The 50,717-nt window shown below is 45.8% G+C and carries 53 protein-coding genes and 1 riboswitch; of the genes, 18 read left to right on the top strand and 35 right to left on the bottom strand.

What is annotated here, in order from left to right:
* A partial coding sequence (locus ICN21_RS01025; protein ID WP_216123889.1) for an IS3 family transposase occupies nt 1-96 on the top strand: 96 nt, incomplete at its 5' end.
* 39 nt (nt 97-135) lie between these two features.
* A riboswitch (SAM-I-IV-variant riboswitch) is annotated at nt 136-248 on the bottom strand.
* 38 nt (nt 249-286) lie between these two features.
* Here ICN21_RS01025 and ICN21_RS01020 read toward each other — a convergent pair.
* The 9 genes from ICN21_RS01020 to araD all read right to left on the bottom strand — a co-directional run bounded on the left by ICN21_RS01020 (nt 287) and on the right by araD (nt 10,037).
* Nucleotides 287-793, bottom strand: a complete 507-nt coding sequence (locus ICN21_RS01020) for an HPP family protein (protein WP_216176095.1) — start codon at nt 791-793, stop codon at nt 287-289.
* A 47-nt stretch (nt 794-840) separates the two neighbouring features.
* Nucleotides 841-2,130, bottom strand: coding sequence for an amidase (locus ICN21_RS01015; RefSeq protein WP_216176093.1), 1,290 nt, complete (start codon nt 2,128-2,130; stop codon nt 841-843).
* A gap of 2 nt (nt 2,131-2,132) precedes the next feature.
* On the bottom strand, nt 2,133-3,278 hold the full coding sequence (locus tag ICN21_RS01010; RefSeq protein WP_216176091.1) for a M20 family metallopeptidase: 1,146 nt from the start codon (nt 3,276-3,278) through the stop codon (nt 2,133-2,135).
* A 36-nt stretch (nt 3,279-3,314) separates the two neighbouring features.
* The gene (locus tag ICN21_RS01005; RefSeq protein WP_215295008.1) at nt 3,315-4,022 is read right to left on the bottom strand and encodes an ABC transporter ATP-binding protein; all 708 of its coding nucleotides are present in this window, start codon (nt 4,020-4,022) and stop codon (nt 3,315-3,317) included.
* Nucleotides 4,023-4,024: 2 nt separating this feature from the next.
* The gene (locus ICN21_RS01000; RefSeq protein ID WP_255534153.1) at nt 4,025-4,816 is read right to left on the bottom strand and encodes an ABC transporter ATP-binding protein; all 792 of its coding nucleotides are present in this window, start codon (nt 4,814-4,816) and stop codon (nt 4,025-4,027) included.
* Nucleotides 4,813-5,955 carry a branched-chain amino acid ABC transporter permease gene (locus tag ICN21_RS00995; protein WP_216176089.1) on the bottom strand — a complete coding sequence of 381 codons (1,143 nt, stop codon included), beginning with the start codon at nt 5,953-5,955 and terminating at the stop codon, nt 4,813-4,815. Before ICN21_RS00995 ends, ICN21_RS01000 begins: the two co-directional genes overlap by 4 nt.
* 2 nt (nt 5,956-5,957) lie before the next feature.
* Nucleotides 5,958-6,890: a branched-chain amino acid ABC transporter permease gene (locus ICN21_RS00990; RefSeq protein WP_215318266.1), complete on the bottom strand. Its 933-nt coding sequence runs from the start codon at nt 6,888-6,890 to the stop codon at nt 5,958-5,960.
* A 42-nt stretch (nt 6,891-6,932) separates the two neighbouring features.
* Entirely contained in the window at nt 6,933-8,084 is a 1,152-nt protein-coding gene (locus ICN21_RS00985) for a branched-chain amino acid ABC transporter substrate-binding protein (RefSeq protein WP_216176088.1), read from the bottom strand.
* A gap of 213 nt (nt 8,085-8,297) precedes the next feature.
* Complete coding sequence (araD, locus tag ICN21_RS00980; RefSeq protein ID WP_216176086.1) at nt 8,298-10,037, bottom strand: L-arabinonate dehydratase; 1,740 nt, start codon at nt 10,035-10,037, stop codon at nt 8,298-8,300.
* 140 nt (nt 10,038-10,177) lie between these two features.
* Here araD and ICN21_RS00975 point away from each other — a divergent pair, with 140 nt between their 5' ends.
* A complete protein-coding gene (locus tag ICN21_RS00975; RefSeq protein WP_255534152.1) occupies nt 10,178-11,215 on the top strand; it encodes a tripartite tricarboxylate transporter substrate binding protein in 1,038 nt (345 codons plus the stop codon).
* Nucleotides 11,216-11,248: 33 nt separating this feature from the next.
* Here the strand turns inward: ICN21_RS00975 and ICN21_RS00970 are convergent, their stop codons facing one another.
* Genes ICN21_RS00970 through ICN21_RS00940 form a run of 7 tightly spaced genes read right to left on the bottom strand, consistent with a single transcriptional unit; the run spans nt 11,249 to nt 18,010 of the window.
* Nucleotides 11,249-12,208 carry a tripartite tricarboxylate transporter substrate binding protein gene (locus ICN21_RS00970; protein WP_216176083.1) on the bottom strand — a complete coding sequence of 320 codons (960 nt, stop codon included), beginning with the start codon at nt 12,206-12,208 and terminating at the stop codon, nt 11,249-11,251.
* A 33-nt stretch (nt 12,209-12,241) separates the two neighbouring features.
* Nucleotides 12,242-13,630 (bottom strand): MmgE/PrpD family protein, encoded by a 1,389-nt coding sequence (locus ICN21_RS00965; RefSeq protein WP_216176081.1) that lies wholly within the window; start codon nt 13,628-13,630, stop codon nt 12,242-12,244.
* A 12-nt stretch (nt 13,631-13,642) separates the two neighbouring features.
* Complete coding sequence (locus ICN21_RS00960) at nt 13,643-14,395, bottom strand: SDR family oxidoreductase (RefSeq protein WP_216176079.1); 753 nt, start codon at nt 14,393-14,395, stop codon at nt 13,643-13,645.
* 44 nt (nt 14,396-14,439) lie between these two features.
* On the bottom strand, nt 14,440-15,411 hold the full coding sequence (locus tag ICN21_RS00955; RefSeq protein ID WP_216176077.1) for a tripartite tricarboxylate transporter substrate binding protein: 972 nt from the start codon (nt 15,409-15,411) through the stop codon (nt 14,440-14,442).
* 1 nt (nt 15,412) lies between these two features.
* Nucleotides 15,413-16,141, bottom strand: coding sequence for a hypothetical protein (locus ICN21_RS00950; protein ID WP_216176075.1), 729 nt, complete (start codon nt 16,139-16,141; stop codon nt 15,413-15,415).
* A 6-nt stretch (nt 16,142-16,147) separates the two neighbouring features.
* Nucleotides 16,148-17,122, bottom strand: a complete 975-nt coding sequence (locus ICN21_RS00945; protein ID WP_216176073.1) for a tripartite tricarboxylate transporter substrate binding protein — start codon at nt 17,120-17,122, stop codon at nt 16,148-16,150.
* A gap of 27 nt (nt 17,123-17,149) precedes the next feature.
* Nucleotides 17,150-18,010: an oxaloacetate decarboxylase gene (locus tag ICN21_RS00940; RefSeq protein WP_216176101.1), complete on the bottom strand. Its 861-nt coding sequence runs from the start codon at nt 18,008-18,010 to the stop codon at nt 17,150-17,152.
* Between the two features lie 66 nt (nt 18,011-18,076).
* On the opposite strand from ICN21_RS00940, the gene ICN21_RS00935 reads away from it, so the two are divergent.
* Together ICN21_RS00935 and ICN21_RS00930 are read left to right on the top strand one after the other, a co-directional pair.
* A complete protein-coding gene (locus tag ICN21_RS00935) occupies nt 18,077-18,904 on the top strand; it encodes an amidohydrolase (protein ID WP_216176071.1) in 828 nt (275 codons plus the stop codon).
* Between the two features lie 14 nt (nt 18,905-18,918).
* Nucleotides 18,919-19,881, top strand: a complete 963-nt coding sequence (locus ICN21_RS00930) for a tripartite tricarboxylate transporter substrate binding protein (protein WP_216176069.1) — start codon at nt 18,919-18,921, stop codon at nt 19,879-19,881.
* Here the strand turns inward: ICN21_RS00930 and ICN21_RS00925 are convergent.
* A complete protein-coding gene (locus ICN21_RS00925) occupies nt 19,878-20,240 on the bottom strand; it encodes a YkgJ family cysteine cluster protein (protein ID WP_216176067.1) in 363 nt (120 codons plus the stop codon). The two genes, ICN21_RS00930 and ICN21_RS00925, sit on opposite strands and share 4 nt — an antisense overlap.
* A gap of 219 nt (nt 20,241-20,459) precedes the next feature.
* On the opposite strand from ICN21_RS00925, the gene ICN21_RS00920 reads away from it, so the two are divergent.
* The 3 genes from ICN21_RS00920 to ICN21_RS00910 all read left to right on the top strand — a co-directional run bounded on the left by ICN21_RS00920 (nt 20,460) and on the right by ICN21_RS00910 (nt 21,400).
* Complete coding sequence (locus ICN21_RS00920; RefSeq protein ID WP_216176065.1) at nt 20,460-20,630, top strand: hypothetical protein; 171 nt, start codon at nt 20,460-20,462, stop codon at nt 20,628-20,630.
* Between the two features lie 138 nt (nt 20,631-20,768).
* Nucleotides 20,769-21,116: a type II toxin-antitoxin system RelE/ParE family toxin gene (locus ICN21_RS00915; RefSeq protein ID WP_215295032.1), complete on the top strand. Its 348-nt coding sequence runs from the start codon at nt 20,769-20,771 to the stop codon at nt 21,114-21,116.
* Nucleotides 21,113-21,400, top strand: coding sequence for an XRE family transcriptional regulator (locus tag ICN21_RS00910; protein ID WP_215295034.1), 288 nt, complete (start codon nt 21,113-21,115; stop codon nt 21,398-21,400). The genes ICN21_RS00915 and ICN21_RS00910 overlap by 4 nt, the downstream gene beginning before the upstream one ends.
* A 66-nt stretch (nt 21,401-21,466) precedes the next feature.
* Here the strand turns inward: ICN21_RS00910 and ICN21_RS00905 are convergent, their stop codons facing one another.
* The 3 genes from ICN21_RS00905 to ICN21_RS00895 all read right to left on the bottom strand — a co-directional run bounded on the left by ICN21_RS00905 (nt 21,467) and on the right by ICN21_RS00895 (nt 23,541).
* Nucleotides 21,467-21,610 carry a hypothetical protein gene (locus ICN21_RS00905; RefSeq protein WP_216125488.1) on the bottom strand — a complete coding sequence of 48 codons (144 nt, stop codon included), beginning with the start codon at nt 21,608-21,610 and terminating at the stop codon, nt 21,467-21,469.
* Nucleotides 21,611-21,730: 120 nt separating this feature from the next.
* Nucleotides 21,731-23,041, bottom strand: a complete 1,311-nt coding sequence (locus ICN21_RS00900) for a Y-family DNA polymerase (protein ID WP_216176062.1) — start codon at nt 23,039-23,041, stop codon at nt 21,731-21,733.
* Entirely contained in the window at nt 23,038-23,541 is a 504-nt protein-coding gene (locus tag ICN21_RS00895; RefSeq protein WP_251372011.1) for a LexA family transcriptional regulator, read from the bottom strand. The genes ICN21_RS00900 and ICN21_RS00895 overlap by 4 nt, the downstream gene beginning before the upstream one ends.
* 203 nt (nt 23,542-23,744) lie before the next feature.
* Between ICN21_RS00895 and ICN21_RS00890 the strand changes: the two genes are divergently transcribed.
* A complete protein-coding gene (locus tag ICN21_RS00890) occupies nt 23,745-24,812 on the top strand; it encodes a tartrate dehydrogenase (protein ID WP_216176060.1) in 1,068 nt (355 codons plus the stop codon).
* Nucleotides 24,809-25,759, top strand: coding sequence for a tripartite tricarboxylate transporter substrate binding protein (locus ICN21_RS00885; RefSeq protein WP_216176059.1), 951 nt, complete (start codon nt 24,809-24,811; stop codon nt 25,757-25,759). Before ICN21_RS00890 ends, ICN21_RS00885 begins: the two co-directional genes overlap by 4 nt.
* Before the next feature lie 97 nt (nt 25,760-25,856).
* Here the strand turns inward: ICN21_RS00885 and ICN21_RS00880 are convergent, their stop codons facing one another.
* Nucleotides 25,857-26,678: a M48 family metallopeptidase gene (locus ICN21_RS00880; protein ID WP_216176057.1), complete on the bottom strand. Its 822-nt coding sequence runs from the start codon at nt 26,676-26,678 to the stop codon at nt 25,857-25,859.
* A gap of 168 nt (nt 26,679-26,846) precedes the next feature.
* Here ICN21_RS00880 and ICN21_RS00875 point away from each other — a divergent pair, with 168 nt between their 5' ends.
* Nucleotides 26,847-27,170 (top strand): type II toxin-antitoxin system RelE/ParE family toxin, encoded by a 324-nt coding sequence (locus ICN21_RS00875; protein ID WP_215295045.1) that lies wholly within the window; start codon nt 26,847-26,849, stop codon nt 27,168-27,170.
* On the top strand, nt 27,167-27,475 hold the full coding sequence (locus tag ICN21_RS00870) for a helix-turn-helix transcriptional regulator (RefSeq protein ID WP_216176055.1): 309 nt from the start codon (nt 27,167-27,169) through the stop codon (nt 27,473-27,475). The genes ICN21_RS00875 and ICN21_RS00870 overlap by 4 nt, the downstream gene beginning before the upstream one ends.
* Nucleotides 27,476-27,669: 194 nt before the next feature.
* Here the strand turns inward: ICN21_RS00870 and ICN21_RS00865 are convergent, their stop codons facing one another.
* Together ICN21_RS00865 and ICN21_RS00860 are read right to left on the bottom strand one after the other, a co-directional pair.
* The gene (locus ICN21_RS00865) at nt 27,670-31,233 is read right to left on the bottom strand and encodes a UvrD-helicase domain-containing protein (RefSeq protein WP_370624035.1); all 3,564 of its coding nucleotides are present in this window, start codon (nt 31,231-31,233) and stop codon (nt 27,670-27,672) included.
* Nucleotides 31,230-34,214, bottom strand: coding sequence for a PD-(D/E)XK nuclease family protein (locus ICN21_RS00860; RefSeq protein WP_216176054.1), 2,985 nt, complete (start codon nt 34,212-34,214; stop codon nt 31,230-31,232). Before ICN21_RS00860 ends, ICN21_RS00865 begins: the two co-directional genes overlap by 4 nt.
* Nucleotides 34,215-34,336: 122 nt before the next feature.
* Here ICN21_RS00860 and trxA point away from each other — a divergent pair, with 122 nt between their 5' ends.
* The 5 genes from trxA to ICN21_RS00835 all read left to right on the top strand — a co-directional run bounded on the left by trxA (nt 34,337) and on the right by ICN21_RS00835 (nt 39,929).
* Nucleotides 34,337-34,663, top strand: coding sequence for a thioredoxin TrxA (trxA, locus tag ICN21_RS00855; protein WP_216176052.1), 327 nt, complete (start codon nt 34,337-34,339; stop codon nt 34,661-34,663).
* Nucleotides 34,664-34,925: 262 nt separating this feature from the next.
* Entirely contained in the window at nt 34,926-36,188 is a 1,263-nt protein-coding gene (gene rho, locus ICN21_RS00850) for a transcription termination factor Rho (RefSeq protein WP_011903147.1), read from the top strand.
* A gap of 177 nt (nt 36,189-36,365) precedes the next feature.
* Nucleotides 36,366-36,713: a type B 50S ribosomal protein L31 gene (locus ICN21_RS00845; protein ID WP_216176050.1), complete on the top strand. Its 348-nt coding sequence runs from the start codon at nt 36,366-36,368 to the stop codon at nt 36,711-36,713.
* Between the two features lie 102 nt (nt 36,714-36,815).
* Nucleotides 36,816-38,534, top strand: a complete 1,719-nt coding sequence (locus ICN21_RS00840; RefSeq protein WP_216176048.1) for a glycosyltransferase family 39 protein — start codon at nt 36,816-36,818, stop codon at nt 38,532-38,534.
* Nucleotides 38,535-38,537: 3 nt separating this feature from the next.
* Nucleotides 38,538-39,929, top strand: coding sequence for an MATE family efflux transporter (locus ICN21_RS00835; RefSeq protein WP_216176046.1), 1,392 nt, complete (start codon nt 38,538-38,540; stop codon nt 39,927-39,929).
* A gap of 14 nt (nt 39,930-39,943) precedes the next feature.
* Here the strand turns inward: ICN21_RS00835 and ICN21_RS00830 are convergent, their stop codons facing one another.
* From ICN21_RS00830 to ICN21_RS00795, 8 genes are all read right to left on the bottom strand, one after another.
* Nucleotides 39,944-40,405 (bottom strand): glycine zipper family protein, encoded by a 462-nt coding sequence (locus tag ICN21_RS00830; RefSeq protein WP_216176044.1) that lies wholly within the window; start codon nt 40,403-40,405, stop codon nt 39,944-39,946.
* A 44-nt stretch (nt 40,406-40,449) separates the two neighbouring features.
* Nucleotides 40,450-40,905, bottom strand: a complete 456-nt coding sequence (locus ICN21_RS00825; protein ID WP_251369950.1) for a hypothetical protein — start codon at nt 40,903-40,905, stop codon at nt 40,450-40,452.
* A gap of 161 nt (nt 40,906-41,066) precedes the next feature.
* Entirely contained in the window at nt 41,067-42,068 is a 1,002-nt protein-coding gene (locus ICN21_RS00820) for a tripartite tricarboxylate transporter substrate binding protein (RefSeq protein WP_216176097.1), read from the bottom strand.
* Nucleotides 42,069-42,101: 33 nt separating this feature from the next.
* Nucleotides 42,102-42,665, bottom strand: coding sequence for a disulfide bond formation protein B (locus ICN21_RS00815; protein WP_216176042.1), 564 nt, complete (start codon nt 42,663-42,665; stop codon nt 42,102-42,104).
* Between the two features lie 5 nt (nt 42,666-42,670).
* Nucleotides 42,671-42,829 (bottom strand): DUF5993 family protein, encoded by a 159-nt coding sequence (locus tag ICN21_RS00810; RefSeq protein WP_215295061.1) that lies wholly within the window; start codon nt 42,827-42,829, stop codon nt 42,671-42,673.
* Nucleotides 42,830-42,953: 124 nt separating this feature from the next.
* Nucleotides 42,954-44,012 (bottom strand): alpha/beta fold hydrolase, encoded by a 1,059-nt coding sequence (locus ICN21_RS00805; RefSeq protein WP_216176040.1) that lies wholly within the window; start codon nt 44,010-44,012, stop codon nt 42,954-42,956.
* 48 nt (nt 44,013-44,060) lie between these two features.
* The gene (locus ICN21_RS00800) at nt 44,061-44,753 is read right to left on the bottom strand and encodes a fumarylacetoacetate hydrolase family protein (protein WP_216176038.1); all 693 of its coding nucleotides are present in this window, start codon (nt 44,751-44,753) and stop codon (nt 44,061-44,063) included.
* Nucleotides 44,754-44,779: 26 nt separating this feature from the next.
* The gene (locus tag ICN21_RS00795; protein ID WP_216176036.1) at nt 44,780-45,064 is read right to left on the bottom strand and encodes a SemiSWEET transporter; all 285 of its coding nucleotides are present in this window, start codon (nt 45,062-45,064) and stop codon (nt 44,780-44,782) included.
* 106 nt (nt 45,065-45,170) lie between these two features.
* Between ICN21_RS00795 and ICN21_RS00790 the strand changes: the two genes are divergently transcribed.
* On the top strand, nt 45,171-46,169 hold the full coding sequence (locus ICN21_RS00790) for a tripartite tricarboxylate transporter substrate binding protein (protein ID WP_216125458.1): 999 nt from the start codon (nt 45,171-45,173) through the stop codon (nt 46,167-46,169).
* An 81-nt stretch (nt 46,170-46,250) separates the two neighbouring features.
* Here the strand turns inward: ICN21_RS00790 and ICN21_RS00785 are convergent, their stop codons facing one another.
* The 4 genes from ICN21_RS00785 to ICN21_RS00770 all read right to left on the bottom strand — a co-directional run bounded on the left by ICN21_RS00785 (nt 46,251) and on the right by ICN21_RS00770 (nt 49,552).
* The gene (locus ICN21_RS00785) at nt 46,251-47,240 is read right to left on the bottom strand and encodes a tripartite tricarboxylate transporter substrate binding protein (protein WP_216176034.1); all 990 of its coding nucleotides are present in this window, start codon (nt 47,238-47,240) and stop codon (nt 46,251-46,253) included.
* Between the two features lie 70 nt (nt 47,241-47,310).
* Nucleotides 47,311-47,712 (bottom strand): cytochrome c5 family protein, encoded by a 402-nt coding sequence (locus ICN21_RS00780; RefSeq protein WP_216176032.1) that lies wholly within the window; start codon nt 47,710-47,712, stop codon nt 47,311-47,313.
* Between the two features lie 56 nt (nt 47,713-47,768).
* Nucleotides 47,769-48,566 carry a class II aldolase/adducin family protein gene (locus ICN21_RS00775; protein WP_216176030.1) on the bottom strand — a complete coding sequence of 266 codons (798 nt, stop codon included), beginning with the start codon at nt 48,564-48,566 and terminating at the stop codon, nt 47,769-47,771.
* Nucleotides 48,566-49,552 (bottom strand): tripartite tricarboxylate transporter substrate binding protein, encoded by a 987-nt coding sequence (locus ICN21_RS00770; RefSeq protein WP_216176028.1) that lies wholly within the window; start codon nt 49,550-49,552, stop codon nt 48,566-48,568. The genes ICN21_RS00775 and ICN21_RS00770 overlap by 1 nt, the downstream gene beginning before the upstream one ends.
* A 111-nt stretch (nt 49,553-49,663) precedes the next feature.
* Between ICN21_RS00770 and ICN21_RS00765 the strand changes: the two genes are divergently transcribed.
* Nucleotides 49,664-50,551, top strand: a complete 888-nt coding sequence (locus ICN21_RS00765) for a fumarylacetoacetate hydrolase family protein (RefSeq protein WP_216176026.1) — start codon at nt 49,664-49,666, stop codon at nt 50,549-50,551.
* Nucleotides 50,552-50,717 lie beyond the last annotated feature (166 nt).

Below are 50,717 nucleotides of genomic sequence, written 5' to 3'. Positions count from 1 at the left end.
GAATATATCCACTACTACAACCATGATCGAATCAAGCAAAAACTAAAGGGATTGAGCCCGGTGCAATACCGAACTCAATCCCTTGTGCTAACCTAACTAAACTGTCCAACTACTGGGGGTCAGTTCAAATGGTGGGTTTGTCGCTTTGGATTACCCATCACCATTATTGGTATTGGGTCTCATCTTTTTAGCACCTTACTAGCGTTAGCAGGTTGCTGTGGCGACAAAGCCATCTCTTGATGTAGATTTAATTATGCAGACTTTGGAACATTTTTGTCAATCAATTTTATTGCTCCCAGATGCTCCAATTTAAGGAAGGTGGCGATGGCTGGGTCCAAGAGATTGGATACTTGCTGACTCCCACGCCTAGTCGGCTCCAGATATAAGCAACTACAAAAATAATAGTGACACCGAGTAATACTGTGACACCAAGATGAATAAAAGTCGCATGGGCCTGAATCATAATGAGCGGGTTTGCACCTGCGGGCGGATGAACACATCTCACCACCAATAAGATGCCGATCGTTACTACTAAAGCAATAATGTAGACCCAAAAGGCATCGCCAAATAATTGATAAGCCAAGATGCCTACTAGGCTACTAATAAGATGCGCGCCAAAGACTGCTCTGGGCTGCGCAGCCGGGGCAGTAGTCAGAGCAAATAAAAAAAGTGTGGTGCCGCCCAATGAGGCTAACAATAGTGGGGAGTTGGTTTTTGTCACCCACAAGGCAAGAGAAATCGCGACAGAAGATCCGAGCAATACCCAAAGCAAGCGCAGAAAACGTGTTTTCATTGCCTCATCATAAGCGCTTGATCAAAAATAGCCTAAAAAGCTTTTGCTCAACGAGAGCCAATAGCCTCTTCAGTAAACTTAGCCACCTTCAAGAAAGCCTCGTCTGCTTTGTAATTACCCATCAGCTGAATACCTAAGGGCAATCCATTGGCAGACTTACCTACAGGAATATTGATTGCTGGAATGCCTAAAAGACTACCTAGGGCGCAGAATGAAGGATCACCGGTCCAGCTCAAGCCTTTGGGCGCCTCACCAGTTGCTGGTGCCAACAAAAGAGCATCAACGTCTTTGAATAACTCACCAACAGAGTGACGTAATTTACTTTGCACTGCTAAGGCCGCTTCATATTGCGCCTGGGAATATTCTGCTCCCTTGGTGGCGGTCTCTTTAATGTTTTCACAAAGAAGTTCTTGATTGTTTTCCATGTGTTTTTGATGAATGTGCGCAACATCAAAGCCCATGATCGTCGGCATTTGATCAATGCCCTCCCAGTATTGCGCTGGGATCTCCATTGTTTTTACGCTCACGCCAGCCTGCTCTAGCTTTTCAACTGCAAACTGTAGCGTTTGCTGTTGCTCGGCGCTCATTAAGTGATCAAACGGTGTTTTAAGTAATGCTATTTTGGGCGCATGCGCTAACTTCAAATCGGGTGTGACAATTTGGGCTGTTTTGGCACTGCCATCTTTGAGCAATTGAAACGCAAAAGCGGCGTCCTCAACTGAGCGAGTAAAAAATCCAATGTGATCTAAAGAGTAAGCAAACGGGTGGACACCTTCTTTGATGATTGATCCAAAGCTAGGCTTAAAGCCCACCACGCCACAAAACGCTGCCGGACGCACAATCGAGCCTACTGTCTGAGAGCCGATGGCAAGCGGCAGAATACCGGCCGCTACTGAAGCGGCAGATCCACTAGAAGAGCCTCCTGGAGTATGTTCCGAATTCCAAGGGTTCACTGTTGGCCCTGGGGTTCGCCATGCAAATTGGGTCGTCACAGTCTTACCAAAAATCAGCCCACCCAATGCCCGAATTCTTTGCACAATCGGCGCATCTTCCTGGGGACGATGATTAGCGTAAATTGGTGAACCATTAGTGGTGATTAAATCTTGGGTATTAATAATGTCTTTAATTCCAATCGGAATACCTGACAAAGGTCCAGGCGCAATCGCCTTTTTTAAATCCTCTAAAGTGTTTCTGGAAACAAAGGCTTTTAAGTTAGGCTCTAGTTGATTGGCTAACTCAAATGATTGCGTTAATAAAGTTTGCGGGTCAAGTTTGCCTTCGCTGATCTGCTTGACCGCTGCAATTAAACCAAGGGGTTTGCCCTGTTGCTCACTCATATTCATTTCCTAATGTTTTGCCAATCCATAATCAGATCTTCAAAGAGCTGGGTGGCGTCAGTAATGTTGTCGACATAGCAAAATTCATCGGTCTGGTGCGCCATCTCGGGTTGACCAGGACCTAGAATCACTGTTGGGGGGTCGCCGATGACCGGCTTTAAGGCTGAAGCATCAGTAAAGTACGAAACCGTTTTTTCAACAGGTCGCACGCCATTGATCTTTTCGCAGCGATCAAACACGCTTGCCATCCAAGGATCACTCGCAGGGGTATAGACCCCTTCGATATCAATCATAGTATCGAGGCGCACAATCGGCCCCAATGCTTTGCAAAGACAACCGTAAATATGGGCATGACTTTGCCCTGCCACTGTCCGGATATCTAAAGTCATTTCAGCGGCATCAGGTACAGAGTTAATATTTAAACCCGCTTTCGCAGTACCTACGTTTAAGGTGCCTTGCCCCATCAAGGGATGCGCTGGTGTATCAAAGGTAAATTTCTCTAAAGTTAATGCCGCTTTAGCTAACTTATAAAAAGCATTCTCACCACGCTCTGGCATCGATCCGTGCGCGGTAACGCCTTCGGTTGAGGCCTTGAGCCAATAAGCCCCTTTATGACCTATGAGTGGCTCATTGGCAGTAGGCTCAGCTACTACAAAAGAGCCTGCTGGTCCTAAAAACTCGAGGATCTCTTGACTGGCCACTAAATGAAAGGCGCCTTCACAACCTGTCTCTTCACCTGCAGTAATAATCAAACTCACACCGCTACTTGCTTTAGCAGCCTGGGCAGTCTTCATCGCTGCCACCACAAATGCGGCAACACCGCTTTTCATATCACTAGAGCCGCGACCAAATAATTTGCCATCTTCAATCAAGCCGGCAAATGGCTCATGCTTCCATGAACGCGCTCCTAAGGGAACAACATCCACATGACCAGTAAAGCAGATGCTGGGATTGTCATTGCTGCAAGATCCAATTTTGGCAACCAGACTCATGCGCCGCGGAGCGAACTCAATCTTGCGGCACTCAAAACCGGCAGACTCTAAGATCGATGCGAGGTAATTACAGACTTGGTCTTCATTACCTGGGGGATTGACTGTATTAAAACGAATTAACTCTTGGGTTAACGCAATCGGATCAGGAATAGTCATTATCTGTTTTACTCAAACTGAAGTGGTTAAGGGTGTTTAGCCAAAATAAGCCGCTTGGACTTCTGCATTTTCAGCCAGCTCAGTAGCGCTTCCTTGAGCAACCACCTGCCCTTTAGCAATCACATAACCCCGATGGGCAATCGCTAGGGTTTGGCGCACGTTTTGCTCAACGAGTAACACGGTGGTACCCATTTGATTAATCTCTTTGATGATCTTGAAATTCTCTTTTACAAACAAAGGGGAGAGCCCTAAAGAGGGTTCATCAAAGATGAGTAGTTCGGGAGAACTCATTAAACTGCGTCCAATCGCTATCATCGCCTGCTCACCACCAGACATAGTTCCCGCTAATTGATTAGCGCGTTCTGCCAGGCGTGGAAATAAAGTCTTCACCCGCTCGCGGCGCTCTTGTATGACTTTTTGATCGCTCACGAGATACGCACCTGCCGAGAGGTTTTCATCAACCGTCATCCGCGGAAATACCCGGCGACCCTCAGGCACACATGCGATACCTTGTTCAATAATACGATGGGTGGGCAGATGGGTGATATCGGCATCGTTAAAAATAATCTTGCCACGATTGGCTGGTGTTAAACCCAAAATCGAACGAATCAGGGTGGATTTACCAGCGCCATTAGCGCCCAGGATACACGTGATCTGTCCGCGCTCAACCTTGATCGATACGTCCTCTAAGACGTCAATGCGATCGTAGGCTGTATAGATGTGATCGATGTCTAATAAGGCCATGATTATTCCTGTCCCAGATAGGCAACCTGAACTTCACGGTTACTCACAATTTCTTCATAAGTGCCTTCGGCAATTTTCTTGCCGTAGTTGAGCACAATGCAGCGCTCAGTCATACGCTGAATCAAGCTCATTTCGTGCTCAATCAAAATAATCGTAAATGGTTTAATTTTGCTGCGGACCTGCAAAATATCATTCATGACCTCTGCAGTCTCATCATGGGTCATACCCGCTGATGGCTCATCTAATAACAAGAGATCAGGCTCACTGATTAAGGCTCGGCAAATTTCAATACGGCGCCGATCAATCATCGGCAGACTAGCTACAGGCTCAAATATTTTGGCTGCTAGTTTGGGGTTAAACGTAAATAGCAAAGCGCTGACTTGCTCGACAACGTGGTCATACTCTTTTTCAAATCGATCGCGGGCAAACAAGTTAAAGATCAGTCCGGTATTTAGCCTGCGATTATCACCAATCGCGATGTTGTCAAATACCGTCAAAGGCAATGACAAACGGGAGCGCTGAAACGTTCTGGTAATCGCGTGCAGATAGACTTCTTGCGCAGTCGCATCGGTGATATTCTCGCCCCGAAAACTCACGTTCCCAGAGCTCGCGCGATATAGGCCCGTGATGACGTTAAAAAAAGTGGTCTTGCCTGAACCGTTTGGGCCTAATAGACCTAGGACTTCACCTTCATTGACATGCATGGTTAGATCATCTAGCGCAGTAACCCCACCAAATCGCATAGTCAGGTTGTTGGCTTCTAAAATTTTGGAAGCATTCATCGTAGCGCTCATTCTGACTCCCCCACCTTCTTGCCTGGGAAGTAGTTCCGAATTCTTCTAGGAAGCAGGCCATCTGGGCGAAAGAGCAAAATCAAAATCACCACAATGGCATATAACAAGAAACGGTATTCCTGAATAAATTGCAGCTTCTCTGGGAGGATGACCACAATGGCTGCCGCTGGAATAATGCCCCAAGGATTTCCAATGCCGCCCAAAATCACAATCGAGACCAAAATCAGCGAGTCTGCAAAAGTAAAGTTATTGGGCGCGACATAAGCTGTCATCATTCCGTATAGGGCACCTGCAAGGCCGGCCAGTAAATTGCCAAGAGTAAAGGCGACGATTTTCCAATGCGCAATATTGACCCCAAAAGTTGAGGCCGCAATCTCATCGGTACGCACCATATCCATACTCAAGCCTATCCAGGAGCGCTCTAAATTTCTGGTGATACGAAAAGCGACAATGAGCAAAATCAAAGCGATGAGCAAGTACGGAATATAGAAGGAGAGTTCAATTCCTCCAATCTGAATACCTTCAGAAAGATTCCAACCAAAGATTGTCAGTGGCGGAATTTTTAAGCCTTGCGGTCCGCCTAAGGTATCGTTCACCTCTAAAAAATTCCTGAACAAGATTCCAAAAGCAATTGTCACTAAAGCGGCGTAATGACCTCGTGTTCTGAGCACAGGGTAAATCAAGATTGAACCAATTAAGGCAGAGACTGCCGCCGCAATAAACAAGACTAGTAAATGAGGCACTGCTGTATGCGTGGCTAAGACTGCAGCGGTATAGCTGCCAATGCCAAAAAAGGCAGCACCCGCAAAATTAACAATCCCCACATAGCCAAACTGGATGTTTAAGCCCAAACACACAATGGAATAAATCAAGACCGTTGCCAACATCAACAGCGCAAAGTGGGAGTTATAAAACACCACCATCGCAATCAAGACACCAGCCACAGAGGCAACTGCCGGAAAATGAGGATGTTGACTCACTGCATTAGCAAGGCGATCCATCAAGCCCATCTTCTTACCCACTACGCTTGCGATAAAAGCGACGGCCACCAAAATACCTACTTCCAACTGGTTTTCAGCGCCCAACAATAAGAGGCTATAAATGAGGAAAACAATAAAACTAGAGATTAATAACTTCATACTTACACCCGCTCACTTGATTTTTCAGAAATCAAGCCGGTTGGCTTTAATCCCATGATGATGATGATCACCGTAAATGCAAATACATCTTTATAGGCGCTAGGTACGCTAGGCAAAATCGCGGGCAACATAACCGCCCCAACCGTTTGAAGGGCAGCAAATAAGAAGCCGCCCACAATAGCTCCATAAAAATTACCTAAACCGCCAACAACTGCAGCTGAAAAGCCAATCACCCCGAGCAATAAACCCATACCGAAATTTACTTCGTTGTAATACAGACCGTTCATCAGGCCCGCTAAAGCAGCTAGCGCTGAACCGAGCATAAAAGTAATCAGCACAATCTGGTGAAAATTAATTCCCATAATGCGTGCTGTCTCACTATCCTGTGCAACCGCCCGGATCGCTAAACCAATTTTGCTTTTGGTAATGAGTCTTTGAACCGCGATGATGGTAATGATCCCGGTTATTAAGAGAATCAAACTATCAGAGCGCAAAGTGAACTCCCCTAAAGCGATACCATCGGTTGGCAGCAATCGAGGGAAAGGTTTTGGATTAGAGCCATTGGGATAGAATAGGCGAACCATTTCACGCAATGCCAGACCTAACATTAAGGTCACGAGCAAAGTATTAATCGGGGGCGCCTTTTGCAAAGGCAAGATGAGATAGCGGGCAATAACAGCGCCCAAAAATGCTGCTACTGAGAGGCTGACTAAAACTAGTATCAGCAGTTGTAACCAGGGAGACTCAAAAGTTCCCGCGATACCGATATAGGTGGTGAGGCCAGCAAAGGCCCCCACCATCAAAATATCGCCATGCGAAAACTTAATGACATCGAGTACACCAAAGTAGAGGGTAAAACCCACCGCCACAATTGCATAAATCACACCTAACATCAAACCATTGAGTAGGTACTGCAAAAAAATATCAAATGACATGCAAGCTTACCCTCTTTGACTTCTGTAAAAAATCAAAAGAGCTTATTGACCTAATTTACGTTGCCCCTTAGCGTACTGACTGTCTTCCCACACGACCCACTTACCATCCTGGGCAACATATTTAGAAATCAGAGGAACGATGTTTTGACGGTGATCATCAAAGCTAACCTTACCGATCACAGTCTCAACGTTTTGAGTTTTATTTAATACTGCCATCACTTTTTTACGATCAGGACCTGCTTTTTCAATTGCAGCCATGATGAGGTTTGCAGCAGTGTAGGCAAATGGACCATAGGCCTCTGGTGCATCTGGGTATTTTTGTTGGTTGTACTTAGCAATGAACTCAAGACCGCCTGGTAATTTTTCCCAAGGAGCGCCTTCGATAAAAGAGAGGGAACCTTCAGAGAGCTTGCCCAAGCCTTCAATATAGGCGTCAGATTTAATACCAGAGGTACCTTCAAAGACCGCCTTAATTCCTAAGCGATCCATTTGTGTACGAATACGAATACCAATTGGTGTCAGGCCACCAAAGTAAACCACTTCTGGTTTTAACTCTTTGATCTTGGTGACCTCTGCAGTGAAGTCCTGCTGATCAGCTGTCACTCCGAATGTACCGAGGATTTGTCCACCATTTTTATTGAGGTACTGACTGAAGTACTTGTTATGTCCTTTGCCGTAATCAGTAGTGTCATGAATGATCACCCACTTTTTATAACCGAGGCCGGTTAAAAACTTGGCAGCAACTTCGTTTTGATTAATCATCGTGCCGTTCACGCGATGAATTTCTTTGTAGTCATTGCCATAGGTAATTTCTGGAAGCACCGCGCCCCACACCATGACTGGCAAACCAAACTTGTGATAAACGTCTACGGTACTCATCGCTACTGCTGAGCAATAGTGAGTCACGCCTGCGATAATGGAGTTATCCGAAGCAATCTTGGTAGCCACTTGTACGCCTACGTTCGGCTTACATTCATCATCAGCTGACACCAATTCATATTTGTATTTCGCATTGGGGTCTTGGTTTTTGAGTCGAACCGCTAAGTCAGCAGAGTTTCGTCCACCAATACCATTGGCTGAAACGCCCCCGGTTAAAGGCCCAATATAGGCAATCTTGACAGTATCTTTTGCAGACACATTGGCAGAAAGGCCAATGACTAATGCTGCCAGCAATGTAGAAATGCGTGATTTCATGCTTAATCTCCTTAGTTTTGGTAGTACTTTTTTCCAGTGTAGCAAAGCTTTGCAAATGGCATGCATTGCTGGGCATCTTCGATTCTATAAAGGTGATTGCTTGGATTTTCAGGAAATTGACTGTATTAGTGCATGAAATGCTTAGATAGGTGCATGCACCCTAATAAGCACTCTATTGAATAGGACGCCTCAATGAAGGCATCTTTTGCCTTACTAGAATATATCTGGCTCAGGAACCGGCTTCCCAAAGCCAGTTTCCAGGAAGTCAAAATCACACCCGTCTTCTGCTTGCAGGATATGTTGGCTAAACATCCAACCATAACCACGTTCATATTGAGGTACTGGTGGTGTCCATTTGGCTTTTCTGTGAGCCAGCTCCTCATCACTAATCTCTAAATGAATTTTGCGATTAGGCACATCGACAGTGATAAGGTCACCCGTTTTAATGAGAGCCAATGGACCGCCGATATAAGACTCTGGTGAGGCATGCAATATGCAGGCACCATAACTAGTGCCACTCATGCGCGCATCCGATAAACGCAACATGTCGCGCACGCCTTGCTTTACCAACTTCACCGGGATCGGTAACATGCCCCACTCTGGCATACCTGGTCCACCTTTTGGTCCGGCGTTTCTGAGAACGAGAATATGGTTTTCAGTGACGTCGAGATTTTCATCTTCAACGGCTTTTTTCATTTCGGGATAGCTATCAAATACTAAGGCTGGGCCAGTATGTTTTAAGAACTTCTCAGCACAGGCGCTGGGTTTAATCACTGCGCCACCCGGAGCGATATTGCCTTTGAGTACAGCGAGCGCGCCCTCTTGATAGATTGCATTACCCAGCGGTCTAATAACGTCTTCGTTATGCACCTCTGCGTTTTGAATATTCTCACCAATCGTCTTGCCGGTGACAGTCATCGCACTGAGGTTGAGATGAGAGCCCATTTGTTTGAATAATGCAGGCATGCCACCAGCGTAATAAAAGTCTTCCATCAGATATTGATCGCCACTAGGACGGATATTGGCTATCACTGGAACTTTTCTGCTGGCCAAATCAAAATCTTCTAAGCTCACGGTGCATTCTGTACCGGCACGCCGCGACATCGCAATTAAATGAATGATGGCGTTTGTACTGCAACCCATCGCCATCGCTGCATTAATAGCATTAAGAAAGCTTGTCTTGTTTAAGATTTTTGCAGGAGTGAGGTCTTCCCATACCATCTCGACAATTCTTCTGCCACAAGCTGCAGCCATACGTGGGTGACTGGCATCTGCTGCCGGAATACTGGATGCACCAGGTAATGTGAGACCTAATGCTTCAGCAATACCCATCATCGTTGCAGCAGTGCCCATCGTCATACAAGTTCCATGACTGCGAGCAATGCCGCCTTCAACTTCGAGCCACTGCGCTTCAGAGATATTGCCAGCACGGCGTTCATCCCAATACTTCCAGGCATCAGAACCCGAACCTAACACTTTGCCTTTCCAATTACCGCGCAGCATCGGACCAGCAGGCATGTAAACAAATGGTAGTCCAGCCGATAAAGCACCCATCACTAAACCGGGAGTAGTTTTGTCACAGCCACCCATCAGCACTGCACCATCTATGGGATGAGAGCGAATCAGCTCTTCGGTTTCCATCGCGAGCATATTGCGATAGAGCATGGTGGTCGGTTTGACGTATGTCTCTGAAAGCGAAATTGCTGGCAGTTCAATTGGAAGCCCACCGGCTTGCAAAATACCACGCTTGACATCTTCCACGCGTTGCTTGAAATGTGTGTGGCAAGGATTGATGTCTGACCAAGTATTCACAATGGCAATCACGGGCTTGCCAGACCAATCCTCAGGACCGTAGCCCATTTGCATGGCACGCGAGCGGTGTCCAAATGAACGCAAATCATCGGGCTCGAACCAACGGGCACTGCGCAGGGATTCTTTGGTCTTTTTGGACATTGTTTTAGGCACTCGTTTGAATAGCCCTATATTAATGCCTGATATGAAGGAAAGGGTATACCTGCACTTGTTTTCTGGCAGCCAATTAATTACCCTAGCTTTCAACACTAATATAGATATTTATTCACAAGGATCTATCAATGACTGGGCATTTCTTCTTTACTATGTTCACTAAGCTAAATAAGGCATTTCTGATTGGCGCCCTCTTATGCGCCAGTCATCTTCCAGTATTCGCTCAGTCCGAATATCCAAGCAAGCCCGTCAAAATTATTGTGCCCTTTCCGCCTGGTGGTACCACTGATCTGATGGCGCGGATTTCTGCAGAACAACTAACCAAAATATTCAAGCAAGCCTTTGTGATTGAGAACATCGGTGGTGGTGGTGGCGTCATTGGTGCTGAGAGAGCTGCTGGTGCTCCAGCTGATGGCTATACCCTAGTCATGACTGGCGTGGGTCAAAACGCGGTTGCCCATGGCTTGGATCCCAACCTCAAATATGACTCTATAAAAGACTTTGCCCATATTTCTTTAATTGATTTAGGTCCTAATGTGTTGGTCGTCAACCCAGATCGTCCATTTAAGACACTCAAAGATATTGTTGATTTTGCACGCAAGAATCCTGGCAAGCTGGACTATGGGTATACCTATGCATCTTCAGGTCACATGGCAATGGAGCTACTGCGTCAAGCAACCAACACCTGCGCTGATGTAAAGAACAAAACGAACTGCAATCCGCTACCGATTGTTGGCATTCCGTATCGTGGTGGTGGCCCACTCATGAACGCCATCCTCGCCAATGAAATCCCGATGATCTTTATTAATCAAGATGCGGCTTTGCCTTATGTTGCCTCAGGTAAATTGCGCCCGATTGCGGTGAGCAGTTTGCAACGCAATGCGCTCTACCCTACTGTGCCTACCGTGGCAGAAAGTGGTTACCCAGGATTTCAGGCGCTCTCATGGGCTGGGATTAGTGCTCCCAAAGGAACACCTAAACCTGTCTTAGATAAGTTAGAGGCCGCCATGATCCAGGCTTTGCAAACCCCTGAAGTCAAACAACGCATTGAGTCAGTGGGCTTTGTGATTCCACCCTTGGGTGTGAATGCTTATAACAATTTCTTAAAGTCTGAAATTGAGCTTTGGACTACATTGATTAAGAAGTCAGGGATCAAGCCAGAGTAGTTCCGCTTTTGACTATCAATTTACCCTATCTGCTTACTCAACGGTAACGCCATTTCGCCTTATTAAAGTAGACCATCTTTCGTAATCACTACGAATTCTAGTAGCAAACTCTGCAGGTGTAGTTGAGATTGGTTCAACCCCAACAGCCATCATTTTTTCTCTAAAGTTAGGGTCGTCAACTACATGCAAGATAGCATCATGCAGCTGCTTTGTAATCTTCGGTGGCAGCTTTGCCGGGGCTAGTACCCCATTCCAAGTAGTAACGACCACCCCATTAATCCCGAGCTCCTTAATTGTAGGAACGTCGGGTAATGCAAAGGATCTGATACCCCCTGTCACAGCTAGCGCCCTGAGTTTTCCAGCTTTAATTTGAGACATTGCTGATGGCAAGGTGGCAAACATGGCATCAACCTGACCGCCCAATAAGTCTGCGATTGCAGGTCCACCGCCACGATAAGGTACATTAATAATATCGAGCTTTACCTGACTAGCAAATAGCACTGTGGTTAGATGATTGGTACTGCCCGTGCCAGAAGATGCGAAAGTTACTCTGCCAGGTTTAGAGCGTATTAGCTCCAGGAACTCGTTAAAGTTCTTACTAGTTACACTTGGCCCGACCACCAAGACATTCGGAAAATCTGCTACGGGCGTGATAGGTGTGAATGCTGCATTTGGATCATATGGCAAAGATTTAAATAGGGTGGGGCTCATCGTAATCTCATTTGCGGTACCCAGCAACAAAGTATATCCATCAGCGGGAGCATTAGCTACCATGCTGGCGCCAATCGTTCCTGTTGCACCTCCCTTGTTATCAACAACTACTGGCTGCCCCAAATGGGTGGTAAGACTTTCGGCTAGAGGACGCGCAATAATATCTGCAACACCACCTGGCGGAAATGGTACAACCAACTTAATCGACTTAGATGGATATGTTTGCCCAAACACGTAGCCCGACAGCGCTACCAAGATCACTGTCATTATTGCTCTTAACATTAAAGCATCCTCCACTCTTAAAAAGAACCACTCTTATATGTTTCTCATATAAAAACTCAATTGATTTATGTTCTCATAAGAATCAATTGCTTTTAACTGTTCATAAAGATTGACTGCCCCGTCTTTACCAAGAACCGGCGAAACATAAACATCAAACTTCTCGAAAATCTGTTTTTCCGATAAAGGATTTTTAGGATGGCCTGGTGGATTAGAAAGAGTTTTTGTGAATTGAGCACCTGTTCGCATAAAGATGGTTAAGCCACCACCTGCAGCAGGCCATGATTTTGTTAAATCCGGATCCTCCAGTAATTCAATTCGCGAGAGAATGCGCTGAACTGCTGGTAAGCCTGACTTATTTTCAACAAATTGTGCCTTGCCACAAGCTCCATCTATCAAAGCAATTGCAACACAATAATACAAGCTATGTTGGGCAGATTCTAAGCTCTTTGGATAACGACGCTCTTCCCCTGCTGCTGGAGTTCCAAGTACGAATTTAGGTAACCTAACAATAATTTTTTCAATCTCTTGAGTATCTAAAGCTGTAATCTGATGCAATTCAATAGCACATGAAATAGCTGCCATCGTTGTTGCAACAGCTGGATAGGGCTTCAGATTGCTCTCAAACATTCGATAATGATCAATCGGGGCTAATATACCCATCATATCCATTTCAGCTGCGACTGTCTTACTCCAGCCTGATGAACCTTCAATTAAATCTAGGGGGCCTGTTATTCCAGCCTGAGCCAACAAGGCTGCCTCAACACCGGCCTTTGCAACCCAAGCTTCTGCAGTTGCTTTCATCGTTGCTACCCCACCATTTTGAAGTTGCGCAAGGGTATTTTGATGACTGCCTGCAATTGCCATTGCATGCGCCATTCGATCGACACTCATATTAGATAATTTTGCTGCCAATGCAGCGCTTGCAAAAGCAACATTAGAGGAATGGTGCCAGCCTCTCTTCCACAAGGAAGGCTGTCCAGCAAAATCGCAAAAACGTGATTGGACTTCGTATGCCATCACCATGGCTTCAATTAATGCCCTCCCACTCGCTCCCTCTCGCTGCCCAACAGCTAATCCTACAGCAAAGTTACCGCTGGGATGACCTGGATCTCGACCGAAATAGTAATCATTACAATCTAAGTATCTGATCAAGCTTCCGTTAAAGAAAACAGCTAGCGGTGCAGATGTGAGTTGCCGAAATCCGAATAAGCTCGCCTGTGGATTCCCACCCAAGGAATGAACCATTTTTAATAAATCTACTGCCGCTGTACTCGTGAGTGCCCCATAAGCACAGGCAACACTGTCAATCATCAAGTCTTTAGCTCTGACTATTAGCTCTTTTGGTAATTCATCATAGCAAATAGTGTCAGCTAATTGAGCCAACTTTTCCAAGACTGTACTTGAAGAATTTTGCTCGCTCACTCTATCTTGGCACTAGAAAGCAAATCGACTAGAGCCGCCATCTACAGGAATAACAGTTCCTGTCACATAACTAGATAAAGGCGAACTCAGGAATATAGCAACTGCTGCAATTTCTTCAGGCGAACCAAAGCGTCCCAGAGGAATTTCTTGACGTGAATATTCCAGCTCACTTTCTAACGTTGGGTATCTTTTTTTAATTTGTTCTGTTCGAATCCGGCCTGGCTGCAAGCAATTTACAGTGACCCCCTGAGCAGCTACCTCACGAGATAGTGCCTTAGCCCATACATGAATAGCAGCTTTTGCAGTGAAAGCTGCATTAAGCATACGTGGTTCAGATGTCCCTGTAAAAGTAACGATTCGGCCCCAGCCTTGCTTTTGCATGCCAGGAACAATCGCGTGGGTTAATTCGCGTATACGAAAGAAATTTAAGGTCATACCCTCCAACCACTGTTCTTTAGTAGCATCGAATGGTACTGGTCTACTCCCCCCAGCTGCATTAATCAGAATATCTACATGTCCTAATAAACGTTCAGCCTCTTTCGCAGCTCGCTCGGATTCACCATCTACTGAAAAATCAACCGCTAAAGGAATAATTTTGCCAACCCCAGGCGCTACTTCTCTAGCTAATTGTTCAATTAGCTCAATGCGTCTTGCAACCGCAACAACGGTAACACCTTCCATCGCCAATAACTTTGCTGTTGTTCTTCCGATCCCTTGGCTTGCTCCGGTTACTAAAGCCGTTTTGCCCTGCAATCCCCAATCCATATCTTGTCCTTTGTTTGTGTTATTGACCGAGATTAAGCAAAAGTTTACTCTGCTTTCTCAATCATAATTCCGGCATCTTTAGCAGTCTTACCCCAGCGCTCATACTCAGTCTGCATAAGCTTGGTGGCTTGTGCGATGGTACCTGGACTAGGTTCAATACCAATCTTGATTAATGCGTCTTTAGTGGTTTGAGTTTCGAGCGCTTTGTTAAGACTTTGATTTAGCTTTTGCAATACTGCTGGGCTCGTTTTCTTGGGCGCCACAATTAAGTGCCAGCCACTCATCACTACCGAATAACCCTGTTCTTGAAAGGTCTGAATATCAGGGGCACTAGCAAACCGTTGACTAGTAGTAATACCCAAGATTTTGACTTTGCCACCTGCTGCCTGCGGTAAGGCAACTGAAAGCGGGACCATCATCGCTTGCACTTCATCTGCCGCAATAGCAGTAATCGCTGGGGCTGCACCCTGAAATGGAATATGGACGAGATCAATACCAGCCACCTGATTGAACTTTTCAAAGGTAATTTGCGACGTACTACCTACACCCCATGATGAATAATTCATTTTTCCAGGTGCACTTTTTGCCAGAGCAACAAACTCTTTGATATTTTTGGCAGGTAATTTTGGATTGACTACTAATGCAAATGGAAAATTGCCTACCAAGCCCACAGGAGTAAAGTCTTTAAGTGGTTTATAGTTAATCTTTTTATAAACATGGGGATTAATTGCCAGACTCTCAGGTGTGCCTAATAACAAGGTATAGCCATCTGGATTAGCGCGTGCCACAAACTCAGCGCCAATAAGAGTATTGGCACCAGGCTTATTTTCTACGATTACACCCTGACCCAATTGTTCAGTCAATCCCTGTCCAATAGTACGAGCAGAGTTATCAACATTACCTCCTGCAGTAAAAGGAACAATCAAGCGAACTGGTTTATCTGGAAATGGCGCGCCATAAGATATAGAAGCGACCGTGATTACTAATACAGCTAATGAATATTTGAATATTTTCACTTTAGTACCTTCCAGCAAGTAAACCGCCAAAGTTTTTAATACTGCTTTTTGCCTTTGCAACTTGGAGTGCATTCCACATCGTAGCCGCAATACTCGAAATTATCGGCTTACCTGTCTCAGCCTCGCCTTGCGCCAGAATATCTATCGTCGGCATTCCGACACCGCTAACAAAAATAGCGTCCGCGTCAGGGCTATTGACTTGATGCACTAGTTGGAGCGCACGCTCAGTAGTTTCATCATAAATATTTTTAACACCAGGCAAGTTGCCGAAATTCACTACTTCAAAGCCATAAGCCTCTAATAGATTTTTGCAACGCAAGGTATTCTGCTCGCTATAAGGCGTTCCAAAGGCAATTCTTTTTGCTTTGATCTGATGCAGTGCTTTCACAACACTACCAAAGGCAGTAATGAAAGCTACTTGATATTGATCCTCTAGCTTTTGAATTAATTCAGCTTCGCCAGTTTTACCAAGGGTGTAACTACTAGCGGTATGCGCCATCGCTACCACCGCAGGTTTTACGAGTTTCAGAAGCTCAATGTTTTCAGGCAAATGATCGATTTGTGCTTGATTGCGTTCATCTTGCCCCTCAAGACTTCCAGTTTCACCATGAGCCACCATGCGCGTAAAGTGAATGGAATACTCCGGACCAGCCATCTTGATGACTTCACCTTCGGTATTGGGGTTTCCTGGTGGAATCAAAAAACCTAAACGAGGCAATGTTTTATTCATGATGACTTACTCGTCTTTCATATTGGCGTTCTTCACTATCGGCTGCAGACGCTTGCGCTCTTCCATTAAGAATTTAATGAAATCTGCTTGTGAGCCCGGGGCTGGCTCAATACCTTGTGGAATGAGTCTAGCTTTCAGCGCATTGGTATCTAATGCGGCCTGAATCGCTTGGTTCATTTTAGTGATGACTTCAGCTGGCGTGCCTTTCGGTGCAAAGATGCCGGACCAGTGACCAATAAAGATATTGGGATAACCCAGCTCTTTGGTAGTCGGTACATTGGGTAAACGGGTAATGCGCTTATTCCAAGTGGACGCCAGCGGTTTGAGTTTGCCACCCTCAATTTGTGGCAATACCACAACGCTAGCCTCTGATGTAGCATCAACTTGTTTAGACACTATCGAAAAGACTGCCTCTGATCCGCTCTTATAAGGCACGATTTCATAAGTACCGCCCCCAGCAAATAGCTTGAGCATCTCTGCAACAAAGTGCGGTGTACTGCCTGTACCTGCAGTCGCAAAAGTCAAACCAGGTTTATTACTTGCTTTAGCCAATAACTCTTTAAAGTTCTGAATCGGTGATTCGCTATTAACCACAATAATGGATGGGCTTACTGCCATCATGCCTACGGGCACTAAATCTTCTTGCTTATAGGGCATATTGCTACGGAGCATCGGAATGGTGACTACTCCACCGGCAGCGCCAGCATAAAAGGTATAACCATCTGGTGCACTCTTAGCCACATAGTCACCGCCCACAACAGATCCAGCACCTGGCTTGTTCTCCACAATCACAGGCTGACCTAATTGCTTGCTTACCCCTTCTGCTACTGCCCGTGCTACCAAATCATTTGCGCCACCTGGACCAAAGCCCACCACAAACTTAATTGGGCGATTTGGCCAAGGGTCAGCAGCCAATACTGATGTGCCTATTAGTGCGAGTGTTAGCGAAATGAGAAATGCTAGGATTTTGCTTAGTGTCATATTTAATTTAGATTAATGTTTTTTGCTTTACGAGAACTTCTTTTCTAATGCATCGAAGTCTTCTTTTTTCACAACGCTTTGGCGCTCTGCAAAAGTGGCTACTAATGCAGAGTCTTCTTTGAGCTCACCAGTTTTCTTGAGATGCTCTAAGGCATTGCACATACCGCGGACTGCGCCCTGTAAAGTAGCATTAGCGTAAAGCACGATTCCAAAACCCATTGCAGCGAGGTCTTTGGCTGGCAATGATGGTGTTTTACCGCCAATGACGATATTGATCAGCTGTGGGCAATATGTTTGTGCTGCGATGAGTTTCATTTCCTCTACGCTCTCTGGTGCCTCAATGAATGTCATATCTGCACCAGCTTGCGCATAGCTTTGCGCTCGTTCGAGTGCATCTTCAAACCCATAAACAGATCTAGCATCGGTTCTGGCGATGATTAAAAAATCATCATGGGTGCGCGCATCGACTGCAGCTTTAATCTTGCCGCACATCTCTTCTTTGCTAATGATCGTTTTACCTGCAAAGTGGCCGCAACGCTTAGGCATGGCTTGATCTTCGATTTGCACCGCATTGGCACCTGCACGCTCGAGTACTTTAATGGTGTGATGAACATTGACCGCATTACCAAAGCCAACATCAATATCTACAATCAGAGGAAGTCGAATCACATCTCGAATGGCAGCCGTGTGCGCCGCAACATCATTCAAACCAATAAAGCCCAGATCCGGAATGCCATAGAACTGATTAGTGAGACCTGCCCCACTGAGATAGACTGCCTCAAAGCCAGCATCTTCAATCACTCTAGCAGCTAGGGCATTGCCCGCTCCTGGCACTAGCAAGCCTCTTCTCTCATTAATTAGCTTACGCAACCTCGTACCTAAGTGCATTGGGCCATCTTGCTGCGGCATGGTAGTCTCCTTTTTACAGAATTATAAGGATGAACCGAGAGACAGATGCAAGAAAAACAGGTCGTCACTGGAATTGATTGCCACGCTCACATCATGGCGGTGGACCTTCCTTTGACCCCTGAAATCCATTCTCGCCCGATGCGCGATGTCAGCGCTGAAGAATATCTTTCTGTTTTGGGTGCGCATGGCATTTCTCATGGGGTACTAACAGCGCCCAGTTTTTATGGTCCTAACAACGCTCTCTTATTAGAAGCACTCCGTCGCTACCCCAATACACTCCGTGGCACGATCATCGCCGATCCAAGTTTGCCTAAATCTGATTTAGAGCGCCAATTGCTATCGATGCGAGAGCTTGGTGTTGTAGGTATTCGTCTTAACTGGATTAAAAAGAAATCTATTCCCGATATCGATAGCCCTGAATATCGAACCTTACTTGGTTTAGCAAAAGACCTTGGTCTGCATATCGAGTTATTTTTAGAGGATCACCTGCAGGAATATGTCGTTCCTCAAATTTTGACAAGCGGCGCTACTGTGGTTCTGGATCACTTTGGCAATCCTGATCCAAAACTCGGCATTCATAGCCCTTCCTTTCAGAATTCTTTGCGAGGTCTTGATGCTGGCAAGGTATGGGTCAAGCTTTCTGCGCCATATCGCTTAGGCCATTTAAATGGCGTTAGCATTAAGCCCTACATCGATGCTTTGATCGCAGCAAATCCAAAACAATTGGTCTGGGCTAGCGATTGGCCCTGGCTTAGCCATGAAAATTTATTTACTTATACTAATTGCATCGACTGGATTCAGTCAGCAGTTGACGATCCAGCAATTTGGGAAGATATTTTCATCAATAACCCTAAAACGCTTTTTCATTTTTAGACTAGGACACTCCTATGCGCCACTCTCTCCTTCAAAAAATTACTAAATGTCTATTTGGTCTGAGCGCTATCTGTTTATTGCAAAGCCCATTATCTGCACAAACAGTGACTAAATTGATTGTGCCTACTGCACCTGGCGGCGGTACTGATGCACTTTTTAGAGTAGTGTCAAAAGATGCGCAGCGTTTTATCGGTGGACCAATCAGTATTCAGAACGTTCCTGGTGCAGGCGGCACGATTGGTCTTGCCCAAGTAGTGAACTCTGCGCCTGATGGCTATACGCTTGCTGGCGTGTGGCCTTCACCGGTGACAGTGGTTCCACAGACCAGTAAAGTACCCTACACCCCAAGTGACTATATTCCGGTGATTCAGCTCTCTACTGCGCCTTATATCTTTTGTGTGCGCCCTGACTTTCCGGCAAATGATGGTAAATCCTTGATGGAAGAGCTGCGTAAGAATCCTAAAAAATATACCTACGGCACTGATGGTCTTGGCGGCCCAGCACAGCTAGCTGCTGAGCGCATCTTTAGACCACAGAATATTGAAGCGGTTGATGTTCCCTACAAAGGCGCTGGTGAAACTATTATTGGTTTCTTATCCAATCAGATTGATATTTATGTGGGTTCTATTCCACCGGTAATACAACATGCCAATATTGGTAAGGCGAAATGTCTCTTAGTTTCCTCTGTGAATAGAAATGCACAGTTTCCTAACGCAAGCTCATTAAAAGATATTGGTCTTGCAAAAGAAGAGACTTTGCTTTGGCGCATTATCTTAGCCCCTAAAGGCACTAAACCTGAACGCATCAATCAAATTGTTCAGGCTTATAGCAAGGCAATGAAAGAGCCCGACACATTGCGCTACTTAGATGAAGTTGGTGAGTCCTCTGCAATCTTAACTGGCAAAGAACTACAAGATAAACTCAATCAAGAGTACGCCGCATTTAGCCAGATCGCGAAGACCTTGAATATGCGTTAAGGTGATTCTTGGCGTCGCTGTTTCGCGACCTCTTGTAGTCTCAAGCAATCAGGGTTAGGTGTTCCATCCTCGTTGAGGATATTAAATTCTCGGCAAGGACTGGGACGCTGTTCATAAATAGAGCAACGCCAGCCTTCTGCTTGGGTATGCCGTAGCGCGACACAAGGCGCTCCACCTTTTTCAGTGCCCTTCATGCAGGCTAAGTGGTCTGTAAGCTTTGTTGTCAGCTCTCCTGGAACGACACCCGCACCATTACCGGCAATTTCTCCATGGTAAAAACTCACCCGAAAATGCTGACAGCATTGGCCACATTCAAAGCAGGGATTGGCATCCTTAGACAGCTGATTCTCAAGAGTCATAGTCGCTTACCAACTACTTTCACTTTGATCGCTGTCGTTTTTTGGCAATGATTTTGAGTTTTATACAAAATTTTCTACTTTTTGATAGACATGTCATCACAGTTTACTCAGACTTCGCACAAGCATTAGATCTGCGGAGCGAAATACTGATTGGTTTACCGCCTGTTTTTAGATTGCTCCTCAGTCTTTGGGTCAAAAACCTAACAACGCTAGGAGGTAATGATGCGGATTCACCACTATCACTCTGAAGATGATGACTATTTTAATGAGTACGCCGACACCATTAAATATGACGCTTTAAAAGACCGGCTGCATTGGCAACATAAGACGCGTAAAGACATCCTATTAGATTATCGTTTTTACGATGATGATTGTGACTTTGATTACTAATGCAGTCATTATGCAAAGTCTAAAAAGAATTAGGGAATAAGGAGTTCTTTTTTGCATTAACTCATCAATCATTTATTCCTACAAGCAAATCAGTAATTTCTGATGTAATATATGTATCATTATTGGTACGCTATTGGGATGAAAACTCCAATTCTAGATGTGTACTTTTTTGCTTCCGATACAAGTAATGAACCAGTTAGGGAGTGGTTAAAAGCACTATCTACTAAAGATAAGAAATTAATGGGCGAAGATCTTAAAACTGTTCAATTTGGTTGGCCTCTTGGCATGCCTCTAGTGCGATATGTTGATAACGACATTTGGGAGGTTCGAAGCAAGTTGAGTAGTGGTATTGCCAGAGTGTTATTTGTTTTGGATGGTAACGCCATGGTTTTGATCCATGCATTTATAAAAAAGCAACGGAAGACTCCAAAACCAGATTTAGATCTAGCAAAGTCCAGAGTTAAGCAGTTAAGGAAACGTTTATGAAGAAAAAAAATATTGGCAGTAAGTTTGACGATTTCCTAAGGGAGGAGTCTCTCCTTGAGGAGTCGACTGCTATTGCAGTGAAACGCGTTATAGCCTGGCAAATAGAGCGAGAAATGGAAAAACAAAATCTCACTAAAACATCCATGGCTAAGAAAATGCATACTAGCCGTGCAGCCCTAAATCGTCTACTTGATGAGAGCGATACCAGCCTGACACTCATTACGCTTGCTAGTGCGGCGGCTGCCCTGGGAAAGATTATTAAATTTGAACTGAAGGCTGCTTAAAAGAGCAAGGGAATAAGGAATCCGTGATTTCCTTATTCCCCTTCTACCTACTGCATTTACTATCTTTTACTGATATCTGCGATTAAATACTTGCTTTGTTTCACCCTCATGACGCTTGGTATTTTTCAACACAGCGCAGTAAGACAGAATCATGATCACGGCCAATGAGATACCATTAAAGTTGTTCATTAGATTGCTTAATGTTTCCATTTGTTTTCTCCTTGTTTGCTATTTAATTTGCTGCTATGTATTCAGATTAGTGGTTCAAAAGCTCATGAAATGAGCTAGTAATCAATACTTAGTTTTACTGTTGTTTTTCATCTCTTTTTCTTAACGAGCTACTGGTAATTCATCCCACTGGGTGGTGTAGTTTGGTGACTTGTTTCCTGAGCGCATTTGCCATACTTGCTTGCTGCCGTTTGTACCGGCAGCTGCAGATCTGACTACCGCATTACCAAAACGAGTATTGATCTGGTCCATAGCTTTCATGAGGTGTGCAGACTTACCTTTACTTTCTATATCTTCAAAGAGGGATTGCTGAATCGTTGGCTTATCGCTAATCAGATTAAGAATGACGCCCGCCTTCTTGTAACGAAAGTTCGGCTGATAAATTTGTTGAAGGCCTGCCAGTGCTGCATTGGTTAACGTCAGCGTGTTATCTGTTGTATCTGATAGTGGAATCGTGACACTTTGATGATGCTGTGGCTCATGTTGCTTAAACGGATTTGTCTGAATAAATACTGTGAGCGCGCCCGTCACACTATCTTGGTTTCTTAACTTCTCTGCTGCCCGCGCTGCATGGGTGGCGACGGATTGGGCCAGCTCTGCCTGACTCGTGACCAACTTACCAAAGCTACGGGAGGCAATGATTTGTTGTTTGGTTGGCGCCACTTCTTCTAGCTTGAGACAAGAGACACCTCGCAGTTCATAACAAAGGCGCTCCATCACCACACCAAACTGCTGACGCATTGCCTGTGGTGAAGCTTGCAAGAGATCGAACACGCTATGAATATGTTGTGCCTTGAGTTTCTTGGCAATTTGCCTGCCGATACCCCACACCTCACCTACCTCAGTCTCACTCATCCACTGATAGAGCTCTTCTTTATTCATGGCATTGACATCACACACACCGGAAAACTGTTTGTGTTTTTTAGCCAAGTGATTAGCCAGCTTAGCTAAGGTCTTACTCGCGCCAATCCCAACACATACTGGCAAGCCAGTGGTGTCTTTGACCTGCTGTTTAATCTTTTGACCTAACTCAATCGTGTCTTGATATGGTTTTAAGACGGTCTCAATTTGTAAGAAACTCTCATCGATACTGTAAACCTCAAGATGAGGTGTAAAGCTGCGCAATACTTGCACTACGCGGTTACTCATATCACCGTATAAAGTGTAATTTGATGAGTAAGCTTGAATGCCATGCTTTTTTGCCAGATCTTGCATCTGAAACCAAGGTGTTCCCATCTTTACACCTAAGGCCTTGACTTCGGCACTACGCGCTACCGCGCAACCATCATTGTTTGAGAGCACCACCATCGGCACTTCTTCTAACTTAGGCTGAAACACCCGTTCGCAAGAAACATAGAAGTTATTCACATCGACTAAGGCGAATAAGGAGTTTGATGGTGAATAGGTACTCATTGCTTACTCCCTTTGCTATATCTTGTGCTGGCATTGCTGTACTTACGCACGACGCCAACGACGACACCCCAGATTTGCAACTCACTACCTTCACTAAAGGTGATGGGTTGATAGTTGGGGTTTTCAGGTTGTAGCTCAATGCGGCCACGTAATTGATAGAGGCGCTTGATGGTGTATTCACCATCTACCACTGCTACCACGATGTCTTTGTGTTTTGGTTTGAGGGCTTTATCCACGACTACCTTATCGCCATCGCAAATCCCCGCGCCCAGCATCGAATCCCCCTTCACAGTGAACATGAAGGTGGCTGGTTTGTTTTGTACTAGGTAATGATTGAGATCTAAACCATCCTCAGCGTAATCTGCTGCTGGACTGGGGAACCCAGCAGAAATCCGATGACTCAGGAGCTTGAACTCATAGGCGGCAAAATGACCGGCTAAGGCTTGTGGGGCCTGGCTAAGGGTTACTTTTGGGGAGCTCATTTGTTGCGTCATAGTCATTAATATACTGTATGTTTATACAGTATATGTAAAAACCGTAAAAATGAGGTCGTTTTTGTTGTTTTGGGGCTATGGGCACCATTCCGCCCCTCTTTTTATGGGCATACCCGAGTTCACCCTAAGGAAACTTAGGGGCAAGCGATTGCATAATGGCTCTAGAAGTTACTGCTGAAGTAGCTTATATAAAAAACAGTAGGAGACACATGAAGACGTACAAAATTGCATCTATTCCAGGCGATGGAATTGGCAAAGAAGTTATTCCTGAATGCGAAAAGGTTTTAAACGCTTTAAGCAAAAAACATCCTGAAGTCGCTTTTGAGTTTGAGCACTTCGATTGGGGTGGTGACTACTACCGTAAGCACGGCATCATGATGCCCGAGGATGGTCTTGATCCTTTGCGCTCCAAAGATGCCATCTTGTTTGGCTCAGCTGGCGACCCAAAGATTCCGGATCACATTACGCTGTGGGGATTGCGTTTAAAGATTTGCCAAGGCTTTGATCAATATGCGAACGTGCGCCCTACTCGCATTCTGCCTGGTATTGAAACTCCGCTACGCAATTGCAAACCGGATCAACTCGATTGGGTGATCGTGCGTGAGAACTCCGAAGGCGAATACTCTGGCTTAGGTGGCAGAGCACACCAAGGCCATCCGATTGAAGTGGCTTCCGATATGAGCATCCTCACCCGTGTTGGAGTTGAGCGTGTGCAACGTTATGCTTTTAAGTTAGCCCAGTCACGCCCTCGCAAGCATCTCACGGTGATTACTAAATCGAATGCGCAGCGCCACGGTATGGTGATGTGGGATGAGATCGCTAATATCGTGGCTAAAGATTTTCCAGACGTCACTTGGGATAAAGAATTAGTCGACGCTGCTACCGCACGCATGGTCAATCGCCCTGAGTCTTTAGACACCATTGTGGCGACTAACCTGCATGCTGATGTACTCAGTGACTTAGCTGCTGCACTTGCAGGTAGCTTAGGCATTGCACCCACCGGCAATATTGATCCAGAGCGTCGCTACCCTTCAATGTTTGAACCGATTCATGGTTCTGCTTTTGACATCATGGGTAAAGGTCTCGCTAATCCGATTGGCACCTTCTGGTCTGCCGTGATGATGCTCGACTTCTTGGGTGAAAAAACTTTAGGCGCCAAATTAATGACCACCATTGAAAAGGTGACCGCCAATCCAAAGTTACATACTCGTGATTTAGGTGGTACCGCCATGATGAGTGATGTGACGAATGCTGTTATCGAGGAGATCTCTAAATGAAGTTAATTAAATTCATGAGTGCTTGTTTTATTTCGTTTGGATTGCTGTCGGGAGCAGGCGCCCAACCCTTCCCAGACAAAACGATTCAGTACATCATCCCCTTCCCACCCGCTGGGGAGTCTGACTTAGTAGCACGCTACCAAGCTGAAATCTCTGCCAAGAAATTTAAACAACCGATGGTGGTGATTAACCGTGCTGGTGCTGGTGGCGCTCTAGTATGGAGTGCTCTGAATACTTATCCTGCTGACGGCACTACGGTAGTGGGTGTCAATATTCCCCATACGATCTTGCAACCTCTACAAGAAGGTATTCAGTACAAGACCGAAGATATTAATGCTATCTACTACTATCACTTCACGCCCGATGCCTTAATGGTTTCTGCAGATAGTCCCTACAAAACTTATCAAGAATTTATTGCGGCAGCTAAAAAAGAGCCGGGCAAGATGTCTTTAGCAGGCTCAGCCCAGTTCTCAGCGAACCACATGGCAGTGGAGCGTTTGAACAAACTGGCGGGTGTCAAAATCAATTACGTTCCTTTTAAAGGTACCGGTGATTTGATTACCGCTTTAATTGGGATGCACGTCGATGGCGCGATGGGTTACCTGCCATTAGCGATTCAGCAAAAAGGCAAAGTACGTACTCTTGCGATCGCCACTGAAAAACGCAACCCTGCGCTACCAGATGTGCCTACCTTTAAAGAACTGGGTCTGAACTGGGTTGACGGTGCTTATCGCGGCGTTGCTTTGCCAAAAGCCACGCCACTCGTCTTACAGCAAAAGATGTCTGACTACTTTGCGCAACTCAATGCCGATCCTGAGACCAAAAAGAAACTGGAAGAGTCTGGATTTGTATTGGTAGATGTACCGTTAGCCAAGATGCCTGCTTTCATAAAAGAGAAAACAGCTCAAGCTATGGAAGATGCTAAGAACGCAGGCATGATTAAGTAAGGCTTGTTAGATATTAATGACTGTTGCTTCAAATAAAAAACCACCGAATCTCGGTGGTTTTTTATTAGGCGCTTACTATTGCCATGCTCCCATGCAATCAGACATCACTCATAAAGTCGCCACCACCGTCATCCCAAGAACTAGAACCTCCATCATCCCAAGAGCTGGCGTCATTCACACCAAAGTTAGGATCTAAAGATGCGGGGCCACCAACTTGAGTGAGGTTCGGATTTGGGTTTGCACTGGAATGGCCGCCATCGTGACCGCCCATGAGATTATTTGCTAAGGCTTGACCAGCAACCATGCCAGCACCTAAAGCAGCGCCAGTAGCCAAGCTACCCATCAAGCCACTTCCCATGCCACCTGCAGCTGGAGCTCCAGGGTAGCCAGGACCACCTGGATAACCAGCAGGAGGACCACCTGGAGTACCAGGGTAACCAGCGCTAGGTGCGTTGTAGACCTGCACAGCTTCAGCCTTACGACGTCTCATCACAATAATGATGCCTACTACCAAGATCGCAATCAAACCCCAAAAGATTGGATTGCTAAAAATTGAGCCTTGAGCAGCGGCAGGGCCTGCTGCACCACTAGCGAGTTGCACTTGGAGTTTTTGTACAGACTCCGGTTGAGCAAATGGCAATCCTGGCGCAAGATTTTCTGCTTTGACAAAGTGATTGCGTGCGGCATCGAGCTTACCTTCTTTGAGATAAAGCTCAGCAGCTACATAGTGCGCTTTGGCACTATTAGGATGGTTCTGCAAAACCTCTTTCATCATGGCATCGGCTTTAGCCAACTGCCCAGATTGCACGGCTTGATATATCTCTGGCAAAGATGCCTCAGCGAATACGGGATTGCTAGCAAGCAATACCGCAGCGGCAAATGAACCAGCAAGTACATTAATTAGATTACGCATTTTCATGATGACTCCTTATAGGATGTTTCTTGCGAATTTCATTATCCCTAGTTTCGGGATTTTTGCTATTCCCCTCCTATATGGGGGCTTTTGGGTGTAATTCAAGATGCATAACCCTTTCATTTTCAAGTGCTTTCCTGATACAATGTTAACAAATTTGTTATCATCAGTGCGATGACATATTCCATTATTTATATCAGTCAGGAGGTTCAAGAAGACATCATGGATCTACCCTGCACACTAAAAGCACGCTACATTTGCTTAACTGAACGAATGATCGAATATGGGCCTAATTTGGGTTTACCGCACACCAATGCATTTGGTGGCGGCTTATTTGAATTGCGACTAAAAGGAGCCGAAGGCATTGCAAGGGTTTTTTTCTGCACGCTCATTAAACGAGAGATTGTGATGCTGCATAGCTTCATTAAAAAGACTCAAAAGACGCCGGAGACTGAAATAAAAATTGCTAAACAGCGCATGAAGGAGTTGAATAAATGACAATCAAAAAAACTAAACTCTTAAGCCATAAACAAATGGTTAGCAAGCTGCTAAAGGATCCTGCTATCAAAGCAGAGGTTGCCAAACTGAATCGCGAAGAATTTGCGATTCTAGATGAGATACTCGCCGCCAGAAAAAAAGCGGGGCTCTCCCAAGCAGAAATTGCTAAACGCATGGGAACTCAAGCCCCTGCAATTGCAAGATTAGAAAGCTCATTGGCTAGTGGCAAACACTCCCCAAGTCTAAATACCCTCAGGAAGTATGCGGCTGCTCTAGGTAAAAGAATTGAACTTCATTTGGTGTAATCTTCAAGGCAATATGAAGAAGAAAATTATTAGGCACAGCGCAGAAGAGGATGAGGTAATTACAAAGGCGGCTATGTCTGATCCAGACCCTCTTCCCCTCGCAGAAGAAGAGTGGAATGAAATCAAACACAGAACAATTCATGGTTGAGGAATACCTCTGGGGCGTAGCTCTGAAAAAAAGAGTGCGAAAAGCTTTAAAGCTCCTTGATCTCACCCAAGGAAGATATTAAATAAGCCTTATTAGGCTTGTCCTTGCGGATACGACTTAACTCAGCCCGGTAGTTTTGGAGTTGCTCGCGATATTTTTCATACTTCTCAGTTCCTACTGCTGGAATGGTGAGCTTGTAATCGATGATGGCGATGTAGTCATCTAACTCAATCAAGCGATCCATGCGATAGCTCTTACCTTCTTTACTTGCAATATCTAACTCATTCCACGCGGCAATCCATTGACCTGAGGTTAGATACTTGCTGAGCTCTGGCGCTTCCAATACTGTCTGGGCGCGCTCGATCACTTTCTGGGCATGGGCTTCATCTACACCAAGCCAATTCATCACCTCTTGCTCGCTTGGCATCTGTGTTGGCCGTGCTTTAGTCGAGTCGGCAGTGACAAACTCCAACAGTTTATGAAAATGTGTACCTTCCTCTAAGATCTCTAGATCAGGTTCTGATGTTTGCTCACCTGCACCAGCAAATACTTCTACCGTGATGCCATCCTGAATATCACAAAGCAATTGAGCATGACTTTCTTGGGCCGGGTTCCACTCCAGGACAAAATCTTCGACGGCACTTTCTGGAGCGCTCTTTAGTTTGATCTTCGTCTCTTTGGACTTATCAGTCTGATCCTGGGTAACTTGATAGATCGCTAACCCAGCACTATTGGCCTTACCGTACCAAGACGTTTTATCTAGACCATCGGGATTATTCTTAGTGGGTTTCTGGGCATCGCCACTAATCCATAAACCTTGGCGAGCACGGGTCATCGCCACATAAAGTAAGTTCCAGTTTTCATTTTCGCCAATACGCTTTTCTTCTTCGTTGATCTCAGCGCGAGGGCTAGTTAATGTTTTGGAAGTAAAGAGGGATAGATGGAAAGGACTCTCTTCTTCTGGCGCCCAATCAATCAATACCCCGCTGTAGTCCACATTAGTATCCGTGTTATTGGTATCTAACATGATCACAAAAGGAGATTCCAATCCTTTTGCTCCATGGATCGTCATCAAGCGCACACGCTTATGGCGATCTTCTTCTGACATCTCACTTTCTTCATCAATGTCGACTAAATTGTCATCACTTGCCGCATCAACATCACCCTCATCAGGTGTTTCATCATCATCGCCACGACGCTTGGCATTAATTTCTTGAATAAAACGACTTAGGCTTGGGTATTGGCCACCATCTTGATTCAGCGCCACCTCCAAAAAGGCATCTAAGTTTGCCAATACCTGTGGACGATCAAGATCCTGACAGACGGCGGCGTATTTGAGGCGCACATCACCCTCTTGGTAAATACGATCTAATAAGTCATGCACTGGTAGACGCTCACCGAGTAAATGCCAGTGCTGGAGATAACGCGCTGCAAACTGTAATTTTACATCCTGACTATCTTGCAGAGCATCCCACCAAGAACGATATTGACCTGATGTCATGGCAACGGCCAACTGCTGCATTTGCTTTTCAGTAAAGCCAAAGATGGGGCAGCGCAATACTTGGGCTAATGGCAAATCATGACGCGGGGTCACTAGCACTGTTAATAAAGCAATCAGGTCATCGATCTCAAGTGTATTTAACAAACCACCTAAGCGCGAGCTCTCATACGCAAGGTCTGCTTCACGCAGCGCTCGCTCATATTGAGGTAAAAACTTACGGCGCTTGACCAATAAAAGGAAATCACTTGCTCTTGCCTCTCTCCAAAACTCTTTACCGCCCTCTTTATCTACCACTTTACGGGTGGCGATAATTTCTTTAATGAGACGAGCAACTAATGCACCTTCTTGTTGGCGCTGAACCACTGCAACCGTCTCGCTAGAGTCTGCAATCGCTTTATCAAAAGCGCTACCCTCTCGTACTGCTTCAACTTTTTCTGCATAGGGTATTAAAGGAAGTAAATAAATCTCACCCTCTTTGGCATAAGTCTCTGTGGGCTGATGGTCTATTGGGCTAGACCACAGAGTTTCTTGTTTGGTATATGGATATTCTGGCGGAATCTGCTCACTCTGGAAGATCGTATTGACCGCTGTATTAATTTGATCTGCATTGCGACGTGTTTTATCTTGCTCTATGTAAGCAGCACCTAAGTTCTGATGCAAAAACGCTCTTGCACTCACAAACAATCTAGGGTCAGCACGACGAAAACGATAAATCGATTGCTTAGGGTCGCCCACAATAAACACTTTAGGCTTCTCATCACCTTCACTATAGCCTGCTAACCATGCTCGCAAAATTTGCCATTGCAATGGATTGGTATCTTGGAACTCATCTACTAGGATTTGTTTATATTTAGCATCTAAGCGCGATTGCAGATATGCAGCGTTAGTAGCATCATCCATTAGCATACTCACGCCAATCTCTAAGTCATCGAAGTCACGCACGCGCATATTTTCTTTTGCGGCATTAGCGTGCGCCATCATCGATTGATTGAGCGCAAACCAGGCCTCGTTCATGGCAAAGACATCCTGCTCTGCCTGCCAGAGGAGGTATTCCTCAAAAGTGTGACCCCAAGACTGCTTAAAGCTGATGTGTTCACTAACTCGGTCGGACATCCCTTCATTATTTAAAAAGGTTTGTAATGCACTCAAAGCACTATCGTTGCCAGCTCGGTACTTCACTGGCTCTTTTGTTAAGAAGACACTTTGCAAGGTAGCAGCAATATCCATCACATTGCCACCACGCTGCTTACATACAATGGCCGGTAATAGATTGGGCAATAGTTTTTGATCATTTGCACTGCTATTCCTCAGGCAATGCGCTAAAAACTCCAGATCAGCTAATGCGCTTGGCGCATCCCACTGCGCAATTAATGGGTTAGGTAAATTGAGTTTGGGTAGCGTTTGTTTTAAACGCTCTATTGGACTATTACCGGTTTGTTTGCAATCCTTCGCAAAAAAACTCCATGCTCCCCTTTGTTTAAAGAGACTGCTTCTTCCCATTAAAAGCTTTTGTGTCTCGTGTGAGCCAAGCTGGTTCAGTAAGACGTCATAATGCGCCTTGAGTTCTGGTGTGAGATCGCCCCACCAATCATCAAGACACTCTTCTTGCAGGCGCTTGGCGTCTTCACGCAACTTAAATCCTGGCTGAATCCCCAAGGAGACCGGCGCTGCACCGAGTAATCTGCCAAACCAACCATGAAAGGTATCAATCACAATTGGCTGTGGGTTTGCTAGCACTTGCTCATAAAGTGCTTTAGCCTTCGCTAAAGATTGCTCCGCTTGCTCTAGCTCCATACCTCTAGCGATGAGCTCCTTTGTTAAAGAGGTGTCATCACTTTTTGAGAACTGCTCTAGCAATCCATATAAGCGATCACGCATCTCTTGTGCCGCTTTGCGTGTAAATGTTAATGCAAGAATCTCTTGAGGTTTCACACCATCAAGCAAGAGTCGCACCATTCTTGCTACGAGTAACCATGTCTTACCACTGCCGGCGCAAGCAGAAACAATGACTGAACGCTGGGGGTCACAGGCGAGCTTTTCTGAATAAGCTTGCTTCTCAGGAAGTATGTTCATCTGCGCATTGAGCTGCATATTTAGCGGATCACTCACCAGATCCCCTTTCTGCAAATGCCCCGCGCTTCACAGTATTGACACACCCCTTCAGGCGCAAATGCTTGCATGGGCTTTTTAGCCCACAGTTGCTCTATATCTTCTGTGATTTGCTCAGAAAACTGCTGCATCATGGCTGGCATATCGACTACCTCTTGACCGCGTAATGCTTTGTGGTCACCCTTGGAAAGATCAGCTTTTAGCGCCACCCACTCTGCCTGCTGAACTACATGACCTGTGAGCTTATGATTTTCTTGCTCTTCGTTAGCAGCACGGGCATAGATTAATAATTGCGGGTCATCTAAAAGATGCTCCGCGCGTACTTTGACTCTCTCAAAGCGTTGATTTTTGTAATCAATCACTGAGGCCAGTGCGTTATCACCGACCTGTACGTCATAGCGATCTGCAAAGCCCTCAATGCGAATCGTTTTAGGAGCGCCCTCGGCATCTTTAAACGGTAGATCAAAGCCAACTTTGACTTCGCCGTCAAAGTATTGCCAGCCCGCTTGCTCGCGTTGCAATTGCCAATCAATAAAACTTGGGATTTGTTTTTGCCAATCTCGCAATGTACCCATCACTCTGGCATCGCCTTCAACCAAAGTAGCAAACTCTTGTTCAGAATGAATGGTAAGACTCTTTTCCATCCAGGCGCGTCTTTGATCTTGATCTGTCTTGATGGCCGGATTGGTGTGTTCTTGAGTTTTCAGTGCTTGATAAAAACGCTTGAGTAATTTGTGCAAGGTCTGCCCTGTTAAGGAAGCATCAAAGCCCTCATCAAAACCTTTGTTCTTTCTTAAACCCAATAGGCTACGCACGTAATAGCGATATGGACAATCGCGAAGAGCCTTATAGGCACTCGGACTCATCGATAAGGGCATGGGTAATGCTTCTTCAAAATGTGCAACTGCCATATCCATTTGACTGGATTGAAAGGCTCGCTTTTTGAGCTGTGTGGGAATAGCCTGCCATCCAAGCTGATTTTGTAAGCGCTGTAGCCATGCCGCTGGTCTCAATGGCTCTCCGTTATTACTCTTACTTTGCCAAAGTAAATCAACCTTGGGGCATGACACTAACAGTTGAGAAAGATCTCGCGCCTGCTGCACAAACTGCATTGCAACGGTAGAAGTCTTTAAGAGTTGATTGAGCGCATCTGAGAAAAATAAGGGCGGCTCTGAGTATGCTGGCAGCTGCTGTTCATCACAACCTGCCACTACGACTGCTTCAAAGTCACGCAGACGCGTTGAGCTCAGTGGCAAGATGCTGAGGGTTGCCTGAGCTTCCTTGCCAACTTCTTGATAGCTTGCACCTTCAATCACAGTTTTGAGCAAACTCAGCCACTCGCTTAAACGAATAGGTGCTGCTTGATACTGCGTCTTACTTAAATCAAATGTCTTGAGCACCTCTAATAGTTGCTTACCAGCAGAGTCTTGATGAAGGCTTTGTGCCATACCTGTATCTTGAAGATTGGTTTGCAACAGCCTATAAGCCTGATTGCAATCAACCTTGAGCGTCAGCCATTCATGATGTCGCTCTCTAACAAACTGCAATAACTCCAATAAAGCAGCGCTTGGCAATTTGCTTGAAGTTTTGGCCGCATTATCTTGCGCGCCTTCAATAGCTAGGTGGAAAGTTTTCCAACCAGACTCGGCCTTACTTGCCACCAAGATATCTTCTAATTCTGCAATGAGTCCAGTGCAAGTATCTGGATCTCGGTTGAGAACTTTTCCAAGATCAAAAAAGGGATTTTGCAAAAACTCGAGTAATGCTTTTGCACTTGGTCCATCCTTAGGCGCTTTGATGAGATCCAACCAACTATTTAAGGCCGCCGCTGCACGCGTTGTCGATAACTTCCAACCAGTCTCATCACGAATATTCAGCGCGGGACCCAATCTTGCCAGCAGTGCTCGCGCCCTTCTCGCTACTAAACGATCTTGCGCAACGAGTGCTAACTTGGTCTTACCATCGATGAGATGTTGCTCAATGGTTTTAGCGGCGGCCCAAGCCAGTTCTTCAAAGCGTTTCGCTGAGATCAGCCGCCACGCTTTGCTTTGTGTCCGTTTGGCATTGCTTAATGCCTGAGTCCTTGCCTGCTGGTCATCTTCAACGTCAATCGCTTCTGACCACAAGCCCACATCGCGCCAATCCATCTTGACCTCTACAACGGGCGCATATTGGGCATACTCACTCAGTAAGTTGCCAATAATCTCTTGGTCAATTGGCGTGGGATCGGCAGTCTCTACCCAAATGAGAGGTCTTGCTTGATTTACTTCTTGAGCGGCTGCGATAGCTTCAAGGTGTGCCACCATTGCAAACTGATTCCGAAATACTGGATCGCTCATGCTCGCGGTATAGCGCCAGAAGGTGAGCAAGACTTTGGTTTCTTGATCAACCACCTTTCGCGCCATCCCGGAATAGACTTTGGCAACGGTCATATCCAATAATGCTTGCGCTTGATCACCCCAGACTTCACCAATATTGCTCTGCTTAGCTTGATCCTCTTGCATCAATGCATGGAATTGTTTTTGTAATTGTGGGAACACTGCTTTGGATAAGGTGTCGCATGCTTCCACAATCGCTTGCGCTAACCCCCATGCGCCAGTTTCACTCTCCGCTTTAAACCACGCTTGCAATTCTGGATGTTTACGCAAAGTGGTGTAGACACCCAGCCATCTCTCTAAATCCGTTTGTTTTTTTGGAAATTTCCATGCGCCTGGCGCTGCTTCCAACCAATCGGCAAAACTAATCACTTGCGGCAAGAATGCAATCTCGGGATCGAGATTTTGCGGTCGATATTTTTCAAGTGCTGCCCTCACTCCGATGAGGGGACCTGCAGTGCTGAGTACCACTAAGGGGCGCTGCTGGGTTTGCGCCGCACCATCCCAAATACCCCTTGCTAACTGTTCCAGCGCAGTAGCATCAGGCGTGATGGCCCATGGCTGCACTTGCTTTTGATCGGAAATTGTCGGGAATGGGTGAAGCATGAATGGAGTAATTTATCTATTTTGAGCAGAATGTTTCGCTTATTGCTAATATAAGCTCTGTAACGCCACAATTAACCAACTCGCTAAATGCGTAGCTAAATAAGCCTAAATAAGGAATTTTCATGAGTGCCGGCATTAAATATGTAACTGACGCCTCTTTCGAACAAGACGTCCTCAAGTCCGATAAACCTGTACTGCTCGACTTCTGGGCTGAATGGTGTGGTCCTTGCAAAATGATTGGTCCCATCCTGGAAGAACTCTCCAGTGAGTATGGCGACAAGTTGCAAATCGCAAAAATGAACGTGGATGAGAACCAAGGTGTCCCTGCCCAGTTCAATATTCGTGGCATTCCGACCTTGATCCTATTCAAAAATGGCACTGTAGCTGCTCAAAAAGTAGGCGCTTTGGCCAAATCTCAGTTAACTGCATTTATTGATAGTCATCTATAAATCATCTCAGACCACAGGTTCACCCGTTGAGCCTGTGGTATTTACCTATTTCTAGCTCTTGCCAGACCCGTTTTTTAGTGTAGTATTGCATTTAACAGTAGTTCAGCGCCTTCTTGAGAGCGCCCCTTTCCAGCAATTTACCTCCCCCTTCTTTTAGCAAACTCCAAAATTCTGTCTTCCCATATCTGCGTGATCTCCATCAGCGCGGCGATACCCCAAAACAAATTTCCCTTATTCATTTTTATCAACACCCGAGAACCACATGCAATTAACTGAACTCAAAGTCCTCCACGTATCTGCTCTGCTCGAAATGGCAGCTAGCTTGGAGATTGAAAACACGCAACGGATGCGCAAACAAGAATTGATGTTTGCGATTCTGAAGAAACGCGCTAAAGCTGGTGAAACCGTTTTCGGTGATGGCACTTTGGAAGTCTTGCCGGATGGCTTTGGCTTCTTGCGCTCTCCAGAAGCCTCTTACATGGCTTCTCCAGACGATATTTATATCTCTCCAGCGCAGATTCGCCGCTTTAACTTACACACTGGTGACAGCGTAGAAGGTGAAGTACGCACCCCTAAAGATGGTGAGCGTTACTTTGCTTTGGTAAAGGTCGACAAGATCAACGGTTTGGCTCCAGAAGCCCTCAAGAACCGCATCATGTTCGAGAACTTAACCCCTTTGCACCCAAACCGGGTAATCAGTCTTGAGCGCGATATCAAGGCAGAAGAAAACTTGACTGGTCGCATTATCGACATGATCTCCCCAATTGGTTACGGCCAACGTGGTCTGATCGTAGCATCACCAAAGTCTGGCAAGACCGTGATGATGCAACACATTGCACACGCTATTGCCGCAAATAATCCTGAAGCGATTCTCATCGTCTTGCTCGTTGACGAGCGCCCTGAAGAGGTGACTGAGATGCAACGCTCGGTGCGCGGTGAAGTGGTTGCCTCTACTTTCGATGAGCCAGCTGTCCGTCACGTTCAAGTTGCCGAGATGGTGATTGAAAAAGCAAAACGTTTAGTAGAGATGGGTAAAGATGTGATCATCTTGCTTGACTCGATTACTCGCTTAGCACGCGCCTACAACACCGTAGTGCCTTCATCAGGCAAAGTACTTTCTGGTGGTGTGGATGCCAACGCATTACAACGTCCAAAACGCTTCTTCGGTGCAGCTCGTAATATTGAAGAAGGCGGTTCATTAACCATCATCGCTACTGCCCTGATTGAAACCGGTAGCCGCATGGATGATCTCATCTATGAAGAGTTCAAAGGTACCGGTAATATGGAGGTTCACCTTGAGCGTCGTCTGGCTGAGCGTCGTGTTTACCCATCGATTAACCTTAATAAGTCTGGCACCCGTCGTGAGGAGCTCTTGGTGAAAGCTGAGAACCTCCAGAAGATCTGGGTATTGCGTAAATTGCTGGCTGATATGGATGACATTGAGGCGATGAACTTCATCGTCGATAAGCTCAAATCGACTAAAAACAACGGCGAATTCTTCGACCTGATGCGTCGCGGAGGCTAATTTAGGGGTCTTAGGGGGTGATTTAGCCCCTTTTGGACTCCAAAAGCGCGCTTTGTTATTGATTTCATGGCATAATTTCGCCTTTGTTACACCAATCACTGCTTTTAACTTGGGAAAGTATTTAAGTTGCTATCATCAAACGGCGACATAAACGGCTACCCGCTCATAGGACTCAAAATGAAACCTGGCATTCACCCCGAATATCGTGAAATCGTCTTTATAGACGTTTCCAATAACTTCAGCTTCAAGACTCGCTCCACTATGTCTACTAAAGAGACAATCAAGTGGGAAGATGGCAAGGAATATCCTTTGGCCAAGATCGAGACTTCATCTGAATCACACCCTTTCTACACTGGTACCCAAAAAATCATGGATACCGCTGGTCGTGTTGAGAAATTCCGTCAGAAATTCGGTACCAAAGCGGTTGCTAAGGCTGCCGGTGATGGCGCTGCTAAAACGGCTGAGAAAAAAGCGGCTGCTGCAGAAGCTAAAGCTGCCGAAAAGTCAGCTAAGAAGAAGGCTTAATACACTTCATATTCGCAGGGTATGGCAATGCCCTTCTCTGCGAGATAATCAAGGCAGCGTTTGCTGCCTTTTTTATTGCTTGTTTTTGTTTAAATAAAGTTCATGGTCAAACTCACTGCCGCTGCTACTAAATCGATTCCGCGCATCATTATTTTTGCGTTGACTTTGATTTATGGTTTTGCAGGTCTCTTCTTCCGTGATCCTTGGAAGAATGAAGATGCGATTGGTTTTGGCGGCATGTGGACTTTGTTTCGCGGCAACTCGATCGATTGGCTCGTGCCTCACTTAGCAGGTCGTGATGTTTCATTAGGTACACCATTGCCTTACTGGATGGGCGCCACTCTCATTAAATTATTTGGCGGCTTCATTGGTGCTGCTAATGCAGCGCGCTTATATTCTGCGATTTGCTTTTTTGCTGCTGCACTGGCAATTTGGTACGCCACGTATTTATTAGGTCGTCGCCGTGAAGTGCAACCGATGGCTTTTGCAGTGGGTGGCCAGCCTGACCTGAAAAGTTATGGCATGACACTTGCTGATGGCGCATTGTTGATCTTCTTGGCTTGTGTCGGCCTTGCTCAGCGTGCTCATGAAACAACGCCGATGATGGCGCAACTAATGGGTATTAGTATCGTGCTCTACGGCACTGTACGTGGATTAGACAAACCATGGCAAGGGGGTTTATGGACCGGCCTTGGTATTGCGATCGTAGCGCTATCTAGCAATCTCACTTTAAGTCTGATCGTTGTCACCTCGACCATCATTGCGGTAATCGCCAGTAACGCTAAGTTACGCTTTCGCTGGACTTTGACCAGTACTGTTTTAGGTCTCATTGGTTTTGCGATTTGGCCGGCGCTTTGGTATCTGGCTGACTTACCGGCTAGCTGGCGCCACATTGCTCAAGAAGGCTGGCGCAATGTGCCGGAGATGCGTTCTACTCCATCGCTTGAGTCCTTGAGTTTTTTGAGTGTGAACTTCTGGGCTTATGCCTGGCCGGTATGGCCATTAGTATTGATCTCTTTAGGACACTGGGGTCGCGTTAAAGAAGCAGGGTCTTGGCGCGCTCCCCACCTTTGTATTCCGCTGAGCTTATTTATTGGTACCTTGATTTACGTCCTATTCCGCCTCGAGGCAAATGAACATGATCTGATGATCATGATTCCTAGCCTGTCGATCATCGCTGCTTTTAGCTTACCGATTCTTAAACGTAGCATCATCAGCTTTATTGATTGGTTTGCGATGTTCAGCTTTACGCTAATTGCCTTAGCCATTTGGATTATCTGGCTCGCAAAAGTCACCGGCTATCCAGAATCTACCGCTGCCAATATTGCACGCTTACTTCCCGGTTTTGAAGGTCAATTGAATTGGCTTGCGTTTATCGTCGCACTTGCGATTACTGGTGTCTGGCTCTCAGTGGTCCGCTGGAGAACATCGCGCGCCCCTAAAGAAATCTGGCGCTGCTTGATTATCTCGGCATCAGGTACTACCTTGATGTGGGTATTACTCATGACTCTATGGCTACCTACTATTAACTTTGCTAAAACCTATCGTCCGGTATCTGCTCGTCTGGCACAAGTAGTTCCTACAGGCGGCGGATGCATTAACACCAGCAATATTGGTTCGGCCCAGTTAGCCTCATTTGACTACTTTACTAAACTGACTTTACGTGATGATCCAGATTGTCCTTGGATGCTGACGCATAACCAATCTGAAGCAAAAGCCTACGCGCAACTTAATAACAAGAAACTTCGCCTTCTCTGGGAAGATCGTCGCGCCGCTGACCGCGATGAGCGTTTGCGTCTATACGAAGTGATTCCGGAATAAGGCGTGCTGCACTTTAAGTTATCACGCCTACGTGAGGACGTTCCCGCTCTACTAAAACTCGCCGGTCCTCTGCTCATTGGTCAACTCGCAGTCATTACCTTTGGGGTTTTAGATACCGCAATGACGGCACGTTACTCTGCCGATGATCTAGCAGCATTAGCCATGGCTTCAGCCATCTTCATTAGTATCTATGTTGGTCTCACTGGCGTCGTGTCTGCTCTCGCTCCAATCGCTGGGCAACTTTTTGGCGCAAAACGCTATAGCGAGATTGGCGAAGAAGTTCGTCAAGCAACTTGGCTTGCTTTAGGTTTATCTATTCTCGGTTGTTTTATCTTACTCAATGCAGATCATTTATTGGCGATCTCGCAAATCAGTTCTGATATTGAAGATAAGGCAAGGCTATATCTCAGTATTTTGGCGCTTGGCTTACCAGCAAGTATGGGTATGCGCATCCTCATGGGATTACATAACGCCGTCTCCCGCCCTACAGTCATTACCGTGGTGCAATTAATTGGATTAGGTCTGAAGATTCCCTTAAATCTTCTGTTTATTTATGGCGGCTTAGGCATTGAAGGGATGGGTGGCCCAGGCTGTGCGGTTGCTACCGTCATCATCAACTGGTCTTGGCTGTTAATGACTCTAGGCTTTGTACTGTTTGATCGCTTTTATCTACCCTTCAAGATATTCGAGCGCTTTAGCCTACCTGATTGGCCTCGCATTTGGACTTTGTTAAAGCTAGGTACGCCGATTGGCTTTAGCTATCTGATTGAAGTCACCTCCTTTACCTTCATGTCCTTGTTTATTGCGCGTTTAGGCACTACTGCTCTAGCGGGGCATCAAATTGTGGCCAATATGGGAACCGTAATTTATATGGTGCCACTCTCACTCTCGATTGCCACGATGACTTTAGTATCTCAATCGATTGGTGCTAACAAGCCAGAGCGCGCTGAAGAAATTGGTTGGTCCTCGGTTTTCTTTACAACCACTTTGTGCATCATTATTGGTATTGCTGTCTGGGTGTTCCGCATTCAGCTATTAGATTTATATGATCCACCAGAGGAAGTGAAAGCATTTTCCATACCCCTCTTTTTGTTTATTGCTTTTTATCAAATCTTTGATGCCTTGCAAGTGACTGCCGCATTTATTTTGCGAGCATATCGGATCGCCTTTTGGCCTATGCTCATTTATGCTGGCTCACTCTGGGGTGTAGGTCTTGGTGGCGGTTACTTGATGGGCTTTAATGTATTGGGTAATACGCCCACATTCTTGCAAGGTGCTAATGGCTTTTGGGCTGGCAACAGCATTAGCCTAGGGTTAGCTGGCTGCTTACTACTCTACTTATTTAGAAGAACGGCGGAGCGCTATGAGAAAACGCATCCGCCAGTCGAGCTGTAAAACTACTGCGGAACTTAGCGGTAGCTCGGTCCTGAGACAGGTGCCGCATAACTAGGAACCTGATTGCCTTTAGAGTACATACATTGTTGGTAGGCAATGTTGTATTGAGTTTGCGCTTGGTTTTGTTTGCCAGCTGAGTTCATAGCACCCATCGCAGCGCCACCTAATAAACCAACACCTGCGCCAGTACCAATGTTCGGACTACTACCACCCTGAATCACTGCACCAGCAGCGGCGCCTAAGGCGGCACCAATGGCGGCACTGGTAGCGCCTTCTTTTAAGGCAGCATTACTGGTATCTTTGACAGCATTGTCAGCAAACTCACGGCACTGCTTATCTTCTTGTTGAAACACCTCAAACGGTTTACCTTCGCGCGGCATGATCGCAATCGTAGGTCCAGTTGGCGCAGATACGCATCCAGCTAGTGAAGTGCATACAGAAACAGTCAATACTGCGATACGAGCAAATCGTTTCATAAAAAACCTTTAAATATTCTGAAATAAGCTGGATAAATACAGCATCAATACTGTGGACGTCTTGGTTGAGTGTTGCTCGTAGGTGGCGTTGCTGCTTGTATCTGCCAACCTGTTGGACACTCTTGTGCGTATGGGAAATACTTGCCGCTAGCTTCACAGTAATACCAAACTGCCGGCTGAGGCTGAGCTGCCAATACCATTGGTTGCTGAGGCGGCATGTAGACTACAGGCGGAGCATAAACTACGGGAGGTGAGTAGTAGTTAGCATATGGGCCGTAATACCCGCCACCATAAGCCCAATTACCACGCCAACCTGGTCCGTAACCATGGCCCCAACCAGGACCGTAGGCGGCAGGACGCCAACCACCACCGTAACCGCCATGGCCACCGCCAACTGAGACATTCCAACCCACATTGCCTGCTTGAGCAGCTACAGGAGCAAATGCCAGTAGAGCAGCTAAGGCGACTCCTAAGATACTGAATTGATTGATCTGTTTCATGATTGACCCCCCATTTGGTCCTACGTGGTCTTCTATTTCTTGATATTGATATTCTAGTTTTTACTGGTTTTACTATCAATGTCTTACTATTAATAACGCCTCAAATTCACTCAAGCTGACAAGAAAGTAACTTATTTATTAGCACTGTTATTAGTGCCACCCTACTGATCTAATTTTGCTCCAGATTGCTTTACTACCCTACTCCATTTAGCAGACTCCTGGGTAATCAATTTAGATAGCTCATTGGGGCCTCCCGGGGCGGGATCTAAGCCCCCCGCCAAAAGACGAGTTCTAACTTCAGGATTATTCAGCGTTTTTCTAGTTAACTGATTGAGACGCTTTTGAACGGCAGGCGGTAAGTTCGCTGGCGCCATTAAAGAAAACCAAGAAACTGCCTCAAATCCAGGCAAGCCCTGTTCCGCCAATGTGGGAATGTCAGTGGCAGCTTGAGAACGCTTGAGGGTAGTGACACCTAAAGCCTGCACTTCACCAGCTTTAATTAAAGGCAGTGAAGATGACAAGTTATCAAAGAGCATGGAGATACGACCACTGACTAAATCTGGTAAGGACTGTGCGCGCCCCTTATACGGAATATGCCGAATTTGTACGCCAGCCATCTCTTTAAATAATTCACCGGACATATGCAATGAAGTACCTACACCCGAAGAACCAAAGGTCAGTTGATTGGGTTTAGCTTTTGCAAGTTCAATGAGCTCTTGCAAGTTATTCACGCCCAGTTGTTTATTAACAATGAGTACATTAGGAGTACTAGCCAAGAAGCTAATGGGCGTAAAGTCTTTAACGGGGTCAAAGGACATCTTGTCATAAAGCGCACCATTGATCGCATGGATGCCTACCGTGCCAATCAGGAGCGTGTAACCATCAGGTTCACTCTTGGCTACGAGATCAGCACCGATGTTGCCACCATAGCCGGGACGGTTTTCAACTAAGACCGGTACACCCAAACTTTGTTGCCAACTTTCTGCTAACACGCGCGCCAAAATATCAGGCGCCCCACCAGGAGTAAAGGTCACCACAATTCGAATAGATTGTTTTGGCCAGTGGGTACTTTTTTGAAGATCTGCTTGAGCTTGCACTAAGAGCGTCACTGCACTGAAGCATATGAATAGAAGCAGGCTCTTAGCTGCCTTAGAGAATCGCATCATCTTAAAGCCCAACCTAGTGGGCATCATCACTTAAAAACCAAATCGGGAGCGCAACCACAGCCAACCCTCATACTTGACTGGATCATCAGCACAAGCGCCAATGCCACATTCGAGTAGAGTTGAAACGAGATTAGCTAAAACAATCAAAATAAACAGAATGACTAGTGTATTGGCAAACCAAGAACGTGAACGTACTTCACGATTTGGCAGCATTAACAAAATGGCAAAGCCCGCTAATAAGCCAAGATAACCAACGAAAGCCCAAGTATAAAAATGGAGCTCTAAGAAGGTTGCGCCAAAGCCTTTGTCGCCCGGCAGAATGTGGAGCAATACTTGACGCAGAGAAACCATCATCCCCACTAAGCCACCCATCATGCCACAGCCATAATGCGCTGAGTGCGCACCACAGCGAATATTGAGCACCAAAGCAAATCCAATAATCACAAAGCCCATCCTTTGCATTAAGCAAAGTGGGCAAGGCAACTCACCAAAATACAATTGATCAACAAAGGCATAAGACAAGGTGCCAATCACTGCCAACAAAGCCAGTTGGTTACCTAAAGCCGCTAAAGAAGGAAAGGATTGTCTGCTCACAATGCTTACAGACTGATATTGAGATGATTCGTTGCATGAAAGCGAAACCAAACCATCAAAATGAGTACGGTGATCGCCAACATTAATAAACCTGCAAAGCGCTTCTCAAACCAGACTAAGAAGAGTCCGATCAACGCTGTCAGAAAAGGCAGGAACATATACATAGGAGAATTCTAGCGCAGGAGACTCTAGAACTCGGTAAATCAGCAATTCAGAGTCTAGAAAATGGTCTTTAGGAATACCCATTTTCTAAATACGTAAAACCCAAAACAGTGATGTAACTCGTTATTAATTCTTGCTAGATTGATTGAGGAACTGCACGACTGTTGCAACAAAGAGATCGGGAACCTCTACGTGCGGGACGTGACCAACATTCTCAATCGGCACTAACCTTGCATTCGGAATCACTGCCTGAGCTTTTTTACCCAACTCCGGAAAGTTACCCAAAGCTTTTACTGCCTCAGGGGGTGCAAACCGTCTACCAAATACGGTGCGATCTTTTTGACCAATCACTAGTAATACCGGCATCTTGAGCTGTGGCAAATCACCAACAACAGGTTTTTCAGCAATCATCTGATACGTGAGCACCGATGTCATTGCATAGGCAGGATAGTCTGAGCCTTTTTGAACGCGAACATAGACTTCAACAAACTTTTCATAGGCAGGTTGCCAAGTCGGAAAATACGTTTGCAAGAAGCGACGATAACTCGTCTCCGTTTGGGCCATCTCTAACTTGAGTAAATTGTCGTTTTGCTGAGGCGGGATATCTTTGCTGTAATCCTCTAGTCCTAGAGGATTCTCCAGAACTAACTTTTGTACTGTCTGTGGATAGAGGCGCGCAAAGCGCACACCAACCATGCCGCCCATCGAATTTGCAATCACCGAGACTTGCTTGATACCCATTAATTTGAGCAAAGCTTTGGTATTGGCAGCTAAATCATCAAAGTGATATGCGACATTTGGCTTAGAAGATTTACCAAAACCAATCTGATCTGGGGCAATCACGCGATACCCTGCTTGCGTTAAGCCTGCAATCGTAGGCGCCCAATAATCGCTCGAGAAGTTCTTGCCATGAAAGAGCAACACTGCACCCTTTTGTTTGCCTACCGCCGGCACATCCATATAGACCATGCTGGCGGGAACGCCTTGCAAGCTCGTTTTAAATTCTTTGGTTGGATAAGGGTATGGCCATGCACTTAAACGTAAATCCAAAGGAGTCGCATTGGTATACAAGCTTGCGGGTGCAGCAGTGCTTGCTACACTAGGCGCACTGGCTTCATTACTCGCGCAAGCTGCTAACAATAAAGACAGGGTAGAAACTACTACAAGGGTTCTGAAGATATTCATGTTTTTATATTCGGCAGTTTTGCGTTCAGTGAGGCATTTAATACATTCTTAAGCGATTTTGGTTTTAAGATTCTTTAATCCCGCAACACTGCCCTCGAGTACATCCCCTTTTTTCACAGGGCCTACGCCTGCGGGTGTGCCAGAGAAAATGAGATCACCTGGCTCTAATGTAAACAGCGTTGAGAGGTATGCAATGGTGTCAGGTACATTCCAGATCAGTTGATTGAGATCACCCAACTGACGCTCTTCACCATTTACTAATAATGTAACTGCGCCCTGGCTAGGATGACCACATTGAGTGACTGGCGTAATTTCTCCACAAGGAGCAGATTGGTCAAAGGCTTTGCCAGTATCCCAAGGACGGCCCATTTTTTTTGCCTCACCTTGTAAGTCGCGTCTTGTCATATCCAAGCCAACGCCATATCCATAGACATAATCCAAGGCTTTATCGGCAGCAATATTAGAGCCCCCTTTGCCAATAGCGACGACCATTTCAATTTCGTGATGGACATCTTTCGATAAATTGGGGTAAGTCATATCTTTACCATCCGTCACGATCGAGTTTGCTGGCTTCATAAAAAAGAATGGTGGCTCACGATCTGGATCATGGCCCATCTCACGCGCATGATCTGCATAGTTACGACCGACGCAATAAATGCGATTGACTGCAAAGCGACGGGTTTCACCTGTCACTGGCAAAGAAATCTGCACTGGAGGATCGATAACAAAAGTTGAACTCATGACTTACCTTTCTAAAGGGGGGATTTTTATTGTTTCGGTTGTTTAGAAGTATGACGCAATTTCAATAATAAAATACTGAGGGCGAGAGTAAAAGTGAGGGCATTGGCTAATATCAAGGGCCACTTTTCAATAATCAGACCGTAGACCAGCCACAAACCCACTCCTGCAGTAAATAAGGAATACATTCCGAAGGAGATTCCAGAAAGATCTTTGGTGCGCCAAGACTGAATTGCTTGGGGTAAAAACGCAACCGTGGTTAAGAATGCAGCGCAATATCCAATGATCTCAATTTGATGGGGCTCTAGGGTCATGCATTCATTGTAATTAGAGAATGGCTTCAATCCTGAATCTAGTGCAGAAAACCAAATTCTGTAGATAATGGAAACTTGTAGTTCAACCCATTACCAATAATACAAAATGAGACAAAAACTGACCTATTGGATTAGCGCAGCCCTATGCGCTAGCTTCATCGCATCCCCAGTGCTCGCTCAAGGCGATGCTGCACTGAAAAACTATCCGGATAAGTCAATCCGACTAGTGATCCCTTTCCCTCCAGGTGGGGCGACTGATGTGATTGGCCGCATCATGGCACAAGAGCTGTCTAAGACATTGAATCAGCAAGTAGTGCCAGACAACCGCGCTGGAGATAGCGGCAATATTGGCGCTGACTTAGTCGCCAAATCGCCAGCCGATGGCTACACCTTATTGATGGGCGCCCTCACCTCCCATGCCATCAATACAAACTTAGACAAAGACAAGATTAAATACAACTTGGAGAAAGATTTCACTCCAGTGGCCATTGTGGGTGTCGTACCTCTCGTCTTTGTGGTGAACCCATCAGTACCCGTAAAGAATATGAAAGAGTTCATCGCCTATGCGAAAGCCAATCCAGGCAAGCTCACTTTTGCCTCTTCTGGCGCTGGCGCTCCACAGCGTCTCGCGATGGAAATGTTCCGTTACCAACTCGGACTAGATATGCTGCATATCCCATATAAAGGGAGCGGGCCTGCTATGACCGATCTGGTTGGCGGACAAGTACTCAGCATGTCTGAAACCGTTCCAGCTGCTTTGCAATTTATCCAAGCAGGTCAGTTAAGGGCATTGGCAGTGACCACTGCTAAACGCATCAGTCAGTTGCCTGATGTACCGACCGTCACCGAAGCAACCGGCTTGCCAAACTTTGACGTAGTGAGCATGTTTGGTATTGAAGCACCAGCAGGAACACCACCAGCCATCGTGAATAAATTGAGTGCAGATATCAAAACCATTTTGCAGCGCCCCGATGTTCAAGAACGCATGCTAGCTGCTGGCGTTTATGTAAATTATCTTTCTCCAGCAGACTCAAGTAAACGTATTCATCGTGAACTCAATATGTGGAGTAAGGTCATTAAGGATGCCAACGTCAAGGCAGACTAATTACCCAACACTTAGAAAGAATCAAGGGGATCTCGATGAGATCCCCTTTTTGTAATTCAATGCTCTGTAGTTATACCAAGATTACTCGGCCTCGATTTTGGCTTGCTGAGCAACCAACTCCCACTTCTTCTTCTCAGCGGCAATAAAGAGCTTGGTGTTAGCCGGTGTGTCACCTACAGCCCAGCCGCCCAAATCTTTCCAGCGTTGTTTAATTTCTGGGGAGTCTAGTGCTTTCTTTACAGCAACATAGAGTTTGTCGATCACAGGTTTTGGTGTTCCAGCAGGAACGAATAAACCAAACCACGCAGTAACTTCAAAGTTGGGATAACCCGCTTGAATCATGGTTGGTACATCAGGCAGTTCTGCAACTCTGTTCTTGCTGGTCACTGCGAGAGCGCGTAATTTTCCAGCCTTGATGTATTGCATCGAGCTCGGCAGGTTATCGACCATCATGCTCGTCTGGCCAGCCAATAGATCAGCCAATGCTGGTCCAGCACCTTTATAGGGTACGTGAATAATGTCGATACCAGCTTGTGTTTTAAATAACTCGCCAGACATATGGATTGATTGACCACGGCCAGAAGATGCAAAGGAATATTTACCCGGATTGGCTTTTGCCAAAGCAACCAGCTCAGCAACCGTCTTTGCAGGCACCTCGGGATTGACTACTAGTACGTTTGGGTTAGCAATCACAACAGTGATGGGCTCCATGTCTTCCATCTTATAAGGAAGACTTTTATAAAGGCTGTAGTTAATTGCATTCGGGCCAATATTGCCCATGGCCATGGTATAACCATCAGCAGGGGCTGCAAGCAAAGCTTGAATACCAATGATGCCTGCGCCACCGGCTTTGTTTTCAATGATCACACTTTGTCCAAGCTCTTTACCCAAAATCTCTGACAGAGCACGCGATGAAATATCAGTTGTGCCACCTGGCGCTGCCGTGACAATAATTTTGACGGGTTTATTAGGGAAAGGCTGAGCAAACACCAAGGGGGCGCAAAAAACTGAGGCCGTTATGGCAGCACAAACAAAAGCGCATTGCTTACGCAAAAATTGAAAGTGAATCATATTGTCTCCGAATAATCTCTATTGATCGTTTTATTCAATCCATTTAAACTTCTACATCTTTACAGCCACATCATTGCTTCTTATTCAATCCTGCTTTACGAGATTCCACTTCTTTATTAATGGCAGTAATCATCTTTGCATCCGGTGATTTCCAGTTACCGCCTGAATTGTTGACCATATAGACCAGCGCATCTGAAAATGCCTCAATACTCAAATTCGGGTTTCCTCCCTTTGGCGGCATAGCTCTCACCCCAACATAAGCATGTGCAGTCAAAGTTGGCTGCCCTTCTGCGATCAATGGTGCCCACTTAGCTTTATCTCCAAACTTCGGCGCATTCAGAACACCAGCGCCATGACAGCTAGCGCATACTTGTTTGTAAGTGCTTTCGCCTGATTGTGCATGCACCAATCCGGAAGCACTAAGTAGCGCTAAGGCAAAACCAAAAATATGGATCTCTTTTTTCAAACTCATTATTACCTTTCAGTGCAATCATTAATACATTCATTGCCATGCTAATGGATAATGACTTATTGTGTTTTCTTGACTCTTTCGGTCCAAAGCTGCCAAGGTCGACCAATGGTCTTCTCGATCGTTTCTTGGGCGATCGAGGCTTCACCTGGGGTGAGATATTGAACCTGCCCCATCTTCATTGCTTCCCCTTGAATGCTGGCGTTCTGAATCGCATAGACCGCCCTAAAGACAGCCTTTTTGATGGAGTCTGCTCCAGCGGCATAACCGTGACCACGCATCAGAACAAAGTATTGCAAACCCATTGATTGGGATAAGGCATTACCCAACTCCACATTACTGACAAACATATCGGTATCTGGATTAGGTTTTGCAAAATTACGAATTTCAAATATCGGTGCGCCCTCGGCCAAAAAAGAACTCATGTGATACACCGGTTTTAAGGGAGTTCCAGTCAAACCATAAGGCAAGATCGGTGGTGCATGTCCATGAATCACTGAATTGATATCGGGACGATTTTTTAGAATGCCACTATGAATAAATCGTTCGCCATATGCAACCCGAGTGTCGCCATTGAGCGCCTTACCATTCATATCGAACTCTATGATGTCCTCGACCTTAACAGTCGACGGCGCAACACTTCTCGCTAGAAAGAAAGTATTGGGATTGGCAGGATTACGAACGCTAATATGGCCATAGCCATCAACTGCATTTTGGTCGTACAAAATATGATTAGCAATCACCAATTCTTCAATGGCTACTTTGACCTTGGGATCTTGCTCCATCTGCTCTTGCACAGAGGCAGCATGAGTCTGCGCAATACCGAGCAACATCAATGAAATCAGAATTCTTTTCATCATTCCACCTTGCCGATCTTTCTGACGATCTCACCCATCTGCGCAGATTCTTTATCCCAGTAGACTTTAAATTCGGGAGCATCCAGATATTGGATGGGGCTTCCTGCGCCATTAATCACAGAGCGTACTCTCTCATCCGTTGAGGCTTGCTTAGCAGCTTCACGTAGCTTATTGGTGATGTAGTCAGGAGTAGCACTAGGCACAAATAATCCAGCCCACTGTGAAAACTCTATCTTCACACCCATTTCTTTAAAGCTGGGTACCTCTGGCATGCTAGCCAATCTGCCATCACCCCAATGGGCTAAAGCACGTACCTTGCCTGCTTTAATTTGCTGAACAATCGAGGATGGCCCAGTAGCAATCGCATCCACCTGTCCGCCCAATAAACCCACAATCGCTGGCCCAGCACCCGTATAAGGAATATGTACCATGTAGAACTTTTCAGAAGACTTGAGCATCTCCATTGGCACGTGCATAGTTCCATAGTTTCCTGAAGAACCAAAGTTGTATTTACCAGGATTGGCGCGCATTGCAGCTACAAAAGCTTTGTAATCTTTCCAAGGGCTATCTGCGCGCACCACTAATACGGTTGGATCAGCAGTAAAACGGGCAATCGGTTTGAGTTGATTCAACTGAAAAGATTGCTCGCGCCCGACTACTTTGTCAGCCTCGGGAATAATTGAAATGGAAGATAAAGCCATCAAGATGGTGTAACCATCTGGTTTTGATTTAGCCACTGACGCCATACCAATACCACCACCTGCACCCGCCTTATTTTCCACAATCACCGGTTGGACCAAGATGCGGGACAGCGCTTCAGCCACCGGTCTACCTACGGCATCGGCTACACCACCCGGAGGAAATGGCACGACCATGGTGATCGACTTGGTGGGCCAAGGCTCTAGGGTCTGGGCAAACGCAGAAATTGCCCAACAAGATAATGCGATACAGCCCAACAAACGGCGAACTTGGTATTTTTGTCTCATTTTGTCTCTGAACCGTAATTTCGTTATTATTTATGCTCTTTATCCTACTACAAGAATCATCACAATCAACTAGGGTTAGTCTAGACATAACCCCCACTGGAGATAGTAATCATGAGATACGCAGCATTTTCTTTAAGCAAAGAGCCTTCTAAGACTCGGGTGGGAATCGTAGCGGCTGACGGCAAGACTGTACAAGAGCTTGATTTAGGGGTTGATGTAAGTGAAGACGGCATTGTGGCCATCCTCAAATCAGATCTGGCTGGCAAATTACCCCAGCCCATTGCGACGCATGCCGTGAGTGATATTCGTTTACTCGCCCCCGTTCCAAGACCTCGTAGAAATATTTTCTGTGTTGGCAAAAATTATTATGAGCATGCTAAAGAATTTTCTAATAGCGGATTTGATGGCAGCGCTAAACCAGGCGAGGATATTCCAAGCCATGCCATTTTCTTTACCAAGCCGCCAGAGTCTGTCACCGGCCCAAATACTAATGTCATCATTCCAACCGCTATCTCTACTTGTATCGACTACGAAGCAGAGTTAACGATTGTGATTGGCAAAGGCGGCAAAGGGATTAGCGAAGCGGATGCCATGAAACATGTCTGGGGTTACACCGCTATTAATGATGTGACGGCCCGCGATTGGCAACAACGTCATAAGCAATGGTTCCTTGGCAAGAGTTTTGATACCTTCTGTCCGATGGGCCCCTGGGTTGTGACCACAGATGAAGTCAATGCCGAAGATATTTCTGTGAAATGCTGGGTCAATGGTGAGTTACGCCAAAACTCCAATACCAAAGATCTGATCTTTGATATTCCGAACATGATTGCCACTGTCTCAGCCGGTATTACGCTTTACCCTGGCGATCTGATTGCCACCGGGACCCCCGTGGGTGTTGGCATCGGATTTAAGCCGCCGAAGTATTTAGTCAATGGCGATGTCGTAGTGGTTGAGATGGGCGGCATTGGCAAACTTGAAAATACCTTTGTTGCCGTCTAAGTAAGTCAACTGATATTGACTTAAAAAGAAAGCCACCCTAGTGAACTGACCCCCAAAAGTTGGACGCTATGTCCAACCAAGGGGGTTTTGTTTTATGAGCAAGTACAGCAAGCAGTTCAAGCTAAAGGTAGTTAAAGAGTTTCTAAAGTCAGGTGGTCTTAAGCGG

Source organism: Polynucleobacter sp. AP-Feld-500C-C5 (assembly GCF_018882265.1).
GTDB lineage: Bacteria > Pseudomonadota > Gammaproteobacteria > Burkholderiales > Burkholderiaceae > Polynucleobacter.
This window is presented reverse-complemented; position numbering and strand designations above follow the sequence as displayed.

Excerpts from the sequence above, each read along its gene's own strand:
- ICN21_RS00985 (WP_216176088.1), bottom strand. The coding sequence starts at position 8,084 with ATGAAATCACGCATTTCTACATTGCTGGCAGCATTAGTCATTGGCCTT.
- ICN21_RS00810 (WP_215295061.1), bottom strand. The coding sequence starts at position 42,829 with ATGTATATGTTCCTGCCTTTTCTGACAGCGTTGATCGGACTCTTCTTA.
- ICN21_RS00950 (WP_216176075.1), bottom strand. The coding sequence starts at position 16,141 with ATGAATAAAACATTGCCTCGTTTAGGTTTTTTGATTCCACCAGGAAAC.
- ICN21_RS00910 (WP_215295034.1), top strand. The coding sequence starts at position 21,113 with ATGAAGAAAAAAAATATTGGCAGTAAGTTTGACGATTTCCTAAGGGAG.
- ICN21_RS00890 (WP_216176060.1), top strand. The coding sequence starts at position 23,745 with ATGAAGACGTACAAAATTGCATCTATTCCAGGCGATGGAATTGGCAAA.
- ICN21_RS00785 (WP_216176034.1), bottom strand. The coding sequence starts at position 47,240 with ATGATTCACTTTCAATTTTTGCGTAAGCAATGCGCTTTTGTTTGTGCT.
- ICN21_RS00990 (WP_215318266.1), bottom strand. The coding sequence starts at position 6,890 with ATGTCATTTGATATTTTTTTGCAGTACCTACTCAATGGTTTGATGTTA.
- ICN21_RS00840 (WP_216176048.1), top strand. The coding sequence starts at position 36,816 with ATGGTCAAACTCACTGCCGCTGCTACTAAATCGATTCCGCGCATCATT.
- ICN21_RS00820 (WP_216176097.1), bottom strand. The coding sequence starts at position 42,068 with ATGCGATTCTCTAAGGCAGCTAAGAGCCTGCTTCTATTCATATGCTTC.
- ICN21_RS00875 (WP_215295045.1), top strand. The coding sequence starts at position 26,847 with ATGACATATTCCATTATTTATATCAGTCAGGAGGTTCAAGAAGACATC.
- ICN21_RS00900 (WP_216176062.1), bottom strand. The coding sequence starts at position 23,041 with ATGAGTACCTATTCACCATCAAACTCCTTATTCGCCTTAGTCGATGTG.
- ICN21_RS00930 (WP_216176069.1), top strand. The coding sequence starts at position 18,919 with ATGCGCCACTCTCTCCTTCAAAAAATTACTAAATGTCTATTTGGTCTG.
- ICN21_RS00860 (WP_216176054.1), bottom strand. The coding sequence starts at position 34,214 with ATGCTTCACCCATTCCCGACAATTTCCGATCAAAAGCAAGTGCAGCCA.
- ICN21_RS00945 (WP_216176073.1), bottom strand. The coding sequence starts at position 17,122 with ATGACACTAAGCAAAATCCTAGCATTTCTCATTTCGCTAACACTCGCA.
- ICN21_RS00960 (WP_216176079.1), bottom strand. The coding sequence starts at position 14,395 with ATGGATTGGGGATTGCAGGGCAAAACGGCTTTAGTAACCGGAGCAAGC.
- ICN21_RS00920 (WP_216176065.1), top strand. The coding sequence starts at position 20,460 with ATGATGCGGATTCACCACTATCACTCTGAAGATGATGACTATTTTAAT.
- ICN21_RS01005 (WP_215295008.1), bottom strand. The coding sequence starts at position 4,022 with ATGGCCTTATTAGACATCGATCACATCTATACAGCCTACGATCGCATT.
- rho (WP_011903147.1), top strand. The coding sequence starts at position 34,926 with ATGCAATTAACTGAACTCAAAGTCCTCCACGTATCTGCTCTGCTCGAA.
- ICN21_RS00770 (WP_216176028.1), bottom strand. The coding sequence starts at position 49,552 with ATGAGACAAAAATACCAAGTTCGCCGTTTGTTGGGCTGTATCGCATTA.
- ICN21_RS00870 (WP_216176055.1), top strand. The coding sequence starts at position 27,167 with ATGACAATCAAAAAAACTAAACTCTTAAGCCATAAACAAATGGTTAGC.
- ICN21_RS01015 (WP_216176093.1), bottom strand. The coding sequence starts at position 2,130 with ATGAGTGAGCAACAGGGCAAACCCCTTGGTTTAATTGCAGCGGTCAAG.
- ICN21_RS00925 (WP_216176067.1), bottom strand. The coding sequence starts at position 20,240 with ATGACTCTTGAGAATCAGCTGTCTAAGGATGCCAATCCCTGCTTTGAA.
- ICN21_RS00975 (WP_255534152.1), top strand. The coding sequence starts at position 10,178 with ATGACTGGGCATTTCTTCTTTACTATGTTCACTAAGCTAAATAAGGCA.
- ICN21_RS00775 (WP_216176030.1), bottom strand. The coding sequence starts at position 48,566 with ATGAAAAGAATTCTGATTTCATTGATGTTGCTCGGTATTGCGCAGACT.
- ICN21_RS00885 (WP_216176059.1), top strand. The coding sequence starts at position 24,809 with ATGAAGTTAATTAAATTCATGAGTGCTTGTTTTATTTCGTTTGGATTG.
- ICN21_RS00830 (WP_216176044.1), bottom strand. The coding sequence starts at position 40,405 with ATGAAACGATTTGCTCGTATCGCAGTATTGACTGTTTCTGTATGCACT.
- ICN21_RS00800 (WP_216176038.1), bottom strand. The coding sequence starts at position 44,753 with ATGAGTTCAACTTTTGTTATCGATCCTCCAGTGCAGATTTCTTTGCCA.
- ICN21_RS00995 (WP_216176089.1), bottom strand. The coding sequence starts at position 5,955 with ATGAAGTTATTAATCTCTAGTTTTATTGTTTTCCTCATTTATAGCCTC.
- ICN21_RS01000 (WP_255534153.1), bottom strand. The coding sequence starts at position 4,816 with ATGAGCGCTACGATGAATGCTTCCAAAATTTTAGAAGCCAACAACCTG.
- ICN21_RS00805 (WP_216176040.1), bottom strand. The coding sequence starts at position 44,012 with ATGAATATCTTCAGAACCCTTGTAGTAGTTTCTACCCTGTCTTTATTG.
- ICN21_RS00795 (WP_216176036.1), bottom strand. The coding sequence starts at position 45,064 with ATGACCCTAGAGCCCCATCAAATTGAGATCATTGGATATTGCGCTGCA.
- ICN21_RS00935 (WP_216176071.1), top strand. The coding sequence starts at position 18,077 with ATGCAAGAAAAACAGGTCGTCACTGGAATTGATTGCCACGCTCACATC.
- ICN21_RS00905 (WP_216125488.1), bottom strand. The coding sequence starts at position 21,610 with ATGGAAACATTAAGCAATCTAATGAACAACTTTAATGGTATCTCATTG.
- ICN21_RS00845 (WP_216176050.1), top strand. The coding sequence starts at position 36,366 with ATGAAACCTGGCATTCACCCCGAATATCGTGAAATCGTCTTTATAGAC.
- ICN21_RS00895 (WP_251372011.1), bottom strand. The coding sequence starts at position 23,541 with ATGACTATGACGCAACAAATGAGCTCCCCAAAAGTAACCCTTAGCCAG.
- ICN21_RS01010 (WP_216176091.1), bottom strand. The coding sequence starts at position 3,278 with ATGACTATTCCTGATCCGATTGCGTTAACCCAAGAGTTAATTCGTTTT.
- araD (WP_216176086.1), bottom strand. The coding sequence starts at position 10,037 with ATGTCCAAAAAGACCAAAGAATCCCTGCGCAGTGCCCGTTGGTTCGAG.
- ICN21_RS00825 (WP_251369950.1), bottom strand. The coding sequence starts at position 40,905 with ATGAAACAGATCAATCAATTCAGTATCTTAGGAGTCGCCTTAGCTGCT.
- ICN21_RS00970 (WP_216176083.1), bottom strand. The coding sequence starts at position 12,208 with ATGTTAAGAGCAATAATGACAGTGATCTTGGTAGCGCTGTCGGGCTAC.
- ICN21_RS01020 (WP_216176095.1), bottom strand. The coding sequence starts at position 793 with ATGAAAACACGTTTTCTGCGCTTGCTTTGGGTATTGCTCGGATCTTCT.
- trxA (WP_216176052.1), top strand. The coding sequence starts at position 34,337 with ATGAGTGCCGGCATTAAATATGTAACTGACGCCTCTTTCGAACAAGAC.
- ICN21_RS00790 (WP_216125458.1), top strand. The coding sequence starts at position 45,171 with ATGAGACAAAAACTGACCTATTGGATTAGCGCAGCCCTATGCGCTAGC.
- ICN21_RS00780 (WP_216176032.1), bottom strand. The coding sequence starts at position 47,712 with ATGAGTTTGAAAAAAGAGATCCATATTTTTGGTTTTGCCTTAGCGCTA.
- ICN21_RS00940 (WP_216176101.1), bottom strand. The coding sequence starts at position 18,010 with ATGCACTTAGGTACGAGGTTGCGTAAGCTAATTAATGAGAGAAGAGGC.
- ICN21_RS00915 (WP_215295032.1), top strand. The coding sequence starts at position 20,769 with ATGAAAACTCCAATTCTAGATGTGTACTTTTTTGCTTCCGATACAAGT.
- ICN21_RS00765 (WP_216176026.1), top strand. The coding sequence starts at position 49,664 with ATGAGATACGCAGCATTTTCTTTAAGCAAAGAGCCTTCTAAGACTCGG.
- ICN21_RS00880 (WP_216176057.1), bottom strand. The coding sequence starts at position 26,678 with ATGAAAATGCGTAATCTAATTAATGTACTTGCTGGTTCATTTGCCGCT.